Annotated in this window: 34 protein-coding genes, 3 pseudogenes and 1 riboswitch (1 of these 38 running past the window's edge); of the genes and pseudogenes, 26 read left to right on the top strand and 11 right to left on the bottom strand. The window is 70.6% G+C overall.

What is annotated here, in order from left to right; genetic code table 11:
- Positions 1 to 74: 74 nt before the first annotated feature.
- Positions 75 to 1274 (bottom strand): trypsin-like serine peptidase, encoded by a 1200-nt coding sequence (locus tag ACFYQA_RS20485; protein ID WP_388919540.1) that lies wholly within the window; start codon positions 1272 to 1274, stop codon positions 75 to 77.
- Between the two features lie 180 nt (positions 1275 to 1454).
- The gene (locus ACFYQA_RS20480; RefSeq protein ID WP_388919537.1) at positions 1455 to 2675 is read right to left on the bottom strand and encodes a trypsin-like serine peptidase; all 1221 of its coding nucleotides are present in this window, start codon (positions 2673 to 2675) and stop codon (positions 1455 to 1457) included.
- A 291-nt stretch (positions 2676 to 2966) separates the two neighbouring features.
- Between ACFYQA_RS20480 and ACFYQA_RS20475 the strand changes: the two genes are divergently transcribed.
- On the top strand, positions 2967 to 3446 hold the full coding sequence (locus ACFYQA_RS20475) for a hypothetical protein (RefSeq protein WP_388919533.1): 480 nt from the start codon (positions 2967 to 2969) through the stop codon (positions 3444 to 3446).
- A 183-nt stretch (positions 3447 to 3629) separates the two neighbouring features.
- Positions 3630 to 5636, top strand: coding sequence for an ATP-dependent DNA helicase (locus ACFYQA_RS20470; RefSeq protein WP_388919530.1), 2007 nt, complete (start codon positions 3630 to 3632; stop codon positions 5634 to 5636).
- Positions 5637 to 5821: 185 nt separating this feature from the next.
- Here ACFYQA_RS20470 and lexA read toward each other — a convergent pair whose 3' ends face one another.
- Positions 5822 to 6601, bottom strand: a complete 780-nt coding sequence (lexA, locus tag ACFYQA_RS20465) for a transcriptional repressor LexA (RefSeq protein ID WP_332431033.1) — start codon at positions 6599 to 6601, stop codon at positions 5822 to 5824.
- A gap of 742 nt (positions 6602 to 7343) precedes the next feature.
- Between lexA and nrdR the strand changes: the two genes are divergently transcribed.
- Both nrdR and ACFYQA_RS20455 read left to right on the top strand, forming a co-directional pair.
- Positions 7344 to 7901, top strand: a complete 558-nt coding sequence (nrdR, locus tag ACFYQA_RS20460) for a transcriptional regulator NrdR (protein WP_388919526.1) — start codon at positions 7344 to 7346, stop codon at positions 7899 to 7901.
- A gap of 162 nt (positions 7902 to 8063) precedes the next feature.
- Entirely contained in the window at positions 8064 to 10955 is a 2892-nt protein-coding gene (locus tag ACFYQA_RS20455) for a vitamin B12-dependent ribonucleotide reductase (RefSeq protein WP_388919523.1), read from the top strand.
- A gap of 158 nt (positions 10956 to 11113) precedes the next feature.
- On the opposite strand, the gene ACFYQA_RS20450 is transcribed toward ACFYQA_RS20455, so the two are convergent.
- A complete protein-coding gene (locus ACFYQA_RS20450) occupies positions 11114 to 11647 on the bottom strand; it encodes a TerD family protein (protein ID WP_388919520.1) in 534 nt (177 codons plus the stop codon).
- Between the two features lie 158 nt (positions 11648 to 11805).
- On the opposite strand from ACFYQA_RS20450, the gene ACFYQA_RS20445 reads away from it, so the two are divergent.
- From ACFYQA_RS20445 to ACFYQA_RS20420, 6 genes and pseudogenes are all read left to right on the top strand, one after another.
- Positions 11806 to 12411, top strand: coding sequence for a YdbC family protein (locus tag ACFYQA_RS20445; protein WP_386396079.1), 606 nt, complete (start codon positions 11806 to 11808; stop codon positions 12409 to 12411).
- A 95-nt stretch (positions 12412 to 12506) separates the two neighbouring features.
- Positions 12507 to 13166: a histidine phosphatase family protein gene (locus ACFYQA_RS20440; protein ID WP_332431038.1), complete on the top strand. Its 660-nt coding sequence runs from the start codon at positions 12507 to 12509 to the stop codon at positions 13164 to 13166.
- 12 nt (positions 13167 to 13178) lie between these two features.
- Positions 13179 to 14084 carry an ADP-ribosylglycohydrolase family protein gene (locus tag ACFYQA_RS20435; RefSeq protein ID WP_388919516.1) on the top strand — a complete coding sequence of 302 codons (906 nt, stop codon included), beginning with the start codon at positions 13179 to 13181 and terminating at the stop codon, positions 14082 to 14084.
- 682 nt (positions 14085 to 14766) lie between these two features.
- Positions 14767 to 15099 (top strand): annotated as a pseudogene (locus ACFYQA_RS20430) (TetR-like C-terminal domain-containing protein); the annotation flags it as partial.
- An 86-nt stretch (positions 15100 to 15185) separates the two neighbouring features.
- Complete coding sequence (locus tag ACFYQA_RS20425) at positions 15186 to 15887, top strand: ribonuclease HII (RefSeq protein ID WP_388919513.1); 702 nt, start codon at positions 15186 to 15188, stop codon at positions 15885 to 15887.
- A gap of 68 nt (positions 15888 to 15955) precedes the next feature.
- On the top strand, positions 15956 to 16588 hold the full coding sequence (locus ACFYQA_RS20420) for a hypothetical protein (RefSeq protein ID WP_388919546.1): 633 nt from the start codon (positions 15956 to 15958) through the stop codon (positions 16586 to 16588).
- A 150-nt stretch (positions 16589 to 16738) separates the two neighbouring features.
- Here the strand turns inward: ACFYQA_RS20420 and ACFYQA_RS20415 are convergent, their stop codons facing one another.
- Positions 16739 to 17353, bottom strand: coding sequence for a hypothetical protein (locus ACFYQA_RS20415; RefSeq protein ID WP_388919510.1), 615 nt, complete (start codon positions 17351 to 17353; stop codon positions 16739 to 16741).
- Between the two features lie 840 nt (positions 17354 to 18193).
- Here ACFYQA_RS20415 and ACFYQA_RS20410 point away from each other — a divergent pair.
- Positions 18194 to 20356, top strand: coding sequence for a RecQ family ATP-dependent DNA helicase (locus ACFYQA_RS20410; RefSeq protein WP_388919507.1), 2163 nt, complete (start codon positions 18194 to 18196; stop codon positions 20354 to 20356).
- Positions 20357 to 20404: 48 nt separating this feature from the next.
- Here ACFYQA_RS20410 and ACFYQA_RS20405 read toward each other — a convergent pair whose 3' ends face one another.
- Positions 20405 to 20776, bottom strand: a complete 372-nt coding sequence (locus ACFYQA_RS20405; protein ID WP_388919504.1) for a hypothetical protein — start codon at positions 20774 to 20776, stop codon at positions 20405 to 20407.
- Positions 20777 to 20881: 105 nt separating this feature from the next.
- Between ACFYQA_RS20405 and ACFYQA_RS20400 the strand changes: the two genes are divergently transcribed.
- The 6 genes from ACFYQA_RS20400 to ACFYQA_RS20375 all read left to right on the top strand — a co-directional run bounded on the left by ACFYQA_RS20400 (position 20882) and on the right by ACFYQA_RS20375 (position 29772).
- The gene (locus ACFYQA_RS20400; protein ID WP_388919501.1) at positions 20882 to 22582 is read left to right on the top strand and encodes a DUF4192 domain-containing protein; all 1701 of its coding nucleotides are present in this window, start codon (positions 20882 to 20884) and stop codon (positions 22580 to 22582) included.
- A 321-nt stretch (positions 22583 to 22903) separates the two neighbouring features.
- Positions 22904 to 23662 (top strand): NUDIX domain-containing protein, encoded by a 759-nt coding sequence (locus ACFYQA_RS20395; protein WP_388919498.1) that lies wholly within the window; start codon positions 22904 to 22906, stop codon positions 23660 to 23662.
- A 171-nt stretch (positions 23663 to 23833) separates the two neighbouring features.
- Positions 23834 to 25780, top strand: a complete 1947-nt coding sequence (locus tag ACFYQA_RS20390; RefSeq protein WP_388919495.1) for an ATP-binding cassette domain-containing protein — start codon at positions 23834 to 23836, stop codon at positions 25778 to 25780.
- Positions 25781 to 25943: 163 nt separating this feature from the next.
- Positions 25944 to 26822: a FadR/GntR family transcriptional regulator gene (locus ACFYQA_RS20385; protein ID WP_388919492.1), complete on the top strand. Its 879-nt coding sequence runs from the start codon at positions 25944 to 25946 to the stop codon at positions 26820 to 26822.
- A 429-nt stretch (positions 26823 to 27251) separates the two neighbouring features.
- Positions 27252 to 28763: an RNA polymerase sigma factor gene (locus ACFYQA_RS20380; protein ID WP_386396095.1), complete on the top strand. Its 1512-nt coding sequence runs from the start codon at positions 27252 to 27254 to the stop codon at positions 28761 to 28763.
- 145 nt (positions 28764 to 28908) lie between these two features.
- Complete coding sequence (locus tag ACFYQA_RS20375) at positions 28909 to 29772, top strand: S1 family peptidase (protein ID WP_388919488.1); 864 nt, start codon at positions 28909 to 28911, stop codon at positions 29770 to 29772.
- A 192-nt stretch (positions 29773 to 29964) separates the two neighbouring features.
- On the opposite strand, the gene ACFYQA_RS20370 is transcribed toward ACFYQA_RS20375, so the two are convergent.
- Positions 29965 to 30195 carry a hypothetical protein gene (locus ACFYQA_RS20370; RefSeq protein ID WP_055571934.1) on the bottom strand — a complete coding sequence of 77 codons (231 nt, stop codon included), beginning with the start codon at positions 30193 to 30195 and terminating at the stop codon, positions 29965 to 29967.
- Between the two features lie 444 nt (positions 30196 to 30639).
- On the opposite strand from ACFYQA_RS20370, the gene ACFYQA_RS20365 reads away from it, so the two are divergent.
- The 3 genes from ACFYQA_RS20365 to ACFYQA_RS20355 all read left to right on the top strand — a co-directional run bounded on the left by ACFYQA_RS20365 (position 30640) and on the right by ACFYQA_RS20355 (position 35074).
- Positions 30640 to 32763 (top strand): type IIA DNA topoisomerase subunit B, encoded by a 2124-nt coding sequence (locus ACFYQA_RS20365; protein WP_388919485.1) that lies wholly within the window; start codon positions 30640 to 30642, stop codon positions 32761 to 32763.
- A gap of 101 nt (positions 32764 to 32864) precedes the next feature.
- Complete coding sequence (locus ACFYQA_RS20360) at positions 32865 to 33485, top strand: DUF485 domain-containing protein (RefSeq protein ID WP_388919482.1); 621 nt, start codon at positions 32865 to 32867, stop codon at positions 33483 to 33485.
- The gene (locus ACFYQA_RS20355) at positions 33482 to 35074 is read left to right on the top strand and encodes a cation acetate symporter (RefSeq protein ID WP_388919479.1); all 1593 of its coding nucleotides are present in this window, start codon (positions 33482 to 33484) and stop codon (positions 35072 to 35074) included. Before ACFYQA_RS20360 ends, ACFYQA_RS20355 begins: the two co-directional genes overlap by 4 nt.
- A gap of 238 nt (positions 35075 to 35312) precedes the next feature.
- Here the strand turns inward: ACFYQA_RS20355 and ACFYQA_RS20350 are convergent, their stop codons facing one another.
- Together ACFYQA_RS20350 and ACFYQA_RS20345 are read right to left on the bottom strand one after the other, a co-directional pair.
- On the bottom strand, positions 35313 to 36251 hold the full coding sequence (locus ACFYQA_RS20350; protein WP_388919543.1) for a sucrase ferredoxin: 939 nt from the start codon (positions 36249 to 36251) through the stop codon (positions 35313 to 35315).
- A gap of 117 nt (positions 36252 to 36368) precedes the next feature.
- A pseudogene (locus ACFYQA_RS20345) lies at positions 36369 to 36790 on the bottom strand (DUF6082 family protein); the annotation flags it as partial.
- Between the two features lie 321 nt (positions 36791 to 37111).
- Here ACFYQA_RS20345 and ACFYQA_RS20340 point away from each other — a divergent pair.
- A complete protein-coding gene (locus ACFYQA_RS20340; protein ID WP_388919476.1) occupies positions 37112 to 38293 on the top strand; it encodes a CobW family GTP-binding protein in 1182 nt (393 codons plus the stop codon).
- Here ACFYQA_RS20340 and ACFYQA_RS20335 read toward each other — a convergent pair.
- The gene (locus ACFYQA_RS20335; protein ID WP_388919474.1) at positions 38188 to 40644 is read right to left on the bottom strand and encodes a DNA topoisomerase (ATP-hydrolyzing) subunit A; all 2457 of its coding nucleotides are present in this window, start codon (positions 40642 to 40644) and stop codon (positions 38188 to 38190) included. The two genes, ACFYQA_RS20340 and ACFYQA_RS20335, sit on opposite strands and share 106 nt — an antisense overlap.
- A 416-nt stretch (positions 40645 to 41060) precedes the next feature.
- Between ACFYQA_RS20335 and ACFYQA_RS20330 the strand changes: the two genes are divergently transcribed.
- From ACFYQA_RS20330 to ACFYQA_RS20315, 4 genes and pseudogenes are all read left to right on the top strand, one after another.
- On the top strand, positions 41061 to 42455 hold the full coding sequence (locus ACFYQA_RS20330) for a M16 family metallopeptidase (protein WP_388919472.1): 1395 nt from the start codon (positions 41061 to 41063) through the stop codon (positions 42453 to 42455).
- The gene (locus ACFYQA_RS20325; RefSeq protein ID WP_388919470.1) at positions 42452 to 43840 is read left to right on the top strand and encodes a M16 family metallopeptidase; all 1389 of its coding nucleotides are present in this window, start codon (positions 42452 to 42454) and stop codon (positions 43838 to 43840) included. The genes ACFYQA_RS20330 and ACFYQA_RS20325 overlap by 4 nt, the downstream gene beginning before the upstream one ends.
- A 254-nt stretch (positions 43841 to 44094) precedes the next feature.
- Positions 44095 to 44256: riboswitch (cyclic di-AMP (ydaO/yuaA leader) on the top strand.
- 13 nt (positions 44257 to 44269) lie between these two features.
- Positions 44270 to 45043 (top strand): M23 family metallopeptidase, encoded by a 774-nt coding sequence (locus tag ACFYQA_RS20320; protein WP_388919467.1) that lies wholly within the window; start codon positions 44270 to 44272, stop codon positions 45041 to 45043.
- 274 nt (positions 45044 to 45317) lie between these two features.
- Positions 45318 to 46039, top strand: a pseudogene (locus tag ACFYQA_RS20315) (GntR family transcriptional regulator).
- Positions 46040 to 46251: 212 nt separating this feature from the next.
- Here ACFYQA_RS20315 and ACFYQA_RS20310 read toward each other — a convergent pair.
- Positions 46252 to 46533 (bottom strand): HPr family phosphocarrier protein, encoded by a 282-nt coding sequence (locus ACFYQA_RS20310; RefSeq protein WP_042172977.1) that lies wholly within the window; start codon positions 46531 to 46533, stop codon positions 46252 to 46254.
- Positions 46534 to 46732: 199 nt separating this feature from the next.
- On the opposite strand from ACFYQA_RS20310, the gene ACFYQA_RS20305 reads away from it, so the two are divergent.
- A protein-coding gene (locus tag ACFYQA_RS20305) for a GNAT family N-acetyltransferase (RefSeq protein WP_388919464.1) crosses the window boundary here: on the top strand, positions 46733 to 48047 show its beginning. 1595 nt of this gene lie beyond the right edge of the window; only the first 1315 of its 2910 coding nucleotides appear in the window; the start codon lies at positions 46733 to 46735; its stop codon lies beyond the right edge, outside the window.

Here is a 48047-nt window from a genome sequence, read left to right as displayed (position 1 = left end):
ACGGAGTTCTCCGGGCGGGCAGTCGGCGACGAAGCAGAAAACCCCACGGCGCGAGCCGTAGGAATCCCCCTCCTTCAGGAGGGGGAGGATGTCAAGTTCTGGTACAGCGCCTCGGCGTCCCGGCCCAGCTGCGGGCCCGCGAGCCAGGTGTTGTCGGTCGGGCCGATCGAGGTGTTCGACACCAGCACGGTCTCGCCGTTCACCACCCGGAACCAGCCGCCACCGGACGAACCACCGGTCATGGTGCAGCCGATGCGGTGCATCGTGGGCAGATCAGAGGCGAGCGAGAACCGGCCCGGAGTGTCCAGGCACTTGAACATCCGCAGTCCGTTGTAGGGCGGCGCCGCCGGATATCCCCAGGCGCCCATCCGGCCCGCCCCGTCCGCGGACGGGGCCGAGAAGTCCACGTCCAGGGCGGTGCCGACCGTCTCCTCCAGGGACTTGTCCCCCTGCTCCGGCTTCACATGCAGGACGGCGTAGTCGTACGGCGCTCCGGCGCCGCCGGTCTGCGCGCCGCCCTCGATCCAGCCGGTGGAGGTCGAGGCCCAGTCCGCCCACCAGTTGCCGTACGGGGCGATCTCCGAGGCGTCGTTCGTGCTGTTCAGCTCCGCCTCGGACCTGCCCAGGTCGTTGTACGCGGGGACGAAGACGATGTTGCGGTACCAGCCGCCGTCGCCGCCCGCGTGCACGCAGTGACCGGCGGTCCAGACGAGGTTGGACCTGCCCGGGTGGTTCACGTCCTTGACGACCGTGCCGGAGCAGACGCTCGTGCCCTCGGGGGAGTCGAAGAAGACCTTGCCGACCGGAGCCGCGTTGGCGTGGTACGGCGTCTGCTCGGCCTGCGCTTCAACCGGTCCCGGCTCCGGGTCGCTGACGCCCCGGGCGGCGGCCGCGTCCTTGGTCGAGAGGGTCTTGTCGGCCTCTTCGGCGGAACGCATCCGCTCCGGCTTCCACAGGCCCTCGATCACCGGGTTGACGTAGTCCTCGGCCTCACTGAGCCACTTGTCCTTGTCCCAGTCCTGCCAGCCGCCGGCCTTCCACTTGTCGACGTCGATCCCGTGTTCCTCGAGCCTGTCCGCGATGTCGGCCGGGACCCGGGCCTCGCCGTCCGCGGCCCGCGAGGTGCCGGAACCGGGCTTCTCCGGGTCGGCCTTGTCGTCGGTGGAACCGCCGCACGCGGTCGCGGTGAGCGCCAGGGCGGCGACGAGCCCGGTGGCGGCGAGGGCTCTGCGACGACCCCGCCGGCGTGGAGCGGACGTACGGATGGAGCGCATGGTGCGATGACCCCCCGGTGCTACGAATGAATGTCCTGCTGCTGGGCGCGGACGCCGCACGGGCGGCACCGGCGGATACGTGCCGCCGGTGCCGCCGCCCGTGCCGTTACCGCGATTCCCTCCCCGCCCGGGCGGCAGGGCCCGTGGGAACGGAACCGCCGCAGCCGAAGCGGCAGACGGTCACTGGCCGGCGAACTTGTCGCTGACCGCGTCGTACACGCCCTTGGCCTCGTCGCCCAGCCGCGGACCGGCGAGCCAGCCCGACGTCACCGGGCCGATGGAGGTGTTGGACACCAGCGCCGGCTTGCCGTCGGAGCCCTCCGCGACCCAGCCGCCACCGGACGAACCGGCGGTCATGCTGCACCCGATGCGGTACATCGTCGGGTCGGAGGAGCTGAGCGAGAGCCGGCCCGGCCGGTCCTCGCAGCTGAACAGCTTCTGGCCGTCGTACGGCGTGCCGGCCGGGTAGCCGGTCGCGGTCACGCTCTCCACGTCCGGCACGGCGGGAGCCTTGAAGTCCACCGGCAGCGCCGAACCGACCGTCTCCTCCAGCGACTTGCCGTCGCCGCCCTTCTCCGGCGTCACATGGATGACGGCGTAGTCGTACGAGGCGCCGTCACCGCCGGTCGCACCGCCCTGCTCGATCCACTGGTCGGAGGTCTGAGCCCAGTCGCCCCACCAGACGCCGTACGGAGCGACCTCGTCCTGGGCGGCGCCCTCGAGTTCGCCGGTCGGCCTGCCCGCGTCGTTGTACGACGGAACGAAGACGATGTTGCGGTACCAGCCGCCCTTCTTACCGGCGTGCACGCAGTGTCCGGCCGTCCACACCATGTTGGACTTGCCCGGGTTGGCGGGGTCCTGCACCACGGTCGCGGAGCACACCATCGTGCCCTCGGGGGAGTCGAAGAGCACCTTGCCCGCCGTGGGAGCGTTGTCGTGGTACGACGGCGGTACGGCCTGCGCCTGCACCGGCTCCGGCGTCGGGTCCGTCACGCCCTGGTCACCGGAGAGGTCGCTCTCGTCGACCTCCGGGTCCGGCTGCTCGGCCTCCCGCATGCGGTCCGGATCCCACAGGCCCTCGATGATCGGGTTGATGTAGTCGTTGGCCTCGCGCAGCCAGTCGTCCTTGTCCCAGTTCTTCCAGTCGCCGTTCCGCCACTTGTCGATGTCGATCCCGTGCTCCTTGAGCCGGTCCGCGATGTCACTCGGGATCCGGATCTTGCCGTCCCCGGCCGCGGCGGTCGCGGAGGCTTCGGCGCCCGCCGTGTCGTCCCCCGCACCGCAGGCGGTGACGGTGAGCGCGAGTGCCGAGGCGAGCGCGACGGCGGTCAGCACGGGGGAGGTTCCGCGGCGCGCCCTTCCGCCTCGGCGAGTGGTGGACGACGGCCGTATGGATCGCATGATCTGACTCCCCCTGATGTGGACGAACTTGGTGCTTCGGCCGTGCTCGCGTCCTGGACTCGAACGGAGTCCGGACCTCTCGCACGACCACCGGGAACGGCACCACACACTATGCGCTCGCTGTGAGGGGCAACCGACGGAACGGCAACGGTTTCGCTACGAGCTTTCTGACCTGGACATTCTCAAGAAGTGCAAGGATGTGACGCCTTCGCGCGGTTGGCCCGTCGAGGAATCTTTCACCCGGGAGCGGCCACTCGTCGCCTTGGCCCTCTTTGCGGGAGGGGCACGACCGTGCAGGCCGATGCCTCGTACGACGGTGCCCCCGCCGACCGGTCGGCGATCGCTCCGGTCCTCAGCGCCGACGGCACCCGGGTCGGCTTCAACTCGCAGGCGACCGACCTGGTTCCGGAGGCCGATACGAACGACGGCTGGAACGCCTTCGTCCGCGATCTGCGCACCGGCACGCTCCGGCGCCACGACGGCCGCACCCCCACGGATCTCACCCTGGTCTCGGACTTGTCGGTGAACGGCTCGAAACTGCTTCTGAACACGGCGGACGCGAACCGCAGGACGACGGGGCTGATCCTGCGCGATCTGCGCACCGGCCACGAGGAACCGCTGGCACCGGGACAGGACGGCGAGCCCGTCACCGTGGGCGGAGCGGCGCTGAGCGCGGACGAGTCGACCGCCGTCTTCGACTCCTACTACCCGGACCTGGTGCCCGACGACACGAATCTGATCGGAGATGTGTTCGTGCGCACCTTGCGCTGAGGCACAGGGAACCTCGCGTCGAGCCACGGCACCCTGTGCCCAGCCGCCGGGTGCCGTGGGCGGAGCCCACCGGGCCGACTGATCCACAGGGCGTGGTCAGCAGGCCCCCGGGCCCTCCGTCGCGCTCTCGGCTCTCGAGGCCGGCGCACGATTGTCGGTGCCGGGCCGTAGGGTGGTCGCGCTATGACGAAGCCCTCACTTCCTGAACTCCTGCACGCTGCCGTCACCGCCGTCGGCGGCACGGAGCGCCCCGGCCAGGTGACCATGGCCGAAGCCGTCGCCGAAGCGATCGACGACACCTCTCATCTGCTGGTCCAGGCCGGCACCGGCACCGGAAAGTCGCTCGGCTATCTGGTGCCCGCGCTCGCTCAGGGGGAGAGAGTCGTCGTGGCGACGGCCACGCTGGCCCTGCAGCGCCAGCTCGTCGAGCGCGACCTTCCGCGCACGGTGGAGGCGCTGCATCCGCTGCTGCGCCGCCGCCCGGAGTACGCCATGCTCAAGGGCCGGTCGAACTACGTCTGTCTGCACCGGCTTCACGAAGGCGTACCGCAGGACGAGGAGGAGGGCCTCTTCGACCAGTTCGAGGCGGCCGCCCCCACCAGCAAGCTGGGGCAGGACCTGTTGCGCCTGCGCGACTGGGCGGACGAGACGGAAACCGGCGACCGGGACAACCTCACCCCGGGTGTCTCCGACCGGGCCTGGTCCCAGGTGTCGGTGTCGTCGCGGGAGTGCCTGGGCGCCACGAAGTGTGCCTACGGCGCGGAGTGCTTCGCGGAGATGGCCCGCGAGCGCGCCAAGCTCGCCGAGGTCGTCGTCACCAACCACGCGCTCCTGGCGATCGACGCGATCGAGGGCGCCCCGGTGCTGCCGCAGCACGAGGTGCTGATCGTGGACGAAGCCCACGAACTGGTCTCCCGGGTCACCGGAGTCGCCACGGGGGAGCTCACTCCCGGCCAGGTCAACCGCGCGGTGCGCCGTGCCGCGAAGCTCGCCGACGAGAAGGCGGCCGACCAGCTGCAGACCGCGGCCGAAGGCTTCGAACGCCTGATGGAGCTGGCCCTTCCGGGCCGTCTCGAGGAGATCCCGGAGGACCTCGGGTACGCGCTGATGGCGCTGCGCGACGCCTGCCGGACCGTCATCTCCGCCATCGGGAGCACCCGCGACAAGTCCGTCCAGGACGAGGACGCGGTCCGCAAACAGGCGCTGGCCTCGGTGGAGAGCGTGCACGACGTGGCGGAGCGCATCACCAACGGCTCCGAATGGGATGTCGTCTGGTACGAGCGTCACGAGCCCCGCGCCGGAGCCGCATACCGGCACAGCGGCGCCTCGCTGCGCGTCGCCCCCATGTCGGTCTCGGGCCTCCTGCGGGAGAAGCTCTTCTCCGACCGCTCGGTGGTCCTGACCTCCGCGACCCTGAAGCTGGGCGGCGACTTCAACGGCGTGGGTGCCTCCCTGGGCCTCGGCCCCGAGGGCACCGAGGGGGACGATCTTCCGCAGTGGAAGGGTGTCGACGTGGGCTCTCCGTTCGACTACCCCAGGCAGGGGATCCTCTACGTCGCCAAGCATCTGGCGCGTCCGGCCCGCGACGGTGACCGCGCGGACATGCTCGACGAACTCACCGAGCTGATCCAGGCCGCGGGCGGCCGCACCCTCGGCCTGTTCTCCTCGATGCGGGCCGCTCAGCTCGCTGCCGAGGAACTGCGTTCCCGCATCCCGGAGTTCCCGATCCTCCTCCAGGGCGAGGAGACCCTCGGCGAGCTGATCAAGAACTTCGCCGCCGACCCGAAGACCTGCCTTTTCGGCACCCTGTCGCTCTGGCAGGGCGTCGACGTCCCCGGCTCCAGCTGCCAGCTGGTCGTCATGGACAAGATCCCGTTCCCACGCCCGGACGACCCGTTGATGAGCGCCCGCCAGAAGGCTGTGGAGGACGCGGGAGGGAACGGCTTCATGGCGGTCGCCGCCACCCACGCCGCGCTGCTCATGGCGCAGGGCGCCGGCCGGCTCGTCCGGGCCACGGGTGACCGCGGCGTGGTCGCCGTCCTGGACCAACGACTGGCGACGGCGCGCTACGGCAGCTATCTGAAGGCCTCGCTGCCCGACTTCTGGTTCACCACGGACCGGAACCAGGTGAGGAAGTCCCTGGCCACGATCGACGCGGCAGCCAGGCAGGCCGAGGGCGAAGCGGACTGAGGCCGGGGAGCAGGGCACGCCCCGACGCGGGCGGAGCGCACGCCGGGGCCCGGCACGGGCCATGAAGGGTCGTGCCGGGCCGTGACCCGACGGCACAGGACGGGGACAGCACAGGGCCCCGGAACCGGCGCAAGGGTTCCGAGGCCCGGACCAGGGGCGGGGAGCGGCCGGCCCCCGCGGTGGGCTCAGACGCGGCGCAGAACGGCCACCACCTTGCCCAGAATGGTCGCGTCGTCGCCGGGGATCGGCTCGTAGGCCGCGTTGTGCGGGAGGAGCCAGATATGGCCGTCCTCGCGCTTGAAGCGCTTGACGGTGGCTTCGCCGTCGAGCATCGCGGCGACGATGTCGCCGTTCTCGGCGACGGGCTGGCGCCGGACCGTGACCCAGTCACCGTCACAGATCGCGGCCTCGATCATGGAGTCGCCGACGACCTTCAGAACGAACAGCTCACCGTCACCGACGAGCTGACGGGGGAGGGGGAAGACATCCTCGACCGACTCCTCGGCGAGGATGGGGCCGCCGGCGGCGATCCGGCCGACCAGCGGCACGTACGACGCGGCCGGCTTGCCCGCGGTGTCCGTGGGCTGCGCGGAGGCGGCCTGGTCGGAGCCGCGCACCTCGTACGCGCGGGGGCGGTGCGGGTCGCGGCGCAGGAAGCCCTTGCGCTCCAGTGCCATCAGCTGGTGCGCCACCGAGGAGGTGCTGGAGAGGCCGACCGCCTGGCCGATCTCGCGCATCGACGGCGGGTACCCGCGTCGCTGCACCGAATCCCTGATGACTTCGATCACCCGACGCTGGCGGTCGGTGAGTCCCGAGCTGTCCGCCCGGATGCCGGGAGGTCGGCCCGGCAAGGAACGCTTTTGGCCCTCGGGATGCGTGGCTTCGCTCATCGCATGCGCCGGCTCGAGCCGGTCCTGGGAGCGGTCCTGGGCAGTGATGCTGGCGCTGTCTGCGGTGGTGGTCACGTCGGCCCCTCTCGATGGTCTCCCTGCAAGACAACGGTAGTAGCTTTCGAAAGGTTGCGCCAAACACACGTTCGAGTGAAAAAACGCGAATTGCCTTCTGTGATTGCGCGGAGAGGTGTATTGGCCGCAATTCTCCCCATCGGGCAAAGGTGCCCATTTCCGTATTCTTCGCCGCCGGGGCGGCGGCCTTCCGGCCGTGGGTCAGTCTGTCATTCGCCGCCACGCGATGCGGGGGACGGCCCGGCTCTCCTCGGGGCTCTCCGGGAGTCGCACGTCGCCCCTTCCGGCGTGCACGACACCTCCCCATACGTGGCCGGCACCCCTCCTCCGCGCGGCGGACCCGGCCTGTCCGGACCCGGCCTGTCCGGACCCGGCCTGTTCGGGGCCTGCGGGACCGGTGGCTGCCGGCCCCGCGCGAGGTTCCCCGCACCGTCTCGCGGGGGGTTTGGCGTGAGCTCTTCGGGGTGCACGCGGGACCCTGTGAACCCGTACTGTCGCGTTGCGTGAGCGCATGCTGAAGAGGGCCGGGCGGGAGCCTTCGGTCCCGATTCGGGCGACACGCGTGCTGGAGTGTATGAATGAGCCAATCACCACATCTAGTGGTTGGATTGCACCAGCTACCCAGAAGTTGTGGTCCCGCGGTCCTGAGGCCCTCGGAGATCGCTTATGCTGGAGCAGCTTCACGGGGCCGAACAGGCCCCTTGGGGTCATGGTGTCTGCTGCGAGGAAGGGTTGGGATTTCATGCACTGCCCCTTCTGCAGGCACCCCGACAGCCGTGTCGTCGACAGTCGTACGACCGACGACGGCACGTCGATCCGCAGGCGCCGCCAGTGCCCTGACTGCTCCCGTCGTTTCACGACCGTGGAGACGTGCTCGCTCATGGTGGTCAAGCGCTCCGGCGTCACCGAGCCGTTCAGCCGCACCAAGGTCATCAACGGTGTGCGCAAGGCGTGCCAGGGACGGCCGGTCACCGAGGACGCGCTCGCGCAGCTCGGCCAGCGCGTCGAGGAAGCGGTGCGGGCCACCGGGAGCGCCGAACTGACCACCCACGATGTGGGGCTGGCCATCCTCGGCCCACTGCAGGAACTCGACCTCGTCGCCTATCTGCGGTTCGCGTCCGTCTACCGGGCGTTCGAGTCGCTCGAGGACTTCGAGGCCGCGGTCACGGAACTCAGGCAGGTGGAGCACCCCGCCTCGGACGACGGAGACCGTGAGGGAGCTGTCGCAGGGGGCCGGGAAGGCGGCAGCGGGCCCGACGGGACCGTCCAGGTCCCGGAGCCCACCCGGCCCACCGGCTGACCGGCGGGCCCTGCCCGGTCCTGCGGCCGGGGGCGGCCGGGCCGCGGCGATGAGAAGACCTGTTGCGGGCGATGCGAGTGGGCGCCCGCAGCATCAGACAAACACCGTGCCACGGGAACACCGGGGCACTTCAGGGCGTTTTGCCCGTACCAGGGAGGCGGCATGACAGAGACGGCGAGCGGTCCGACACGGAGTTCCCGGGCCAAGGGCGGCGGCAAGGCCGGCAAGGGGCTGCGAGTCGAGCGCATCCACACCTCTCCCGGAGTCCATCCCTACGACGAGGTGGTCTGGGAGCGTCGTGACGTCGTCATGACCAACTGGCGCGACGGCTCGGTCAACTTCGAGCAGCGTGGCGTCGAGTTCCCCGACTTCTGGTCGGTGAACGCGGTCAACATCGTCACCAGCAAGTACTTCCGGGGTGCCGTGGGCACCCCGCAGCGCGAGACCAGCCTCAAGCAGCTGATCGACCGCATCGTGAAGACGTACCGGAAGGCCGGCGAGGACCACAAGTACTTCGCCTCCCCCGCCGACGCCGAGATCTTCGAGCACGAGCTGGCCTACGCCCTCCTGCACCAGATCTTCAGCTTCAACAGCCCCGTCTGGTTCAACGTCGGAACGCCCCAGCCGCAGCAGGTCTCCGCCTGCTTCATCCTGTCCGTCGACGACTCCATGGAGTCGATCCTCGACTGGTACAAGGAAGAGGGCATGATCTTCAAGGGCGGCTCCGGCGCCGGCCTGAACCTCTCCCGCATCCGCTCCTCCAAGGAACTGCTGTCCTCCGGCGGCAACGCCTCCGGCCCGGTCTCCTTCATGCGCGGCGCCGACGCCTCCGCCGGCACGATCAAGTCGGGTGGCGCCACCCGACGCGCCGCCAAGATGGTCATCCTCGACGTCGACCACCCCGACATCGAGGACTTCATCCAGACCAAGGTCAAGGAGGAGGAGAAGATCCGCGCCCTGCGCGACGCGGGCTTCGACATGGACCTGGGCGGCGACGACATCACGTCCGTCCAGTACCAGAACGCCAACAACTCGGTCCGAGTGAACGACACGTTCATGAAGGCAGTCCAGGACGGCGGCAAGTTCGGCCTGACGTCCCGCATGACCGGCGAGGTCATCGAGGAGGTCGAAGCCAAGGCGCTCTTCCGTAAGATGGCCGAGGCCGCCTGGGCCTGCGCCGACCCGGGCATCCAGTACGACGACACCATCAACAACTGGCACACCTGCCCGGAGTCCGGCCGCATCAACGGCTCGAACCCCTGCAGCGAGTACATGCACCTGGACAACACGTCCTGCAACCTCGCGTCGCTGAACCTGATGAAGTTCCTCGAGGACGACAGCAAGGGCCACCAGTCCTTCGACGTCGAGCGCTTCTCGAAGGTCGTCGAGCTGGTCATCACCGCGATGGACATCTCCATCTGCTTCGCGGACTTCCCGACCCAGAAGATCGGCGAGAACACCCGCGCCTTCCGTCAGCTCGGCATCGGCTACGCCAACCTCGGCGCCCTGCTGATGGCGACCGGCCACGCCTACGACTCCGACGGCGGCCGTGCCCTGGCCGGCGCCATCACCTCCCTGATGACCGGCACGTCGTACAAGCGCTCCGCCGAACTGGCCGCGATCGTCGGCCCGTACGACGGCTACGCCCGCAACGCGAAGCCGCACCTGCGGGTCATGAAGCAGCACTTCGACGAGAACGCCAAGGCCGTCCACGTGGACGACCTGGACACACCGATCTGGGCGGCCGCCACCGAGGCCTGGCAGGACGTGCTGAGCCTTGGCGAGAAGAACGGTTTCCGTAACTCCCAGGCGTCCGTCATCGCCCCGACCGGCACCATCGGTCTCGCGATGTCCTGCGACACCACCGGCCTCGAGCCCGACCTCGCCCTGGTCAAGTTCAAGAAGCTGGTCGGCGGCGGCTCGATGCAGATCGTCAACGGCACCGTCCCGCAGGCCCTGCGCCGCCTGGGCTACCAGGAGGAGCAGATCGAGGCGGTCGTCGCCCACATCGCCGAGCACGGCAATGTGATCGACGCCCCCGGCCTCAAGCACGAGCACTACGAGGTCTTCGACTGCGCCATGGGCGAGCGCTCCATCTCCGCGATGGGCCACGTCCGCATGATGGCCGCGATCCAGCCGTGGATCTCCGGCGCCCTCTCCAAGACGGTCAACCTGCCGGAGTCGGCGACCGTCGAGGACGTCGAGGAGGTCTACTTCGAGGCCTGGAGGATGGGCGTCAAGGCGCTCGCCATCTACCGCGACAACTGCAAGGTCGGCCAGCCCCTCTCCGCCAAGACCAAGGAGAAGGAGAAGGCCGAGATCACCGAGAGGACCGAGGACACGATCCGTGCCGCGGTCGAGAAGGTGGTCGAGTACCGCCCGGTCCGCAAGCGTCTGCCGAAGGGACGTCCCGGCATCACCACGTCCTTCACCGTCGGCGGCGCCGAAGGTTACATGACCGCCAATTCCTACCCGGACGACGGTCTCGGCGAGGTCTTCCTGAAGATGTCCAAGCAGGGCTCGACCCTCGCGGGCATGATGGACGCCTTCTCCATCGCGGTCTCCGTCGGTCTCCAGTACGGCGTCCCGCTGGAGACGTACGTCTCGAAGTTCACCAACATGCGCTTCGAGCCGGCCGGTATGACGGACGATCCGGACGTGCGGATGGCGCAGTCCATCGTCGACTACATCTTCCGTCGTCTGGCGCTGGATTTCCTGCCCTTCGAGACGCGTTCCGCGCTCGGCATCCACTCCGCCGACGAGCGTCAGCGTCACCTCGAGACCGGCTCCTACGAGCCGACCGACGACGAGCTCGACGTCGAGGGTCTCGCCCAGTCCGCGCCGCGGACCCAGGAGCTGAAGGCGGTCGCCACGCCGAAGGCCGAGGCGGCCGAGCCCGCCCCGCAGCAGGCCCACACCAGTGCCGAGCTGGTCGAGATGCAGCTGGGCATCCAGGCCGACGCCCCGCTCTGCTTCTCCTGCGGGACGAAGATGCAGCGCGCCGGCTCCTGCTACATCTGCGAGGGCTGCGGCTCGACCAGCGGCTGCAGCTGAGGCAGCGCGTGACACCGTTCGTACGGGCGTGTCCGCCCGGTGCGATCGGCTGAGGGAATGAGAGAGGGGCACCGGCTTCGGCCGGTGCCCCTCTCTTCTCGTTCTTCCCGTCCCGCTGCCGTTTCCCGCCGAGGTGCCGGGCCGTCGTCGGGGGCGGCTCACGGGCGGCGGGCGGCCCCCATGGTGCGGGTGAAGGTCGACGGGTCTCCCTGGAAGCCCTGGACGCCGGGATGGAAGTCCCAGGCCCCGGTGCCGTCCCGGGTGAACTCGGCGACTGTGGCCGCCGTGGATCCAGGAACGCCCCCGAAGTCGTCCTCGGCCAGGACGGTGTATCCCTCGCGGATGCGCAGACCGGGATGGTCCACGTCGGCGAAGGTGCGCGGCTCCTGGTGCTGCTGTATGACGACTCCCACCACCACGCGCGTGTACCGCGCGTCGAGCCGGTTCAGTTCCAGCGTCATGACCTCGTCGAAACCGAAGCCCTTGCCGTCCTTGCTGTCCCGGTTGAGGATGATCGTGCCGTCGGGAGAGCGGCTGTCGAAGTGCACCACGTAGGAGGGATCGCCGTGTGGATCACTTGCCGGGTAGGGCGCGGCGACGAGATCCAGGTCGGTGGCCGGCTGGCCCGCAGGACTCGGGTCCCACCTCAGCGCGATCTCGACCTTGCCGATGCCCTTGTTGACGCCGTTCACCAGTCTTCCCCTTCCCCGTGCGACCGTCCCGCCCCTTCAGTCCAACTGCCGGGCGGGCCTGGCAGGTTGTCCATCCTGTCATGCCGGGCCGGGTGAGTGCGGCGAAGCAGTCCTGCCGAGAGTGACCGGGCCGTGCTCCGCGGCCTTACGATGGCGCGGTGCTGGTCAAGTGGATTCGCTGCACCGTGGTGGACCGCCGCGGGTTCGAACGGGGACAGCGAAAGTGGGCGGGGCTTCTGGGAGAGCCGGGATTTCGTGGACAGGGCGGGGGCTGGAGCCGAGGGCGGCAGGATGTGGCGCACATCTTCTCCTTCTGGGAGAGCCGCGCCTTCTACGATTCCTTCATGGCGCGGTCCCACGATCGGCTCGCCTCCACTCAGTCGGGCACCTTCAAGGACGCGCAGGTCAGGCTGTTCGAGCACCGCTTCGATGTGAAGACCGGCTTCGAACCGCGCTTCACCGACGTCGACCTGCTGAGAGTGGCACTGTGTCGTGTCCACGAGGAGCGGGCGGAGCATTTCGTGCTGATGCACGAGAAGGTCTGGAACCCGGCGATGGCGGGCTCGCCCGGCATGGTCCGGGGGCTGTTCGGTGAAGCACCCGGCAATGAGTTCCTGGTGCTGTCGATGTGGTGGTCGGCGGCCGAGCACGGCAAGTACCGCACCGAACGCGTGGAACGTCTCGCCCTGCGGGCGCAGACGGAGGCCGACATCGCGGCGCTCACGGGGGACATCGTGGACATGGAGCCGGTCTGGACTGTCTGACGTACCGGCGCACGGAACCGTCTCGCACCGCGGGAAGTGTGTGACCTGTGCCGTACGGGTGCTCGGTCGGCCGTCACCCGTTCTAGGGTTTCAGCATGGCACGACCACGGCGCATCGTCCTTGTCCGGCACGGTGAATCAACGGGCAATGTTGATGACTCCCTTTATGAGCGCGAACCCGATCACGCGTTGGCCCTGACCGAGCGGGGCCGGCGGCAGGCGGAAGAAACGGGTAAGCGGTTGCGCGACCTGTTCGGCCGGGAGCGCGTCAGCGTGTACGTGTCCCCCTATCGCCGTACACACCAGACGCTGAGTGCCTTCGGCCTCGACCCGGAACTCATACGCGTGCGGGAGGAGCCGAGACTGCGCGAGCAGGACTGGGGCAACTGGCAGGATCTGAAGGACGTCCGTCTGCAGAAGGCGTACCGGGACGCGTACGGTCATTTCTTCTACCGTTTCGCCCAGGGCGAGTCCGGCGCCGATGTCTATGACCGGGTCGACGGCTTCCTGGAGAGCCTGTTCCGGAGCTTCGACGCCCCCGACCACCCGCCGAACGTCCTCATCGTGACGCACGGTCTCGCCATGCGGCTGTTCTGCATGCGGTGGTTCCACTGGACCGTCGCGGAGTTCGAATCCCTGTCCAACCCGGGCAACGCCGAGATGCGGGTGCTCGTTCTGGGGGAGGACGGCAAGTACACGCTCGACCGGCCCTTCGAGCAGTGGCGGCAGCCGGAACCGTACGGGATCACCGGATAGGGTGGCAGGGCGATGACGACCGTTGACTCCACCTCCGCAGGGCGCCTGGGCCGCGCCCTGGCCAGCCTGCGCGGACTGTCGGTGGGGGACGCGCTGGGCTCACAGTTCTTCGTCCCGGCGAACTATCCGCTGCTCGTGCGCTGTGAGCTGCCCCCGGGCCCCTGGCAGTGGACGGACGACACGGAGATGGCCTGCTCGGTCGTCGCCGTCCTCGCCGCCCATCGGCGGATCGACCAGGACGCCCTCGCGCGGTCCTTCGCCCGGCATCATGACGTAGACCGGGGCTACGGGCCCGCGGTCGGACGGCTGCTGCGGCTGGTCCGCGAAGGCGGTGACTGGCGCGAACTCGCCGCAGGCCTCTTCAACGGCCGGGGTTCCTGGGGCAACGGCGCCGCGATGCGCATCGCGCCCCTGGGCGCCTGGTACGCGGACGATCCGGAGCAGGCGACCCACCAGGCCGAGATCTCGGCCTACCCCACCCACCAGCACCGCGAGGCCGTGGTCGGCGCGATGGCCGTCGCCGCGGCAGCCGCACTCGTCGCTGCCCCCGGGGGTCCGCCCGGCCCCGAAGCACTGCTCGACGGGGTCGTCGCGCTGGTGCCCAGGAAAAGTGCCGTCGGTGCGGGGCTGCGACGGGCCCGGGACATGCTCGACTACGGCGACACGGCCACCGTCGCCGCCGTCCTGGGATGCGGACGGCGGACGACGGCCCACGACACCGTTCCCTTCGCGCTGTGGTCGGCCGCCCGGGCCCTGGGCGACTACGAACAGGCCTTCTGGACCACGGCTCAGGCGGGCGGGGACGTCGACACGACCTGTGCCATCGTGGGCGGGGTGATCGCGGCGGGGAAGGCCGGGACGCCGCCCGCCGGGTGGGTCGAGCGGGTCGAGGCGCTGCCGAGCTGGATGCCGGTGTAGTTCCGGCCGGTCCGGCCGTGCCAGGGCCGGACCGTCAAGTGTGCGTGACGAGGTCCGCTGCCGTTCGTCCCGGTACGGACGCGGACACGGAGGCTTTCGGAACTCTCCGTGCGTGGCAGGAACTCTCCGTGACTGTTCGCTCGTTGTCGAGACATCAGCCGTGTGGGACATGTGCCCCGGAAGGGGCGGCGGCTGTGGGGTCCCTGTTCTGCCGGAGGTGATCGTGGACGTGCAGCTCACCGCACTGCTCGCTGTACTGCTCGGCTCCGTGATCATGGTCGGGGCGGCCCCCGGGGGGCGGGCCCGGGGGGGGCGGGGCCCCCCCCCCCGGGCCGCCCCCCGCGGGGGCCGGGCCCCCCCCCCGCGGGGGGCCCCCCGCCCCCCCCCCCCCCGGCGCGGGGGGGGGGCGGGGCCCCGCGGGGGGGGGGGGCGGCCCGGGCCCCGCCCCCCCCCCCCCGCCCGGCCCGGGCCCGCCCCCCCCCCGCCCCCCCCCCCGGGGCCGGCCGAAGAGGGTGCCGGGCCGCCCGGCCTGCGGGGCGCCCTCGTCAGCCGACGCCCGGTCCGGCGGGGCCGGCGAGGGACTCGAGGTCGCTCTTGCGTACCCGGATCACCAGCCAGGCGGTGATCCGGGCGAGTGCGGCCACGGCGGCGGCCGGGATGAAGGCCGTCGAGATGCCCTGTGCTGTGTCTGAGAGCGCGTGACGCGATGTTTTCCCTGCCGGGCCTGGCCCTGCGCTCGGTCATTCACGAATGCGATTCCATGTAGGCGGAGCGGTTCCATGCCGTGATCTTCGAAGGGGTCGTGGAGCCGGCCATCGAGATGCTCCGAGAGGTGATCGAGCGAGGCGTCGAGTGTGGAGAGGTACGTGTCGACGCGGCGAACGGCTACGTCTTCGATGCCGTCCCGGCGATGATGATGTACCGGTCCAAGATGTGCGGAAGTGAATGGGTGGGCGTCGACGTGGAGGAGATGATCGACCTGCTGGTGGTTCCGCTGCTGCGGCCGACAGGCTCCTGGCCCGAGGCTGCCGAGACCCCCGGCATCGCTCGGGGAGCCTGGGTGTCGCGGGCCGTTCCGGGCGGCGTACGCTAAGGGACGCTATGCCGTACGAACCACCAACTCACACTGTCGAGCGCTCCCTCCGCGCCACGACCGGGGCGAAGACCGTCGCAGGTGTCGACGAGGTGGGGCGCGGCGCCTGGGCCGGCCCCGTCACCGTCTGCGCGGCGGTCACCGGACTGCGTCGGCCCCCCGAGGGTCTCACCGACTCCAAGCTCCTCACCGTCAAGCGGCGGGACGCACTCGACCGGACGCTGAGGGACTGGGTGACGTCGTACGCCCTGGGCCACGCATCCCACGAGGAGATCGACCGACTGGGGATGACGGCCGCGCTGCGGCTGGCGGCGGTGCGCGCGCTCGAAGGGCTGCCGGTCCGGCCCGACGCGGTGATACTCGACGGCAAACACGACTATCTCGGGGCGCCCTGGCGGGTCCGGACCGTGATCAAGGGTGACCAGTCGTGCGTGGCGGTCGCGGCGGCCTCGGTGATCGCCAAGGTGCACCGCGACAAAATGATGGCCGAACTGGGTGCCGAGCATGCAGACTTCGGTTTTGCGGACAATGCCGGGTACCCGTCGCCCGTGCACAGGGCCGCGCTGGAGGTCCGGGGACCCACCCCCTACCACCGGCTGTCGTGGGCGTATCTTGATGCGCTGCCCCAGTGGCGGCATCTCAAGAAGGTCCGCGGCTGGGCGGATGGAAGTGTTCCGGTGATCGAGGGTCAGCTCGGCTTCGATTTCTGACTGTTCCGTTCGCACTCATGTGCCACCCGGTGGTGCGAGCCGTACCAATGTTTGATAAAAATCAGCCCATTCCTCTCATTCCCGAGGAGCCTCAGATTCACGAGAGTGCCCAGGGTCCCCGCGCCACTCCGGCCAACAGCCGTACCGCGCCGACCCCCCGCCCCGTACCCGGTCCCCGCCCCGTGGCTCCGCCGCGCCCCGGTCGGCCAGGCCCGGTCCGGCCCGCGCCTCCGGCGCAACGTACGCCGCGTGATGCCACTGCGGCGGCCCCCAAACCCGTCCCTTCGAAGCCGGCCGCTCCCGCTGCGGCCGGTACCCAGGTCCAGTTGGTCCCGGCGACCGTCCAGGGGGCGCTCGACGCCGCCGAGGAAGCCGTGGACCTGCTGCTGGACTCGGGCCGCGCCCCGGGCGACGTGCTGGTGATCACCACCGGCGAGCCGCACCCGTGGGTCACCCACGAACTCTCCTTCGGTGAGGCCTCCTACTGGGCCCTGCACGCCGCCGCCGACGACGTCTTCTACGCGGACGCCGCTGTCGCGGCCCGTGCCGGAGCGCGCCCCGTCGTCGTGGTCGCCGTCAACGGAGGGTCCGAGTCGGTGTCCGCGTCGGCCCTGGCCGTGGCGCGCAGCAAGGCCACCGCCCTGCTGATCGTCTGCGGTGACCCGCAGCGGCTCGACTCGATGATGAGTAAGGGCGTCTGATCCGGTGTCATGGCGCCCGTCCGTACGGGCGCCATGACACCGCCGTTCCACCGCGCGGGCGGTGATGCCGGCGCGGCGGCAGGGCGCGCGGCCCGCAGGAGCGTGCGAGGCCGCCGACAGCCCCCTGGTTCCCAGGAGACCCGTCGGCCCTCAGCGCGCTGCCGCGCGGCGCAGGACGTCGGACGCGACACCGCCGGTGCGCGGTATTCGCGGTGGCGCCTCGGCCGTGGCGAGCGGCTCCGGCGCGGAGCCGCTGCTGGGCCGACGCCCACCGCGCCCCTCGCCGAACACCTGCCAGCCGTCACGGGTCAGCGTGATGTACGCCCCGCAGCGCAGCCCGTGCAGCGTGCAGGCGTCCCGCAGCCCCCACATCCACGCACCGTCCTCCTCCGTCCAGCGCGCGTCGCCGTCGCGGCAGTAGAGCAGGACAGCGGTACGGACCGGCGTGCGGCGCCGCAGGTCGTGCGGGACGACCCGGCGCAGCTGGGACAGCAGCGCGTTGCGGAACATCCAGCCGTCCGCCGGGGCCGGGCGGCGGGTGAACGAAGCGCTCGCCCGCACTCGCTCGTCCTGGTCGAGCACGGCGACGACCGCGGTCGCCGGCCCCGGACGGTGCCGGGCGTGCAGTCCGCTGACCACCTCACGCGGGTTGCGCAGCAGCGGGATTCCCGCGGCGGCCCACTCCGCGGGTTCGAGCAGACGAGTGGCGGAAGCGGCGGGCGTCGACAGCGATGCCGCCGAGGACGGAACGAATCCGAAGGTCACGGTCCTCCCTTCGGCTACGCCCGGACTACGGGCGGGAACGGATTCAGGGGAGCGCGCACGCAACGGAGCACAACCTGAGCGGCGGACGAGCCGTGCGGGTGCGGACCTCAATTCTTCCTGTCGAACCTGGATGCGGCAACGAGCAATCGTGCGAGCCGACCGGTATCAGATGATTGAGAGTTATATCCCTGCCCGGTGTGCCCTACGGGCACACATGAAGCGCCCGGTGACGGCAGTTCGTACGGGACACCGGTGCCCCGTGTCCGGAGGGGTGGGCGTCGGGAACTCGGGTGGCGGTGTCCGGCGGAGCACCAGCCCTGGACGCGGCCGGGAGGAGAGGCGGCACCTCCTGGGTTCCGCCCGCCGGAACAGGCGGGCCGCGGCGGCCGGGGGCCCGGCCGGTGTCCGTGCAGTCGGCACCGCGAGTACCGGCCCCTGAGGCTGGACCGGGGCAGTGGAGAGCGAGGACGGCACGGCTCTCGCCACGTGGCCGGGTGCCGGCCGTGTCCGGCAGTCGCCCCCCACATCCGGCCCCGCACCGTCCGCTTCCCGGCCGGGAAGCGCCTCTCGAGGTCCATGCCGATCGCCGGGAGGCCGGTGGGGCGCACGCGTCGTGGGTCACATGCGCCGTGGGTCACCTGCGCCGTGCTTCGTCCCAGCCACGGGACCGAGAACCTCGGCATCCGAGACTTTCTGGTGTCCCGCCTGCGTAAACGTTCCGAGCGGGAGCCGGTCGGAGGGCTCACGACGTCGCTCTTGGGACCGCAGGGCCGAGGGGCCCGTGACCTCGTTGTGGAGCGGGATTGGCCGACTGTCCGAGCCGTGCGGTTGCATGGGGGCATGAACGATCTGGAGCTGCGTGCCGAAGCCGACGCCATCCTCGCCGAGCTGGTCGGTGATCCCGGGGGCACGGCACGGCTCCGGGAGGACCAGTGGCAGGCGGTGGCGGCCCTGGTGGTGGACCATCGTCGTGCCCTGGTGGTGCAGCGCACCGGATGGGGCAAGTCGGCGGTGTACTTCGTTGCCACCGCGCTGCTCCGCCGGCGTGGCTCCGGCCCCACGGTGATCGTTTCGCCGCTGCTGGCGTTGATGCGCAACCAGGTCGAGTCGGCAGCGCGGGCCGGCATCCAGGCACGCACGATCAACTCGGCGAACCCCGAGGAGTGGGATGCCATCCACGAGGAGGTCGAGCACGGAAAGGTCGACGTTCTCCTCGTCAGCCCGGAACGCCTCAACTCCGTCGACTTCCGCGAACGGATGCTGCCCAGGCTCGCGGCCACGACCGGCCTCCTGGTCGTCGACGAGGCCCACTGCATCTCCGACTGGGGACACGACTTCCGTCCCGACTACCGCAGACTGCGCACGATGCTGCAGGAGCTCTCCCCGGGAGTTCCGGTACTGGCCACCACGGCCACGGCCAACGCTCGCGTCACGGCGGACGTGGCCGACCAGCTTGGCACCGGAGCCGGCGAGGCCCTGGTGCTGCGCGGCACGCTGGAACGGGAAAGTCTGCGGCTCGGCGTGGTCCGGCTGCCGGACGCCGCCCACCGTCTGGCCTGGCTCGGCGAGCACCTGAACGACCTGCCGGGCTCCGGAATCATCTACACGCTGACCGTCTCGGCCGCCGAGGAGGTCACCGCCTACCTGCGCGCGCGTGGCTTCGCCGTGGCCTCGTACACAGGCCGGACGGAGAACGCCGACCGCCAGCAGGCCGAAGCCGACCTGCTGGCGAACCGGGTGAAGGCCCTGGTGGCGACCTCCGCCCTCGGGATGGGCTTCGACAAGCCGGACCTGGGCTTCGTGGTCCATCTCGGCTCACCGTCCTCACCCATCTCGTACTACCAGCAGGTGGGCCGTGCGGGCCGCGGTGTGGAGCACGCCGATGTGCTGCTGCTTCCCGGTAAGGAGGACGAGGCGATCTGGCGTTACTTCGCCGAGGTCGCCTTCCCGCCCGAGACGCAGGTCCGCCAGACCCTCGCAGCCCTCGCCGACGCGGGGCGGCCGCTGTCCGTGCCCGCCCTGGAGGCGTTGGTGGACCTCCGGCGGACTCGCCTCGAGATGATGCTGAAGGTCCTGGACGTGGACGGCGCCGTGCGGCGTGTGAAGGGCGGCTGGACGGCCACCGGTGCCGACTGGGTCTACGACGCCGAGCGCTACGCCTGGGTCGCCCGCCAGCGTGCCGCCGAGCAGCAGGCCATGCGCGACTACGTCAGCACCTCCCAGTGCCGGATGGAGTTCCTGCGCCGCCAGCTGGACGACGAGAAGGCCGCCCCGTGCGGCCGCTGCGACAACTGCGCGGGAACCTGGACGGATCCTGGCGTTTCACCCCAGGCGCTGGCCGGCGCCGCCGGCGAACTGGAGCGTCCGGGGGTGGAGGCCGAACCGCGCCGCATGTGGCCCACAGGAATGCCCGCCCTGGGCATCGACCTCAAGGGACGCATTCCGGCGAAGGAGCAATGCTCCCCCGGGCGGGCCCTGGGCCGCCTCTCGGACATCGGCTGGGGCAACCGCCTGCGCCCGCTGCTGGCGGAGCAGGCGCCGGACGGTCCGGTTCCCGACGACGTCCTCCAAGCGACGGTGGCGGTCCTCGCCGACTGGGCCCGTTCCCCGGGCGGGTGGGCGGACAAGGGCCCGGACGCGTCGGTCCGGCCGGTAGGAGTCGTCGCCATGCCTTCTCTGAGCAGGCCCCGGCTCGTGGGTTCCCTTGCCGAACGGGTGGCCACCGTCGGGCGTCTCCCGTTCCTCGGTGCCCTCGAGTACACCGGGCACAGTGGGGCGCACCGGACCCGCAGGAGCAACTCGGCTCAACGGCTGCACACGCTGTCCGCCGCTTTCGCCGTTCCCGAGGAACTCGCCGGTGCTCTGGCGGCCGCTCCACACGGCCCGGTCCTGCTCGTGGACGACTACTCCGATTCCGGCTGGACCCTCGCAGTGGCCGCGCGTCTGCTGCGCCGGGCGGGCGCGGAGCAGGTCCTCCCGCTGGTCCTCGCGGTGACAGCCTGAAGACCCGCGTGGAGCCGGCTCCCGGCCACGCCTCGACCTGGTTGCGCATCAGCGCCAGGTGGGGTGGTGGACGGGAGCGATCACGGTGGGGCCGCTGTCTCCGGCCCGCAGCAGTGACGCGATCCTGAAGGGGACTGCGGACTCGTCCCAGCCCGTGCGCCGGACGACGAGGACCTGGTAGTGGCCGGCGACCGGCACCGGCAATGCCCGCCGCTGGTCCTCACTCAGCCGGGCTTCTCCCGAGGCGTCTCCGACGAGCCGGACGAGGACGGCGTCAACGGCGTCCCCGACGAGGACGGCGTCAACGGTCGTCCGGGGATCCGCATCGTCGTGTGCTCCTGCGTTCCGCGCAACAGGACGGTGGGCGGCCGGATGCCGACGCAGGCCGACGAGAGTGCGGGACTTATATGGCAATCGCATTGCGATGGAAGTGGAAGTGCAGGTCAGGCGGGGTATATGACGTGTCCCTGGTCAGAGTTGTCCACAGGGTGAGCGGAATCTCCTGATCCGCGAAATCGTCCTGCCATGACGAACAGCAACGAAACGAACGGATTCCCCGACAACGGTGACATCGCCGGTCGGGAGCGGGACGAGCGCGCCGGCCTTCCGGGACGCGACGACAACGCCCGCCGCACCGAGGTCCCGGGGCACAGGACGCACAAGGCCGCGGGTACGCACGCGGGGCGCGCGAAGGACATCGACTGCACCGCCTACGGCAGCCACGGCGGCGAACAGCAGGTCACGCTGCGCACCCCCGCCGAACTCGCCGACGCCCTGCCCTATCTGCTCGGCTACCACCCCGAGGACAGCATCGTCCTGGTCGCCCTGTACGACAAGGACGGACGGGGCAGGTTCGGCGGCCGGGCCAGGCTCGGCATCCCCGCGAACCGGGACGACTGGCCCGCCGCCGCCCGGCAGCTGGCCCAGGGGCTGGTCACGGGAAGCGAGCGCCGAGGCGTCAAACCCGAGCAGATGATCGTCTTCCTCTGCCAGGAACCGGGGGAGGGTGAGCCCGGCCGACAGGTCAAGGAGCGGCTGGACCCGCTCGCTCACGCGCTGCGCCTGGAATGCGGCGCTCTCGACGTCCCTGTGGTGGAGGCGCTGTGCCTCTCGGGCGGCCGTTTCTGGTCGTACTGCTGCGACGACGAGGGGTGCTGCCCAGCGGTCGGCACGCCGATGGGGCTGCCGGGCACCTCGGTGCTGGCCGCCGCCGCGACCTACGCCGGACTTCAGGTCCGGGGCACGCTGCGCGAACTGCGGGCGAGGTTCCTCCCGTGGGAGAACGCCCTCGCCCTCGAACAGGAAGCAGCCCTGGACGCCGCCCACCGGACACTGGTCCCCAAGATCCTCGACGCGGCGGGACGGAACGAGGTCGCCCGGCAGACACGGGAACTGGCTTCGTGCGTCATGGACCGGCTGGCCGGGGCCCCCTCCGTGTCCGGCATGCTCCCTGCGGACCTGCGGGACGACGAACTGCTCCGGCACGACGAGGCCGCCACGCTGATCCTCGGCCTGCAGGACCGCACGACCCGGGACCGGGCGGCGGAGTGGATGGAGGGCGAGGAAGCAGGTCCCGCACTCCGCCTGTGGCGGGCACTGGCCCGTCGCTGCGTCGGATCGTACGGCGAACACGCCGCGGCCCCCCTGACGCTCGCCGGCTGGGTCGCCTGGTCCACCGGCGACGAGCTGGAGGCGAGGGAGGCACTCGCCATGGCTCTGGGTGCCGATCCCGACTATCTCTTCGCCCGCCTGCTGCACCAGGCCTGCAACGAGGGCCTCGACCCGGAATCGATCCGCCGCTGTCTGCGCGCGGAACGCGATGGCCAGGGGAAGGCGGACAGTGAGGGCCCGGCCACCGGTGTGGTCGGCGGGGCGGGCGGCGAGGATCCGGACAGTGAAGATCCGGGAGACGCGGAGCCCGGTGACGCGGAGCCCGGTGTGGCGGGGGAACCCACAGTCTTCGGGCCCGGGGCTGCGGTGGGGCGGCAGACGTCCTCACGCAGCCGACGCCGAGAGCATGTCCCCGGTGCCGGCACCGGTGGTGGTCCCCCGCATCGGGGGCGGGCGGACGGCAGTCGCCCGACCGTGCGGATTCCGCATCCCCGTACGGCGGTGGGTGGCACACGTCCCGGCGTCGAGGGACCGGGTGTCGCGCGCCATCGTCGAGCTGCCTCGCGTCGGGGACGTACGCAGCTCCGGAGCCGGGGCAGCGCCGGGGAGGAGTGATCGGGAAGGCCGGGTGAAGGGAGTGGCGACGGCCGGGAGCCGCCCTCTCCGAGGCCCGCCCCGCAAATGAGCCGACCGTCCCCGACCGAGGGCAAGGAGGCGGAAGGGGCAAGAGACCAAGGAGCAAGAAACCAAGGGGAGAGAACAGGGGAGGACAAGCACTGCGACGGTTCCGTGGCACGGGATGCGCAGGCCACCAGGATCCCGTGCCGGGAGCGGTACGGACCGAAGTGGGTCGCGGTACCGGACCGAAGCGGATCGGCCGGCGGTGCCGTCGGCGAGGGGAGTGTTTATCGTCAGGCAGACGACTATGATCGCCGCATGCCCTACGACCCGTCAGCCTTTCCGCCTTTTGCCGTCACCGTGGACCTGGTCGTGCTGACCGTGCGCCGTCATGCCCTGTGCGCGCTGGCGGTACGCAGGGGCGAACCGCCGTTTCAGGGACGCTGGGCGCTTCCCGGCGGATTCGTCCGGGCCGACGAGGACCTGGCGCAGGCGGCGGCACGCGAACTGGCGGAGGAGACCGGCCTGCGCGTGCACGACCCCGCGGCCCCCGCCCAGACCGGTGGCGCGCACCTGGAACAACTCGCCACCTACGGCGATCCCGAGCGCGACCCGCGGATGCGGGTCGTGAGCGTCGCGCACCTCGCCCTCGCCCCCGACCTGCCCGCACCCAGGGCGGGCGGCGACGCCAGCAACGCGCGCTGGGCCCAGGTCGGGGAACTGCTGCAACAGGCGGACTACGGCAGGGGCGGCGAGCCGGTGGCGCCGCTCGCCTTCGACCACGCGCAGATCCTGGCGGACGGGGTGGAGCGCGCCCGCTCCAAGATCGAGTACTCGTCACTGGCCACGGCCTTCTGCCCGCCCGAGTTCACCGTCGGAGAGCTGCGCCGTGTCTACGAGGCCGTGTGGGGTGTGGTCTTGGACCCGCGCAACTTCCACCGCAAGGTGACAGGAACCCCGGGCTTCCTGGTGCCGACGGGCGGGACGACCACCCGGCAGGGTGGCCGTCCCGCTCAGCTCTTCCGGGCCGGCGGAGCCACCCTGCTCAATCCGCCGATGCTGCGCCCCGAGGTGTGAACACGCCGGCCTGAGCGGCAGGAGCGGGTGGTGAAGCGGAGGCGGTGGCAGAGGCACCCGGCTCCGGGCAGGTGCGGGCCGCGGACACGGCTCCCGTGCGGCTGAATTCCCCGCGGTCGGCAGGCCTCACGGTGCCCGAAAAATCCGACATAGCGCGCTATCTTGCTTTGGGTGATCCAGGCCATCGGACTGACCAGCAACCCGCGCAAAGAGCTACCGCCCGCCGTCGACGATGTTTCCTTCGAGGCGCACGCAGGTCGCGTCACGATGCTGCTCGGAGCGCCGGGCGCGGGCAAGACGACGGCACTCAGACTCATGCTCGAACTTCAACCGGGCCGTGGCGTCACCTACTTCAGGGGTCGCCCGCTGCACAGCATCGGCCATCCGTCCCGCGAAGTCGGCGTACTGCTGGGTGAGGTGCCGGGCCACCCCGCACGCACTGTGCGCGGACACGTCCGCATGCTGTGTGCCGCGGCGGGAGTTCCGGCGCGTCGCGGGGACGAAGTCCTCGAAGCCGTCGGGCTCGTGAGCCTGCGGGAGAAGCGCCTCGGTACGCTTTCGCGGGGCATGGACCGACACCTCGGGATCGCCTGCGCGCTGCTGGCGGACCCGCACACCCTCGTGCTCGACGAACCCGCACGCGGGCTCTCCGCCGGCGAGAACCGCTGGCTGCACGACATGCTCCGGGCCTACGCGGACCAGGGCGGTACGGTCCTGAGCACAACGGCCGATCCCAAGGAAGCGGCACGCGCCGCGGACCGGGTGGTCACCCTCGACCAGGGCCGGCTCGTCGCCGATCAGCCGGCCGCGGACTTCTCGCGCACCCGGCTGCGCCCCCGCGTCGCCGTCCGCACACCGCATGCCACCCGGCTCTCGGCGCTGCTCACCAAGGAAGCCCGTACCACCCGGCGTTCCGTGGAGGTGGCCGAGGACGGCGGCAACTGTATCTCCGTCTACGGCAGTACCTGCGCGGACGTCGGCGAGACCGCCTTCCGGCACGGCATCGTCGTCCACCAACTCGCTGATGAGATCGGGGACATGGGGCCTGGCGCGGGTGTGTCCCGCGCCGAGGGGCCGGCCGCCTCTGACGAGGGAATGCCTTCCACCGCGTCGTCCTTCACCGCGCCGCCCTCCGTCGCACCGCCGGTCTCCGCCACCACTTCCGACGCCGGACATCCCGACGGCCCCCCGGACTCCTGGCCCGCCGCCTGCCCGCCTGCCGCTCGTCCGCCCGCCGCCTGCCCGCCCGCCGCCCGCCCGCCCGCCGGCTCCCGCGCCGGAGAGGAGGCCCGGGTTCTGGAGTCCGGGTCCTCGACCGGGCTGCCGCCGCCCCTTTCCGTTCGCCCCGCCCCCCGCCCCCTCCACCCGCTGCGCTACGAGATCCGCAGGGCCACCGGCGTCGGGACCGGGTTTCTCGTCGGGGTGGCCGTGCTCGTGGTGTCCGCGCTCACCGCCGTACTGCTGGCCCGGATCGGACACACCCCGCAGCCGCGCCTGCTGGCCGCATGGCCCAGGGAATTGCCCCTGCCGCCCGCGGCGATCGGGGCGGGGCTGCTCGGGGCGCTGGCCTTCGGCGACGAGTTCCGCCACCCCACCCTGGCGGCGAACCGGGGCAGTGTGCCCCGGCGGCTGGGGCTGCTGACCGCCAAACTCCTCGTTGCCTCGGTCGCCGCGCTCGTGCTGGCCGTCCTGACGGTCGGGTGCGATGCGGAGCTGCTCCGTCTCGTTTACGGGCGGGAGCTCGTCGAGGTCCCCGCCGACTGGTCGCCGCTCGCTGCGAGTTGGCTCGGACTCGTGATCGGGTGCGCCTGGGCGGGAGTGCTGGCCGCGGGGGTCTTCCGGTCGACCGCCGCCGGTCTCGCCACGGTCGTCGCCGTTCCCCTCCTCGTCGGGCCCCTCGTGAGCAAGCTGGCGGAGGGGCCGTCGGCACGCACCATGGCCGGGGCGCCCCTGCGGGTGCGTGAAGTGTCCCCGCTCCGTTGGCCCTTCGGGGGCGAACGGTATCTGGAGGGGGCAGTGCGGATGATCGCCCAACCGGTGGGTGGTGCGCTGACGTTGTCCCTCGTGGTGCTGCTCTGCGCGTATCTGCTCACATCCTTGCGGAACAGGGCCCGATGACGACCGACGGTGCCTCGATCGGTCCGTCGATGCCTGCAACTCCCCGGAGGGAGCCCGCTTCTTTCCGATAAGGCGTCAATTGCGACGGGGTGAGCGATCACCCTTTCGTGTGCTTTTCACCAAACTCCTCAAGGGAGTTGGGAGCCGCGCCGACAAAGGATGCGTGAGTACCCTTGCGCACACCATGATGACCACCGCCCGCTCCACGGACTCCGGCCTCGCGGGTCCGGGCGAACTCGACCGCTACCCCTATGCCGACGCGCCCGTCGGTGGCCGTGTCGGGCCCCCCGCCTGGGACGCCGATCCCGAGCTGGGCCGTGGGGGCCGCCGCGGCGCGAGCAACCGCGGCCGCGGGCTGCACGGCCAACTCGTCCAGCAGCTGGGTCAGATGATCGTTTCGGGCGATCTGGGTGCTGACCGGCCCCTGGTTCCCGAGGAGATCGGCCAGCGCTTCGAGGTCTCCCGCACTGTCGTCCGCGAGTCGCTCCGTGTACTGGAAGCCAAGGGCCTGGTCAGCGCCCGGCCCAATGTCGGCACGCGCGTGCGCCCGGTCAGCGACTGGAATCTGCTCGACCAGGACATCATCGAGTGGAGGGCCTTCGGGCCGCAGCGCGACGACCAGCGCCGTGAGCTCGGCGAGCTGCGCTGGACGATCGAGCCGCTGGCCGCCAGGCTCGCCGCCGGGCACGGGCGCGAGGAGGTCCAGCAGCGTCTGGTCGACATGGTGGAGATCATGGGTCACGCCATGGGGCAGGGTGACGCGCTGACCTTCGCCCGCGCCGACTCGGAGTTCCATTCACTGCTGATCCAGCTCGCCGGCAACCGCATGCTGGAGCACCTTTCCGGGATCGTGTCCGCCGCGCTGCAGGTCTCGGGCGGGCCGCTCGCGGGCTGTGAGCGGCCGAACGAAGCGTCGCTCGCGCACCACGGCCGGATCGTCGACGCGCTCGCCGGCGGCGACGGCGCGGCGGCCGAGGCGGCCATGCGTCAGCTGCTGATGGTCCACCCCGAGGTCGAGCGAGTGGTGCCCGGCCCGCGCTAGCGCTGACCGCGTTCCGCGGACGGCCCGGCCTGCCATCCCCTCCCGTGGCACCCTCCGGCCGGTGAGCCGCCCGCTGTAGGACCCCGCGGGATCACCTTTGATCCCGCGGGGTCCTACAGTGATGAAGGGGCCGTAAGGTCCGGCATAGTGCCGCCGCTACCCCCGAGTGACCGTCTTTGTCGCAATCTGATCGATTGTGGATACTTACGGGATGTGACTCGGGCCACGCGGATTGGGCGTAACGCTCCTGGAAAGAACGCGATGACCTAAGAGGTGACAGTCGCGGAGGGAATACGGACGCCGTTCACGGCGCTGTGCAACTCCCCGGCCCCCGCCCGCATCGTCGGCCCATCCCCAAGCCGGCGGTCGGCTCCTGTCCGTCGTGGACGGGGCCGGAAGCCGTTTTCTCAACGTCCCGAGAGGTTGTTCGTGTCGGCCAGCACATCCCGTACGCTCCCGCCGGAGATCGCCGAATCCGTCTCTGTCATGGCGCTCATCGAGCAGGGAAAGGCTGAGGGGCAGATCGCCGGCGATGACGTGCGTCGGGCCTTCGAAGCTGACCAGATTCCGGCCACTCAGTGGAAGAACGTACTGCGCAGCCTCAACCAGATCCTCGAGGAAGAGGGTGTGACGCTGATGGTCAGTGCCGCGGAGCCCAAGCGCACCCGGAAGAGCGTTGCAGCGAAGAGTCCCGCCAAGCGCACCGCGACCAGGACGGTCGCGGCGAAGGCGACGACCACCCGGAAGACCAGCGCCACCGCCACGCCGGCCGCCCCCGACGCTGCCGAGGAGGAGGCGCCCGTCAAGAAGGCGGCTGCCAAGAAGACCACCGCGAAGAAGACGGCCGCCAAGAAGACGGCGGTGAAGAAGACGGCCGCCAAGAAGACCGCGGCCAAGAAGGACGACGCCGAGGCGACCGACGAAGAGACCGCCGAGGAGACCAAGGCGACGGACGAGCCGGAGGCCGCTGGTTTCGTCCTCTCCGACGAGGACGAGGACGACGCGCCCGCCCAGCAGGTCGCGGCCGCCGGTGCCACCGCCGACCCGGTCAAGGACTACCTCAAGCAGATCGGCAAGGTGCCCCTGCTCAACGCCGAGCAGGAGGTCGAACTCGCCAAGCGGATCGAAGCCGGTCTGTTCGCCGAGGACAAGCTGGCCAACTCCGACAAACTGGCGCCGAAACTCAAGCGCGAGCTGGAGATCATCGCCGAGGACGGGCGCCGTGCCAAGAACCACCTCCTGGAGGCCAACCTCCGCCTGGTGGTCTCCCTGGCCAAGCGTTACACCGGACGCGGCATGCTCTTCCTGGACCTCATCCAGGAGGGCAACCTCGGTCTGATCCGTGCGGTGGAGAAGTTCGACTACACCAAGGGCTACAAGTTCTCCACCTATGCCACCTGGTGGATCCGTCAGGCGATCACCCGCGCGATGGCCGACCAGGCCCGCACCATCCGCATCCCGGTGCACATGGTCGAGGTCATCAACAAGCTCGCGCGTGTGCAGCGTCAGATGCTCCAGGACCTGGGCCGCGAGCCCACCCCGGAGGAGCTGGCCAAGGAACTCGACATGACCCCGGAGAAGGTCATCGAGGTCCAGAAGTACGGTCGCGAGCCGATCTCCCTGCACACCCCGCTGGGCGAGGACGGCGACAGCGAGTTCGGTGACCTCATCGAGGACTCCGAGGCCGTCGTTCCGGCCGACGCGGTCAGCTTCACGCTTCTGCAGGAGCAGCTGCACTCCGTCCTGGACACCCTGTCCGAGCGCGAGGCGGGCGTCGTCTCCATGCGCTTCGGTCTCACCGACGGTCAGCCGAAGACCCTCGACGAGATCGGCAAGGTGTACGGCGTCACGCGTGAGCGCATCCGCCAGATCGAGTCCAAGACCATGTCGAAGCTGCGTCACCCGTCGCGCTCGCAGGTCCTGCGCGACTACCTCGACTAGGACAGCGATCACGGCGGTCCCACAAGGCCGAACCGAGGCCCGGTCCCTTCGCGGGGCCGGGTCTCGATGCCGCTCCGCGGGTGCGGGGCACGACGGGGTGGATCACTCTGGGTGTCTCATCAACGCCCCAGTGTGAGGAGAGCGCATGCGTCGTCGCCTAGCCCGGGTCCTGGCCCGGCCACTGGTCCTCGCCGCCGCCGCGACCGCGATACCGCTGGCAGCGGCGGCTCCGGCGGTCGCGGACCGCATCGTCGTCGGCGGGTTCCCGGTCGATGTGGCCCAGGGTCCGTGGACCGTGGCGCTGTCCAGCCGTGACCGGTTCGGGGGTACCCGGGCGGGACAGTTCTGCGGGGGTGTGGCCGTCGGCCGGACCACGGTGCTCACCGCCGCCCACTGCATGAACGAGGAGGTCCTGGGAGCGCCGCCGGAGCGGGTGCCCGACCTCAGAGTGATCTCGGGCCGCACGGATCTGCTGTCGGATCAGGGCGAGGAGATAGAGGTACACGAGACCTGGGTGAATCCGGGCTACGACCCGCTCAGCAACTCCGGCGACTTCGCCGTGCTCACCCTGGCCGCGCCCCTGCCCTCCGGCTCGGTGATCGACATGGCCGGCGCGGGCGATCCCGGGTACCGGACCGATACCCCCGCGACCGTCTACGGCTGGGGAGACACCACGGGTTCGGGGACCTATGCCGGCAGCCTGCACGCGGCGCGGGTGCGTGTGCTGCGCGACACCCTGTGCGAGGACGCCTATCCGGGTGGCAGTGAGGGTACGTACCGCGCCGGGACCATGCTGTGCGCCGGTGAGCAGGCCGGCGGGCCGGACGCCTGCCAGGGGGACAGCGGCGGACCGCTGGTGGCCGAGGGGCGGCTGATCGGCCTGGTCTCCTGGGGCAGCGGATGCGGCTGGGCGGACAGTCCCGGGGTCTACACGCGTGTGTCCGATGTCATGCGGACGCTCGGCGGGACTTCGGCCCGACAGGCCGGAGAGGTGCCCGACGGCGCCTGAGTGCGCCCAGCGAGCCCGGAGCAGGTCTCCCGGGTCCCCTCGTGGGCAGCTCCGGGGGCCGAAAGGCTCAGTCAGGAGCGAGAGCGCACGAGAAAAAGACGGCTGTCTCCGCACCGGAGGCAGCCGCCCCTCCCGCCGGCCTGTGCCGGTCTGGCTCGTCGTCGTACGCGAGATGTCAGCGCGTCTGCGTAATCAGCGCTCTTCCTCGACGGCGGGGGCCGACGGGGAGGTCAGCCGCTCGCTCTCGTCCTGTATCTCGGCGGCGATCTTCTTGAGTTCCGGCTCGAACTTGCGGCCGTGGTGGGCGCAGAAGAGCAGTTCTCCGCCGCTCAGCAGGACGACGCGCAGGTATGCCTGGGCGCCGCAGCGGTCGCAGCGATCGGCGGCCGTCAGTGGGCTCGCGGGGGTCAGAACAGTAGTCACGTCGCCTCTTCTCTAGCTCGACGAGCTGTCGTACCAGGGTCAACATCCAACCAGCCCCAAAACGTTCCCGCTCGTGGCTGCTTCTCGAAAAAATCTTTCCGAGGTGGTCGGATGCTGCCGGTTGGCGGCGAATGTGCCGTATCGCGTGGCTGTGTCGTCGTACGGATTCGCGTCGGATCGGTGGTGGTCGGCCCTCCCGGCTGGTTTGCCGGTTGTTCTTGAGGACGTGCCCGGAGCCTAAATGGTTCATGCCTGGAAGGGAACGTGATGTGTGCTTCACTCCATCGAGGGATCGAACAGGTATACGACTCTCGACTAGTCTAGGTTTCAGACGAGGGTGGCGTGACAACGGCTCTACCAGGCCTCGGTACCCTCTCACCGGTGACAAGCGACGCGCCCTTACCCATGAGGGCCCCATCTGAAATTCAGCGAGGAGCGAACCGCGTGACCGCCGAGACGTCCGTGCCGTCCACAGCGCTGCTGGCAGGAGCAGACCGGGACGGTTCCAACTACACCGCGCGGCACCTGCTCGTCCTCGAGGGGCTCGAGGCCGTGCGGAAGCGCCCCGGAATGTACATCGGGTCAACCGACAGCCGCGGCCTGTTGCACTGCCTCTGGGAGATCATCGACAACTCGGTGGACGAGGCCCTCGGGGGCCACTGCGACCACATCGATGTGATCCTCCACGACGACGGTTCGGTGGAGGTCCGGGACAACGGCCGCGGCATCCCGGTCGACGTGGAGCCCAAGACCGGCCTCTCCGGCGTCGAGGTCGTCATGACCAAGCTGCACGCCGGCGGCAAGTTCGGCGGCGGTTCGTACGCCGCCTCCGGCGGACTGCACGGCGTCGGCGCGTCCGTCGTCAACGCGCTCTCCGCGCGGCTGGACGTCGAGGTGGACCGCGGTGGGCACACCCACGCGATCAGCTTCCGCCGCGGTGTCCCCGGCGCCTTCGCCGCCCTGGGACCGGACGCGAAGTTCGAGGCCGGGAGCGGGCTGCGCAGGGCCAAGAAGATCCCGAAGACCCGCAGCGGCACGCGTGTGCGCTACTGGGCCGACCGCCAGATCTTCCTCAAGGACGCCAAGCTGGCCCTGGAGTCCCTGCACCAGCGTGCCCGCCAGACCGCTTTCCTGGTGCCCGGCCTGACCATCGTCGTCCGTGACGAGCTCGGGCTCGGCGACGGTGGCAGCAAGGGCGAGGAGTCATTCCGCTTCGACGGCGGCATCAGCGAGTTCTGCGAGTTCCTGGCCACCGACAGGGCCGTCTGCGACACCCTCCGCTTCACGGGGCAGGGCACCTTCAAAGAGACGGTCCCGGTCCTGGACGAGTACGGCCAGATGACCCCCACCGAGGTGACCCGCGAGCTCGGCGTCGACGTCGCGATGCGCTGGGGGACCGGCTACGACACGACGCTCCGGTCGTTCGTCAACATCATCGCCACCCCCAAGGGGGGCACCCATGTCGCCGGCTTCGAGCAGGCCGTCGCCAAGACGGTGAACGAGGTGCTGCGCACGAAGAAGATGCTGCGCGTGGCCGAGGACGACGTCGTCAAGGACGACGCCCTGGAGGGCCTCACGGTGGTCGTCACCGTCCGTCTGGCCGAGCCGCAGTTCGAGGGCCAGACCAAGGAGGTTCTCGGTACCTCGGCGGCCCGCCGCATCGTGAACACCGTGATCTCCCGGGAGCTCAAGGCCTTCCTGACCTCCACCAAGCGCGACGCCGCCCAGCAGGCCCGTGTCGTCCTGGAGAAGGCGGTCGCCGCGGCCCGGACCCGCATCGCCGCCCGCCAGCACAAGGACGCCCAGCGCCGCAAGACGGCCCTGGAGTCCTCCTCGCTGCCCGCCAAGCTGGCCGACTGCCGCAGTGACGACGTCGAGCGCAGCGAGCTGTTCATCGTCGAGGGAGATTCCGCCCTCGGCACGGCGAAGCTCGCGCGCAACTCCGAGTTCCAGGCGCTGCTGCCGATCCGGGGCAAGATCCTCAACGTTCAGAAGTCGTCCGTGACGGACATGCTGAAGAACGCGGAGTGCGGGGCGATCATCCAGGTCATAGGGGCCGGATCCGGACGGACGTTCGATATCGACGCGGCTCGCTACGGCAAGATCATCATGATGACCGACGCCGATGTGGACGGCTCCCACATCCGCACCCTGCTCCTGACGCTGTTCCACCGCTACATGCGGCCCATGGTCGAGTCCGGCCGGGTGTTCGCCGCGGTGCCGCCGCTGCACCGTATCGAGCTCGTCCAGCCCAAGAAGGGTCAGGACAAGTACGTGTACACGTACTCGGACCGTGAGCTGCGCGACAGGCTGATGGAGTTCCAGAGCAAGAACATCCGCTACAAGGACTCGATCCAGCGCTACAAGGGGCTCGGCGAGATGGACGCCGACCAGCTGGCCGAGACGACCATGGACCCGCGCCACCGCACCCTGCGCAGGATCAACCTCACCGACCTGGAGGCCGCCGAGCAGGTTTTCGATCTGCTCATGGGCAACGACGTCGCTCCGCGCAAGGAGTTCATCTCCAGCTCGGCGGCGACACTGGACCGGTCGCGCATCGACGCGTGATCGCCGTGCGAGCGACGCGTAGGGGTCCCGCGGTCACCTGATGGGGTGAAGCAGAACGGGAAGAGGAGCCGGGGGTCCTCCCGTTCTGCCCATCCTTGGGCATGCAGCAAAGCGATGACCGCCCCCACCCGGGCGGAGGCGGTCCTGAGGGTCCCGCCGGACATGCCGAAAGACGCTCCGTACCTCCCGGGGGACGCTCGCCCGGACTGCTCGACGGCGGTCATGTCCCGCCGCCCGGCGGGCCGTCCGGCGTCCTGAGCTACGACGACCCCTGGTACGACGCCCTCGCCTCGGGCTGGGGTGAGGGCATCGGAGCGACCACCGCGGTTCGGACGTCGCCGGTGCAGGCGGCGGTCGTACCGGCCGCGCGCGGCAGCGAGGGCGCCGTGGCCGTGGCAGACGTGTACCTCCAGGTCCAGCGCAGCGCCGCGTTCCAGGAAGTGCGCAGCCGCTACCGGAGGTTCGTGGTCCCGGCGGTCATCGTCTTCTGCGCCTGGTATGTGGCGTATGTCGTGACCGCCACCACCGCGCCGGATCTGATGGCGCGGCCGGTGGCCGGCGCCGTGAACGTGGGGATGCTCGCCGGGCTCGGCCAGTTCCTGACCACGTTCCTGCTCACCTGGGCCTACGCACGGCACGCGCGGCTGCGCAGGGACCGGGCGGCACTGGAACTGCGCTGGGACACACAGGAGTTGGCGCGCGGTCGGGACGGCGCCTCATGACGGGCGATCACCAGGCGCTGGCACTCCTGCTGTTCAGCGCGTTCGTCGCGGTCACCCTGGGAATCACCACCTGGGTGAGCCGCCGACGGCAGGGATCGGCGGAGGAGTTCTACGCCGGCGGTCGGCTCTTCTCACCGATGGAGAATGGTTTTGCCATCGCGGGCGACTACATGTCCGCCGCCTCCTTCCTCGGCATCTCCGGACTGATCGCCCTCTTCGGCTACGACGGGATGCTGTACTCGGTGGGCTTCCTGGTGGCCTGGCTCGTGGTGCTGTTCCTGGTCGCGGAACTGGTGCGCAACTGCGGCCGGTTCACCCTCGCCGACGTGGTGGCGGCCCGGATGCGGGAACGGCCCGTCCGCATCGCCGCGGGAACGTCGTCGGTCACCGTGTCCGTGCTGTACCTGGTGGCGCAGATGGTGGGTGCGGGCAGCCTGGTCGCGCTGCTGCTCGGCGGCCGGAGCGAGGCGGCGCAGGCCTGGACAGTCGTCGGTGTCGGGGCGCTCATGGTGATCTACGTGTCGATGGGAGGGATGCGGGCCACCACCTGGATCCAGATCGTCAAGGCGGTCCTGCTGCTCGGCGGCACCATCGCGCTGACCGTCCTCGTCCTGCTGCGGTTCCACGGCGACTTCAACCGGCTGCTGCTCACGGCGGCCGAACGCAGCGGTCACGGGAAGGCGTTCCTGGCCCCCGGACTCGCCTACGGCGGGGACTGGACATCCCGGTTCGACTTCATGAGTCTGGGACTCGCGCTGGTGCTGGGCACGGCCGGGCTGCCGCACATCCTGTCCCGCTTCTACACCGTCCCGACCGCGCGGGCGGCCCGGCGCTCGGTCGTCTGGTCGATCGGGCTCATCGGAGGGTTCTACCTGATGACGATCGTGCTCGGGTTCGGTGCCGCCGCCGTCGTCGGACCGGATGCCGTGCGCGGATCCAACGCGGCCGGGAACACGGCGGTTCCGCTGCTGGCGCTCGACCTCGGCGGCGGCGCCGGCTCCACCGGCGGAACGGTGCTGTTCGCGATCGTCGCCGCGGTCGCCTTCGCCACGATCCTCGCCGTCGTCGCCGGGATCACGCTCGCCTCTTCGGCGTCCGTCGCCCACGACCTGTACGCCTCCCTGCGGCGCCGCGGCGGAAAGCCGCGCAGCGAGGTGGCCGTGGCCCGGGTGGCCGCGATCGGCATCGGTGTGCTGGCGATCGCGCTCGGCCTGCTGGCCCGTGATCTCAATGTCGCCTTCCTCGTCGGGCTGGCCTTCGCCGTGGCTGCCTCCGCCAACCTGCCCGTGCTGCTCTACTCCCTGTTCTGGCGCGGATTCACCACCAGGGGTGCCGTGTGGGCCGTCTACGGCGGGCTGATCCCGGCCATGGTGCTGGTCCTGCTGTCCCCGGTGGTCTCCGGCAGCCCGGAATCCCTGTTCCCCGGCGTCGATTTCCATTTCTTCCCGCTCCAGAACCCTGGCCTGGTCTCCATCCCGCTCGGCTTCCTCGCCGGCTGGCTCGGTACGGTCACCTCGGCCGAGATTCCCGACGAGGCCAAGCACGCGGAGGCGGAGGTGCGGTCGCTGACTGGCGCGGGGGCCGTGTGACGCGGGCCGTGCGTTCCAGAAGCCTCGGACCGCGCTGGGCGGTCCGGCGGCTCACCTCCGTGTGCTCGGCGATCTCGTGGACGACCGCGAGTTCCGGCCGGCCGGGCGGACGATGGTCCAGGAGCGCCGGATCCAGCCGGTGCGGCGTCTCCAGCAGGCCGAGTGCCTCGGCCGTGCTGTGTGCCGCCTCGCACACGCGAGGAGGAGTCGGTGTCCGCGAGGGAGCGCGCGCGGCCGGTCAGCTCGCGAGCGCCGCCATGCTCACCTCGCGGATCGCCACCACGTCCATCCGCGCGGGCGAGCCCAGTACCGACCCGCAGCTTTCCGCGCGGGGCGGCAGGGACGACCCCTGGGCCACCTCCACGCGCCAGCGGCGCCCGTCGGTGTGCGCGACGAGCACCTCCCAGTGCGGGGCCGTGCCGTCCGTCCGTACGACGGTCAGCGTCTCGGCGGCGTACTCGCCCACCGCGGTACGCACGGCCAGCTCGGCCGCTTGGCCGGGGCGCTCCCAGGCGGAGCTCCCACGGCACCCCTCCACGACGATCCGGCCCTCCTGCGCGTCGTGCAGCGCCTCCTTGACGGTGTGCGCCTCGGCCCTCCCGTACGCGTAGCCGTGGGGCAGCACGAGCACCGTGGGCGAGAAGCGGTGTCCGCCCAGGTGGGTGACCTCCCAGACGCTTTCGACGCCGGAGGCGGCGAGCTCGGCCGCCAGGGGCCGGCCGAGGAGTGCGCAGCAACGGTCGCGCTTGCCGTTGGTGCAGACGAGGGCGAGCGGGTCGCCCTCGTGCGGCCGCCCGCCGAGCGCGGTGGCGAAGGTGCCGCTGTGTCCCCTGCCGAGGGCCGCGAAGTCGAGGCCGAGCAGATGCTCCGGGTCCGTGGTGGTGGCGGCGTGCAGCCACGTACTGCCGGGCACGGTGTGGGCCACGTACACCTGGCGGGCGGCGGACGTCCGGTGGTCCGCGTGGCGTCCGGGGCGCCTGATCAGGGCGATACGCACGCCGGTGCCCGACGCGGTGGCCTCCAGGGCGCGGCCCAACGCCGGGTCGAGGTGGCTCGACGTGAGCGCCTTGGGGCCCCACGGACCGGGCTGTTCCAACAGGAGCCAGGTCCTCGCGGTGGCCGCTGTTCCCGCGACGGGCTCGTCGAGCTCGCGGGAGGCGGTTGAGCACGTACTCACAGAGGTGAGCCTAACCTGAGTTGCTCCTGAGTGCCGAGCGGCGCCACCTTGGTGCAAGTCGATCAGCCGGCCGAGTTCTGCCTCCTCGGTTCCGGTCAGGCTCGCGCGCTGATGCCGAGTCGCGTACCAGCACTCTCTGACGATCGGGTTCTGAAACATGCCCCGGGCGTGTTTGAAGAACTCGTCCCGGTTGAGGTTGCCGATGGGTAGTAGCAGAGCAGGTTCGTGTACAGGGCGTTGGCGAAGAGGTACTGGCGACGCTTCTGCGCGGTGACCGGAATCTCGAATACGTCCAGGACTTCAGTGAGTTCGGGGTCATCCATCGCTTTGCTCAGCAGTTCCCAGTGCTGGCGCTGCTGGCTCGCCAGATTCGCGTGCCGTTGGGCGTGCGACTGCTCTTCCAGGCGTTCCAGGCGGGTGCGCAGCGACTCCAGCGTGTGGCGTTGGGCCGCCGCGGTGGCGAGGATGCCCGCAGCCGTCCCCAGTGCCGCCACCGCGGTGACATCAAGCCCGCGCTTGCGAAATTTTCTTGTGATCATGCTCATTGCCCCAGATCGGCGGCCGTCCGCCGGTCGTCGGGGCGCGGGTCGACGGCAAAAAACCGGCGAGCGGTGGGCGGCGCTTGCCGCCTCCCAGGGTGCCGAGCGGCTCTGATCGGTGGGAAGGCGGAGAGGAGGCGCACGGAGGGAAGCGAGGGTCGCACAATCCGGCGCCTTGTCCAACGTCTGCCCTGCGAATGCTGCTGACAATCGTTCACTTCGCCACAGTTCTCACTGCTCGTATCCTGGGGAGTCAGTCGATTCCCGGGCGTACGCCGAGGCGCGAGCCGGGGTACGCGTAGGTGTGAGAGGGGTCGCGCGGTGGAGTGGAGCAGCGGTCGGCAGATTCCGGTCGTCGTCCTGGCCGGATTTCTCGGAGCCGGGAAGACCACCCTGCTCAACCACCTTCTCCATCACAGCGGCGGCAGCCGTATCGGGGCCGTCGTCAACGACTTCGGTGCCATCGAGATCGACGCCATGGCCGTGGCCGGAGCGCTTGGCGACTCGACCGTCTCGCTCGGCAACGGATGCCTGTGCTGTGCCGTCGACGGCAGCGAACTCGACGTATATCTCGAGCGGCTTGCGCGGCCGTCCGCCGGGATCGACGTCATCGTCATCGAGGCCAGTGGTCTCGCCGAGCCCCAGGAACTCGTGCGGATGGTGCTCGCCAGTGAGCACCCCGGGATCGTGTACGGCGGGCTCGTCGAGGTTGTGGACGCCGCCGAGTTCGAGGAGACCCGGGCCAGGCATCCCGGGATCGACCGGCACCTCGGCCTCGCCGATCTGGTCGTGGTGAACAAGCTCGACCGGGCGGCGGACGCGGACGGCCTGCTCGATGTCGTGCGGTCGCTCGTCGAGCGCGCCGCCGTCGTTCCCGCCACGCACGGCCGTGTCGATCCGGAGCTCCTCTTCGACTGCAGGCCGGCCGAGGAGCGCGTCGGGCAGCTCTCCTTCGACGACCTGCACCGGCACGGCCCCGGCGCCGACGAGCACGCCGGCCATCTGCACGCCCGGTACGACAGCCTGTCCTTCGCCTCCGCCGTGCCGCTCGATCCGCGACGGCTGATCCGTTTCCTCGACAGCCGCCCGGAAGGGCTCTACCGGATCAAGGGATACGTCGACTTCGGCCCTTACGACACCGGGAACCGGTACGCCGTGCATGCCGTCGGGCGGTTCCTGCGGTTCTACCCGGAGCCCTGGCCGGCCGGTGCGGAGCGGCTCACGCAGCTGGTGCTCATCGGGACCGGCATCGACAGCGCCGCCCTCCGCGAGGAGCTGGAGGAGGCCTGCGGCAGCGACGCCCCCGACGCCCCACACACCGACGAGCAGGGCATGTGGGGCGTGCTGCGGTACGTACCGGAGCCCGAGGAGCCGCAGCGTCAGGGAGGTGCGCAGGGTCAGACCGGCCCCGCCACCACCGCCACCGTCTTCGGCAGGGGCACTCCCGAGCCGTCGCGGCGCGGGTCGGGCTCCGGCAGGTCGACCGGCGTCCCGTTCTTCTGAGAGGCGCGGGCCGGGGTGGGGCCGGCCCAGGCCAGGGACAGGCAGTCCTCGCCCTTGAGGAACCGCTGACAGCGCACCCCGCCGGTGGCCCGGCCCTTGCGCGGGAACTGGTCGAACGGGGTCAGCTTGGCCGTCGTCTGGACGGATTCGTCCAGCGTGCCGCGCGAGCCGGCGACGGTGAACACCACCGCGTCCGCCCCCGGATCGATCGCCGTGAAGGTGATGACCTTTGCGCCCTCGGCGAGCTTGACACCCGCCACGCCGCCGGCGGGACGCCCCTGCGGACGGACCTGTGCGGCCTGATAGCGCAGCAGTTGCGCGTCGTCGGTGATGAAGACCAGGTCCTCCTCACCCGTGCGCAGCTCGACGGCGCCGACGATCCGGTCGCCGTCCCTGAGGGTGATGACCTCCAGCTCCTCCTTGTTGGAGGGGTAGTCGGGCACCACCCGCTTGACGACGCCATGCTCCGTGCCGAGCGCGAGGCCCGGCGACGACTCGTCGAACGTCGTCAGGCAGATCACCCGCTCGCCGTCCTCCAGGGAGACGAGCTCCGAAATCGGCGCTCCGCCCGAGAGGTTCGGGGTCGGCATCGACTCCGGCAGCTGCGGGAGGTCGACGACGTTCACCCGCAGCAGACGCCCCGTCGAGGTGACCACGCCCACCTCGCCCCGGGCGGTGGCCGGCACCGCCGAGACGATCATGTCGTGCTTGACCCGCTTGGCGTGCGCGCCCTTGGGGAACGGCTTCGCGTTCGCCGTACGGGCGAGCAGGCCCGTGTCGGACAGCAGCACCCGGCACGGGTCGTCCGCCACCTGAAGCGGCACGGCGGCGACCGGCGTGGCGGACCCGTCCAGCAGGACCGTACGGCGGTCGTTACCGAACTTCTTGGCCACCGCGGCCAGTTCGGACGAGACCAGCTTGCGCAGCTCCGCGTCCGAATCCAGGATGCGGGTCAGCTCCTCGATCTCCGTGTTCAGCCGCTCCTGCTCCGCCTCCAGTTCGATGCGGTCGAACCTGGTGAGGCGGCGCAGGGGGGTGTCCAGGATGTACTGGGTCTGGATCTCGCTCAGCGAGAACTGCTCCATCAGACGCTGCTTCGCCTGCGCGGAGTTGTCACTGGAGCGGATCAGACGGATGACCTCGTCGATGTCCAGCAGCGCCGTGAGCAGGCCCTCGACCAAGTGCAGACGGTCGCGCCGCTTGCTGCGGCGGAACTCCGAGCGGCGGCGGACCACATTGAAGCGGTGGTCGAGATAGACCTCCAGCAGCTCCTTGAGGCCCAGGGTGAGCGGCTGGCCGTCCACCAGGGCCACGTTGTTGATACCGAAGGACTCCTCCATGGGCGTCAGCTTGTACAGCTGCTCCAGGACCGCCTCCGGCACGAAGCCGTTCTTGATCTCGACGACCAGACGCAGACCGTGGGCGCGGTCGGTGAGGTCTTTGACGTCGGCGATGCCCAGGAGCTTCTTCGAACCGACCAGGTCTTTGATCTTGGCGATCACCTTCTCCGGGCCCACCGAGAACGGCAGCTCGGTGATGATCAGGCCCTTGCGGCGGGCGGTCACCTCCTCCACGGCGACCGTCGCGCGGATCTTGAAGGTTCCGCGGCCCTTCTCGTACGCGTCCCGGATGCCCGGGAGGCCGACGATCCTGCCGCCGGTGGGCAGGTCGGGGCCCGGCACATGGTGCATCAGGGCGTCGAGGTCCGCGTTCGGGTACCGGATCAGGTGGCGGGCGGCCGCGATCACCTCGCGGAGGTTGTGCGGCGGCATGTTGGTGGCCATACCGACCGCGATGCCCGACGCGCCGTTCACCAGGAGGTTCGGGAACGCGGCGGGCAGGGTCGTCGGTTCCTGCTCCTGGCCGTCGTAGTTGGGTGCGAAGTCGACCGTGTCCTCGTCGATGGACTCGGTCATCAGGCTCGTGGCCTCGGTCATCCGGCTCTCGGTGTACCGCATGGCCGCCGGTGGGTCGTCGTTGCCCAGGGAGCCGAAGTTGCCGTGGCCGTCGACCAGGGGGACCCGCATCGAGAAGGGCTGCGCCATGCGCACCAGGGCGTCGTAGATCGACGTGTCGCCATGAGGGTGCAGCTTGCCCATGACCTCGCCGACCACACGCGCGCACTTCACATAGCCGCGGTCGGGGCGCAGGCCCATCTCGTTCATCTGGTAGACGATGCGGCGGTGCACCGGCTTCATGCCGTCACGCGCGTCCGGCAGGGCGCGGGAGTAGATGACCGAGTACGCGTACTCGAGGAAGGAGCCCTGCATCTCGTCGACGACGTCGATGTCGAGGATCCGCTCCTCGTACGAGTCGTCGGGCGGCGGGGTCTTCGTGCTGCGGCGGGCCATCGCTGCCGGCTCCTTGCTGAAGCGTGGGACGGTATCTGACGCGGACCATTGTGGACCGCCGCACCGACAACCGGGACCATGACCCCCGCCGCTGCCCTCCGTCGGGAGCCGGAGCGGGGTGCCGGCAGAGTACGCGCACCTTCCGCCGGCGCCGCGAGCGGGGCGCCCCGGGAGGTCGGCGCGTGTCAGCACCGGGTGCGCACCCGGTGTGTCCCGTGACCCCGTACGTACCGAGGTCCCGTACGCCCCACGAACCCCATGCGTACCGCGCGGCCCCACTCGTACCCGCGGTTCTCGCTCTCGGCGTACCCGGTCCCCTCCGGGAACTTCGCCGGTCCTCCGCACGCTTGCATACAGTGGCAGGACCGGCACAAACGGCGGATGCGACGACCGCCTCCGCGATCGAAGGGACATACATGCCCATGGGTCACACGGCCACCGCCCAGGCAGGCTCCGGCGGCCTGACAGCGACCGAGCACCGGCTGTCCAACGGCCTGCGCGTGGTGCTCTCCGAGGACCACCTGACCCCCGTCGCGGCGGTGTGCCTCTGGTACGACGTCGGTTCGCGTCACGAAGTCAAGGGCCGTACCGGCCTGGCTCACCTTTTCGAGCACCTCATGTTCCAGGGGTCCGGCCAGGTGAAGGGCAACGGTCACTTCGAACTGGTCCAGGGCGCCGGCGGCTCGCTCAACGGCACCACCAGTTTCGAGCGGACCAACTACTTCGAGACCATGCCGACCCATCAGCTGGAACTCGCCCTCTGGCTCGAGGCCGACCGCATGGGTTCCCTGCTGGCCGCCCTGGACGAGGAGTCCATGGAGAACCAGCGGGACGTCGTCAAGAACGAGCGCCGCCAGCGCTACGACAACGTCCCCTACGGCACGGCCTTCGAGAAGCTGACCGCCCTCTCCTACCCGGCCGGTCACCCGTACCACCACACGCCCATCGGCTCGATGGCGGACCTGGACGCGGCCACCCTGGAGGACGCCCGCGCCTTCTTCCGCACGTACTACGCGCCGAACAACGCCGTGCTCTCCGTCGTCGGTGACATCGACCCGGAGCAGACGCTCGCCTGGATCGAGAAGTACTTCGGCTCCATCCCGTCCCACGACGGCAAGCCCGAGCCCCGCGACGGCTCGCTGCCCGAGATCATCGGCGAGGAGCTGCGTGAGCTCGTCGAGGAGGAGGTCCCCGCGCGTGCGCTGATGGCGGCCTACCGGCTGCCCGAGGACGGCACGCGCGCGAGCGACGCGGCGGACCTGGCGCTCACCGTCCTCGGCGGCGGTGAGTCCTCGCGGCTCTACAACCGGCTGGTACGACGGGACCGTACGGCCGTGGCGGCCGGATTCGGCCTGCTGCGGCTGTCCGGGGCGCCCTCCCTGGGCTGGCTGGACGTGAAGACGTCCGGTGACGTGGAGGTACCCGTCATCGAGGCCGCGATCGACGAGGAGCTCGCCCGGTTCGCCGAGGAGGGCCCCACGGCCGAGGAGATGGAGCGCGCCCAGGCGCAGCTGGAGCGCGAGTGGCTGGACCGGCTCAGCACCGTCGCCGGCCGGGCCGACGAGCTGTGCCGGTACGCCGTCCTGTTCGGCGACTCGCAGCTCGCCCTCACCGCCGTCGGGCGCATCCTCGACGTGACCGCCGAGGACGTCCGGGAGGTCGCCAAGGCCCGCCTGCGTCCCGACAACCGCGCGGTGCTCGTCTACGAGCCCGTGGCCCCCGGGGCCGGGGAGTCCGAAGAAGCCGCGGCCGCCGGCACCGAAGAAGCCGCGGCCGCCGGCACCGACGAGAACGAGGAGACGGCCAAGTGACCGAGCTCGCCACGATGGACTTCCACCCCCGGCCGCAGGCGGGCGAGGCCCGGCCCTGGGCCTTCCCGGCCCCCGAGCGCACTGCCCTCGGCAACGGTCTGACGGTGCTGCGCAGCCACCGCCCCGGCCAGCAGATCGTCGCCGTCGAGGTGCTGCTGGACGCGCCCCTGGAGGCCGAGCCGGCCGGGCTCGACGGTATCGCCACGATCACCGCGCGGGCGTTCTCCGAGGGCACCGACAAGCACTCCGCCGAGGAGTTCGCCGCCGAACTGGAGCGCTGCGGTGCCACCCTGGACGCCTACGCCGACCACCCCGGCATCCGGCTGAGCCTCGAGGTGCCGGCCTCACGACTCGCCAAGGCGCTCGGGTTGCTCGCCGACGCCCTCAGGGCGCCCGCGTTCGCCGACAGCGAGATCGAGCGCCTCGTCCGCAACCGCCTCGACGAGATCCCGCACGAGCTGGCCAACCCGTCCCGCCGCGCCGCCAAGGAACTCTTCAAGGAGCTGTTCCCGGCGACGTCGCGCATGTCCCGCCCGCGCCAGGGCACCGAGGAGACGGTCGCCGGCATCGAAGCGGCGGCTGTCCGCGCCTTCTACGAGAAGCACGTCCGTCCCGCGACCGCCACCGCGGTGGTCGTCGGCGACCTCACCGGCACCGACCTGGACGAGCTGCTCGGCGACACCCTCGGCGCCTGGACCGGATCGACCGCCCGGCCCCGGCCCGTCCCGCCGGTCACCGCCGACGACGCCGGCCGGGTCGTGATCGTGGACCGCCCCGGCGCCGTGCAGACGCAGCTGCTGATCGGCCGCGTCGGAGCGGACCGGCACGACCGCGTGTGGGCCGCGCAGGTGCTCGGCACCTACTGCCTCGGCGGCACCCTCACCTCCCGTCTGGACCGTGTCCTGCGCGAGGAGAAGGGCTACACCTACGGCGTACGGTCGTTCGGCCAGGTCCTGCGGTCCGCCCCGGACGGCACCGGCGCGTCGCTGCTCGCCATCAGCGGTTCCGTCGACACCCCGAACACCGGACCCGCCCTGCAGGACCTGTGGACGGTGCTGCGCACCCTCGCCGCGGAGGGCCTCACCGACGCCGAACGGGACGTCGCCGTGCAGAACCTGGTGGGCGTGGCGCCGCTCAAGTACGAGACCGCCGCGGCCGTCGCCGGCACCCTGGCCGACCAGGTGGAGCAGCACCTGCCCGACGACTACCAGGCCGAGCTGTACCGGCGGCTCGCCGCCACAGGCACCGTGGAGGCGACCGCTGCGGTGGTGAACGCCTTCCCGGTGGCCCGTCTCGTGACCGTTCTGGTCGGCGACGCGGCGAAGATCAAGGAGCCCGTCGAGGCGCTCGGTATCGGCGAAGTCACCGTCGTGGCCGCCGAATAGAGACCCCGTCAGCGGCCGGGACGCTGCTGACAGGCAGTCCGCGGAGCCTCGTGGGCACCTGGTGGAGCGCACGCGCGCGTGGCCCTGGTGGCGTGAAAGTCACCAGGGCCCGCTTATGCCCGAATTGGGGCGAGAGGTGTCTGTCTGCCCTGTGGGATGCGTTACAAAAGCCGCGATCCGTTTGGGAATTGACGGACGCCCCGCTTAGCTTCATGCGGTCTGTTCGTCGGGCAGTGCGCCGCATCCGCGGCACCGGACAGTCATCGCCGAGTCCCCGTACGGCGCGAGCCAGGGGAGCCGGGGACCCAACCGTCCCTGAGGTGAATCGGACGCCCGCGCGTGTCGCGAGGGGGCCCGTAGGAGACCTTCCTGCTCCGAACCTGTCAGCTAACCCGGTAGGCGAGAAGGAAGGAAAGGACCACCCTGTACATGGCGTTCACCCGCGCCACCGGGAAGCACCGTCGTCCCAGCCGCGTGCATCGCGGCACCGCCAGGGCGGCGGGCGCCGCGGCCCTCACCACCACCGGCGTCATCGGCTCCCTCGCGGCTCCGGCGCTCGCCGCCGAACCCGCCGCGGAGCGGACCGGCCTCACCCCCGTGATCACTCTGGGCGACGAGGCCGCCGCCCAGGTCGACGCCCAGGCGGCCGCCCAGCACGAGGCCGCACGCGAGGCGGCCCAGGCCGCCGCCCGCGAAGCCGCCGAGGAAGCCGCGCGGGAGAGGGCGGCCGAAGAGGCCGAGAGGGCCCGCGAAGCCGAGGAGCGCGCCGCGCGGGAGGCCGAGCGCAAGCGTCTCAACACCTTCGTGTCCCCGATCGCGGGCTCCTACGTCTCGACCGGTTACCTGTCCGGCGGCGCCGTCTGGTCCTCCGGCACTCACACGGGTGTCGACTTCCACGCCGCGAGCGGCACCCCCGTGCTCTCGGTCGGCATGGGCACCGTCGTCGAGGCCGGCTGGGGCGGCGCCTACGGCAACCATGTCGTGATCAAGATGCACGACGGCACGTACACCCAGTACGGCCACCTGTCGTCCGTCGGTGTCTCGGCGGGCCAACAGGTCACCCCGGGGCAGCAGATCGGCGTCTCCGGCGCCACCGGCAACGTCACCGGCGCGCATCTGCACTTCGAGGCCCGCACCACCGCCGAGTACGGCTCCGACGTCGACCCCGTCGCGTACCTCCGCGCGCACGGCGCGAACCTCTGACCGGGCACGTACCCCTGGCCTCCGTGCGCGCCTCGACGGCCGCGTGATCCCCTGAAGCCGCAGGTGTCCGCGGAAAGCGGACACCTGCGGCTTTCCATGGAATGGCCCCGGCCCGCTCTGCGAGCCGGGGCTTTCGGGGTTTCCGGCGGGCGGCCCGTTGTCCAAAAAGGGACATGGTTCCCGGCTCGCCGTCGGAAATTCCCGCTCGTTGCAATAGAGTCACGGGCAGGCTTCACCGGTTGACGTTATGCGGGGATTAATTCGGAGGTCGGTCATGCGTATTCCGGCGCACTCGGTGTGCACGGCGATCCGGGACGACATCGTCTCGGGTGTCTACGAGCGTGGCGGCCGGCTCACCGAGGAACTCCTCGCCCGCCGCTACGGCGTCTCGCGCGTCCCCGTCCGGGAGGCCCTGCGCACCCTGGAGGCCGAGGGCTTCGTGGTGACCCGGCGGCACGTGGGCGCGTGCGTCGCGGAACCCACCGAGCGGGAGGCCGCCGACCTGCTGGAGATGCGACTGCTGCTGGAGCCGCTCGGAGCCTCCCGCGCCGCACAGCGCCGTACCGAGGCCCACCTGAAGGTACTGCGCGGCCTGGTCCGGCTGGGCCAGGAGCGGGCCCGTCAGGGTCACAGCGACGACCTGCGCTCCCTGGGCGGCTGGTTCCACGAGACGCTCGCCCGGGCGTCCGGCAGCCCGGCACTGACGTCGACGCTGATCCGGCTCCGGCACAGGATCGGCTGGATGTACGAGGTGCGGGGGGCGAGGGATCCCGTGGAGTGCTGGGCGGAGCACGGCGCGGTCGTGGACGCCGTGGTGCGCGGGGACGGCGAGCGCGCGCGTGCGGTCATGGCGCTGCACACCGAGCGCGCCGCCGCCGCCCACCGCCTGCGCTTCACCGCGGGGCCGGCGCGGCCGAGCGCGCGGACCGGGCGGCCCGCCCGGCGAGCGTGAGGAACGCGCAACATCCCGTAAACACACCGAGCCTGCGCTCTTAACGAGGGTGCCGTATACAAAAGAGAGCGCGATTCCAAGGAATTTCCTGCTGCGCGCAAAAAGGGAAAGAGAAAGGCCCGCCCGGTGGTTCGGGCAGGCCTTTCAGCGGTGTGGTTCGGTGTCTGTGGAACGCAGATCACCGCAACCATCAATTGAGTAACCCGGACGGCGCGCAACCAGTTCCGCGAGAGCGGCGCCGGTTCAGGCGCAGAATTCAGACGGTCTCGGGGAGTTCCTCGAGGCCCTCGGAGACCAGCTTCGCCAGCCGGTCCAGGGCGGCGTCGGCGCCCTCGGCGTCGGAGGCGAGGACGATCTCCTCGCCGCCCTGGGCGCCCAGGCCCAGAACGGCCAGCATGGAGGCCGCGTTGACGGGATTGCCGCCGGCCTTGGCGATCGTCACCGGAACGCCTGTGGCCGTGGCGGATCGGACGAAGATGGAAGCGGGGCGGGCGTGGAGGCCCTCGGCCCAGCCGACGTTGACGCGGCGCTCAGCCATGTGTTGCTGCCCTTCGGAGTTCAAGTTGTCTAGACCAGTTTCCCATATCGTGAGGCGAACCGGTGAGCGGCCCGGAAGCGGTACCGGGAGCGGCACCCGCTGACGGTCCCCGGCGGCACCGGACCGCGGCCTCGGTCCGGTGCGCGCCCTCACGGACTGCCTCGCGCCATCACCGTACGCGAGCCGTACTCTGGGGCCCATGCAGACCTCCTCGGACCGGCATGAGTATCCCGCCCACTGGGAGGCCGACGTGGTGCTGCGCGACGGCGGCACCGCGCGCGTACGCCCCATCACCGTGGACGACGCCGAGCGCCTGGTCAGCTTCTACGAGCAGGTGTCGGACGAGTCGAAGTACTACCGCTTCTTCGCGCCCTACCCCCGCCTGTCCGCCAAGGACGTGCACCGCTTCACGCATCACGACTTCGTGGACCGGGTGGGACTCGCGGCCACCGTGGGCGGTGAGTTCATCGCCACCGTACGCTACGACCGGATCGGCCCCGACGGAACGCCGGCGTCGGCACCGGCCGACGAGGCCGAGGTCGCCTTCCTCGTGCAGGACGCCCACCAGGGCCGGGGCATCGCCTCCGCCCTGCTCGAGCACATCGCCGCCGTCGCCCGGGAGCGCGGCATCCGCCGGTTCGCCGCCGAGGTGCTGCCGGCCAACAGCAAGATGATCAAGGTGTTCACGGACGCCGGGTACACCCAGAAGCGCAGCTTCGAGGACGGCGTCGTCCGCCTGGAGTTCGGCCTCGAACCCACCGACCGTTCCCTGGCCGTGCAGCAGGCGCGCGAGCAGCGCGCCGAGGCCCGCTCGGTGCAGCGGCTGCTCGCCCCGGGCTCGGTAGCCGTCATAGGCGCCGGCCGCGCGCCCGGCGGCGTGGGCCGCAACCTCCTCGACAATATCCGGGACGCCGGATTCACCGGCCGCCTGTACGCCGTGAACAAGGCCCTCCCGCCGGAGCAGAAGGAGCTCGACGGAGCCGCCGGGGTGCCCGCCCACCGCTCGGTGCGGGACATCGACGGCCCGGTCGACCTCGCCGTCGTCGCGGTGCCCGCCGACGACGTCCCCGAAGCCGTGGCCGAATGCGGCGAACACGGGGTGCAGGGGGTCGTCGTCGTGTCCGCCGGGTACGCGGAAGCGGGCCCCGACGGACGAGAGCGCCAGCGCGCCCTCGTCCGCCAGGCCCGCTCCTACGGCATGCGGATCATCGGACCGAACGCGTTCGGCGTCATCAACACCTCCCCGGACGTACGCCTGAACGCCTCGCTCGCGCCGCAGATGCCGCGCCCCGGCCGCATCGGCCTGTTCGCCCAGTCCGGAGCCATCGGCATCGCCCTGCTGTCGCGGCTGCACCGGCGCGGCGGGGGAGTCACCGGTGTCACGGGCGTGTCCACCTTCGTGTCCTCCGGCAACCGGGCCGACGTCTCCGGCAACGACGTCATGCAGTACTGGTACGACGACCCGGACACCGATGTCGCCCTGATGTACCTGGAGTCCATCGGCAACCCCCGCA

The sequence above is a fragment of the Streptomyces sp. NPDC005774 genome (genome assembly GCF_042871645.1).
In the GTDB taxonomy this organism is placed as follows: domain Bacteria; phylum Actinomycetota; class Actinomycetes; order Streptomycetales; family Streptomycetaceae; genus Streptomyces; species Streptomyces pratens.
The sequence above is the reverse complement of the archived record's forward strand: the minus strand, read 5'-3'. Positions and strand labels throughout refer to the sequence as shown.

Coding starts and splice junctions, on each gene's coding strand:
- ACFYQA_RS20485 (WP_388919540.1), bottom strand. CDS start 1,274: ATGCGCTCCATCCGTACGTCCGCTCCACGCCGGCGGGGTCGTCGCAGA.
- ACFYQA_RS20480 (WP_388919537.1), bottom strand. CDS start 2,675: ATGCGATCCATACGGCCGTCGTCCACCACTCGCCGAGGCGGAAGGGCG.
- ACFYQA_RS20470 (WP_388919530.1), top strand. CDS start 3,630: ATGACGAAGCCCTCACTTCCTGAACTCCTGCACGCTGCCGTCACCGCC.
- nrdR (WP_388919526.1), top strand. CDS start 7,344: ATGCACTGCCCCTTCTGCAGGCACCCCGACAGCCGTGTCGTCGACAGT.
- ACFYQA_RS20455 (WP_388919523.1), top strand. CDS start 8,064: ATGACAGAGACGGCGAGCGGTCCGACACGGAGTTCCCGGGCCAAGGGC.
- ACFYQA_RS20440 (WP_332431038.1), top strand. CDS start 12,507: ATGGCACGACCACGGCGCATCGTCCTTGTCCGGCACGGTGAATCAACG.
- ACFYQA_RS20435 (WP_388919516.1), top strand. CDS start 13,179: ATGACGACCGTTGACTCCACCTCCGCAGGGCGCCTGGGCCGCGCCCTG.
- ACFYQA_RS20425 (WP_388919513.1), top strand. CDS start 15,186: ATGCCGTACGAACCACCAACTCACACTGTCGAGCGCTCCCTCCGCGCC.
- ACFYQA_RS20410 (WP_388919507.1), top strand. CDS start 18,194: ATGAACGATCTGGAGCTGCGTGCCGAAGCCGACGCCATCCTCGCCGAG.
- ACFYQA_RS20405 (WP_388919504.1), bottom strand. CDS start 20,776: ATGCGATTGCCATATAAGTCCCGCACTCTCGTCGGCCTGCGTCGGCAT.
- ACFYQA_RS20400 (WP_388919501.1), top strand. CDS start 20,882: ATGACGAACAGCAACGAAACGAACGGATTCCCCGACAACGGTGACATC.
- ACFYQA_RS20395 (WP_388919498.1), top strand. CDS start 22,904: ATGCCCTACGACCCGTCAGCCTTTCCGCCTTTTGCCGTCACCGTGGAC.
- ACFYQA_RS20375 (WP_388919488.1), top strand. CDS start 28,909: ATGCGTCGTCGCCTAGCCCGGGTCCTGGCCCGGCCACTGGTCCTCGCC.
- ACFYQA_RS20360 (WP_388919482.1), top strand. CDS start 32,865: ATGCAGCAAAGCGATGACCGCCCCCACCCGGGCGGAGGCGGTCCTGAG.
- ACFYQA_RS20355 (WP_388919479.1), top strand. CDS start 33,482: ATGACGGGCGATCACCAGGCGCTGGCACTCCTGCTGTTCAGCGCGTTC.
- ACFYQA_RS20335 (WP_388919474.1), bottom strand. CDS start 40,644: ATGGCCCGCCGCAGCACGAAGACCCCGCCGCCCGACGACTCGTACGAG.
- ACFYQA_RS20330 (WP_388919472.1), top strand. CDS start 41,061: ATGCCCATGGGTCACACGGCCACCGCCCAGGCAGGCTCCGGCGGCCTG.
- ACFYQA_RS20320 (WP_388919467.1), top strand. CDS start 44,270: ATGGCGTTCACCCGCGCCACCGGGAAGCACCGTCGTCCCAGCCGCGTG.
- ACFYQA_RS20310 (WP_042172977.1), bottom strand. CDS start 46,533: ATGGCTGAGCGCCGCGTCAACGTCGGCTGGGCCGAGGGCCTCCACGCC.